We start from the raw sequence: 57319 nt of genomic DNA, 5'->3' as shown, positions 1-57319 counted from the left end.
GGACGATCAGGAGATGGAGCTGATCACCCGGCGGTTCGCCTATGAACTGATCAAGCGTGACATGATCAACCCGGCCCAGAACGTGCCCGCCCCTGACATGGGCACCGGCGAACGCGAGATGGCGTGGATCGCCGATCAGTACAAGCGCATGAACACGACCGACATCAACGGCAATGCCTGCGTCACGGGCAAGCCGCCCAATGCCGGCGGGATTGCGGGCCGGGTCGAGGCCACGGGACGGGGTGTGCAATATGCCCTGCGCGAGTTCTTTCGCCACCCCGACGGCGTCGCGGCCGCCGGGCTGAGCGGGTCACTCAGGGGCAAGCACGTGATCGTGCAGGGCCTCGGCAATGTGGGCTTCCATGCGGCAAAGTTCCTGCAGGACGAGGATGGCTGCGTGATTACCGGCATTATCGAACGCGATGGCGCGCTGTTCAGCCCCGACGGTCTCGATGTCGAGGCGGTGAGGTCATGGATCATCAAGCACGATGGCATCACCGGCTATCCGGATGCCAGTCATCAGGCCGATGGCGCGGCCCTGCTGGAACAGGATTGCGATATCCTCATTCCCGCCGCGCTGGAGGGTGTGATCCATCTGGGCAATGCCGACCGGATCAAGGCGCCGCTGATCATCGAGGCGGCCAATGGTCCGATCACCGCAGGGGCGGACGAAGTCCTGTCGTCGAAGGGAACGGTCATCATTCCGGACATGTATGCCAATGCCGGAGGGGTCACCGTTTCCTACTTCGAATGGGTCAAGAACCTCAGCCACATCCGGTTCGGCCGGATGCAGCGCCGCCAGGAAGAGGGCCGCCACCAGCTGATCGTCGATGAACTGGAGCGGCTTTCGGCGGATTCGGGCATCGGCTGGACATTGTCGCCGGATTTCAAGGAACGCTACCTGCGCGGCGCGGGCGAGCTGGAGCTGGTGCGGTCCGGGCTCGATGACACGATGCGCACGGCCTATCAGGCGATGCACAAGGTCTGGCGCGAGCGTGATGACGTCAGGGATCTCAGAACCGCGGCCTATCTCGTGGCGATCGAACGCGTGGCGGCAAGCTATCGCGCGAAAGGTCTGTGAGGATCAGGGGCCTGCCCCGGACAAGGGGCGGGCTCCCGGAAACGCGGGGCGGAGATGGGACTGCGTCGTCACATTCCATCCGGCCCGTGTGGCGCCGATCTCCGGCACAATTGGCCGGTCTGGCCTCGGCGCGAAACAGGACGAAAATGTGTCGGTCCGGATCGATTTCTTGAAGAAAAAGCCGAATCCTGTCCGCGATGCTGACTTGAAAAGGGCCAGTTTCGCGCAGAATTCGTCTCTTTGGGACCACAATTGCCCATCAGGTTAACGACAGAACGCAAAATGCGTCATGGAGTTGGTTATGACTTGGGTTCTCGTAGGTGGTTTCGGTCTGTTGAACCGCTGGACAAGGCGTTTCGCGCGTTCCGAGAGCGGCTCATCTTCCATCGAAGCGGCGATCTGGATGCCCATCTACATGGGCCTTATCCTCGTGATCGCGAACACCTCTCTCGTGTTCTATGGTCAAAGTCAGGCGATGCGCGTTGTCCAGGACGGCAATCGCGCGCTGTCCGTCGGACGTTTGACAAGTGAAGACGAGACAGAGGCCTTCATTGCCGAACGGCTTGCCCATCTCTCCGATAGTCCGATCGTCGAAACAATAATGAATCAAGGCATCGTCTATACCACCGTGCAAATCCCGGTAGAGGATCTGGCACATATCGGAAATCTCAACATGTTTTCCGAATATACCGTCTCGGTGGCGTCGCAGATGTTTGTGGAGTTCTGAACAATGACCATTGCCTGCCACCTGGGAAACATCGGCCGAGCTGCCCGCCGGTTCACGAAAGACACCACCGGATCGACGACTGTGATGTCGCTCTTTTCGTTCATTACGCTCGCTGGTGTCAGCGCTCTCGCTATCGACGTGTCGCATGTCTATAACAAGCGGATCGAGCTTCAGATCGCCGCAGACATGGCCGCGCATGCCGCGCTCTACAATCGCGAGGGCATGACGGCTGACGATGCCAAGGCAGAGGCTCTTGCCCTTGTGCGGCATTCGCTGCCTCCCGAACATGCGGGTCACCTCCTGACGGCCGACACCATCGGCTTCGGACGCTGGGAAGACGGCGAATTCGTCTATGACGAGGATGCCAACTCTGCCGTCATGGTTCAGACATCGCGGACCGCCGATCTGGGCAACCCGGTCTACAGTTTCCTCGCGCAATGGATCGGGCAGGATGCCTGGGATGTTCGGGCGAACTCGACCTTCGTGACCTACCGGCCGATGTGTTTCCGCGAAGGCTTTGTCGCCGAGGGCGTGGTCGACATCCAGTCGAACAACGCCTATTTCAACGGGTTCTGCCTGCATTCGAACGAATACGTGTCGCTGAATTCGAACAATACCTTCGAGCCCGGAACCATCGTGTCGATGCCCGATACCGCCGATCTCGATATGCCGAATTCGGGTTTTGATACGAATGAAGGCCTCGAAGAAGCCTTGCGCAGCGGTGCCTATCGCCTGCGGATCCTGAACGATATCGACGAAATCTTCGACGGGCTTCGGACCTACGGCTCTGAATACACGCCTGATTACATCACCTCCTATGAAGTGCTGTCACTCTATGACCGTCGTCCGACGACCGATGATTTCGTCGAGGGGCACATCACGCTCCACTCCTGCCCGGGAACGAAAGCCACGATCCAGGCCGGGAGTACCAATGCTCTGCGCAACGTCGTCATCGTCTCGGATTGCGAGATCAAGTTCGAAAACGGACTGGAACTGCAAAACGTCGTGGTCGCCACGACCAGCACCTCGGCGACGTCGTTCAACTCTTCCTCCGGGCTGAAAGTCGGCCTTGATGACGATTGCGCCGAAGGCGGCGGGGCTCAGCTCCTGACCTACGGCGGCATGAATTTTGCCTCCGGCCTGCATATGTACGGCGGCCAGTTGATCGCATTGAAGGACATCGAATTCGCCGCCAATGCCAACGGCATTCAGGGGGCCTCGATGGTTGCGGGCGGAATGATCGATGGCACGTCGAACATGAACATGGGCTTCTGTGGCTCGGGCATGGAAGACAACTTCGAGGTCGACTATTACCGCTTGGCGATCTGAGGTCGTTCAGACCCTACATTCTTTTTTCTGATCAATGACATCGCGCGACCCTTCGGGGTTGCGCGATTTCCGTTTTCAGCCCCTCGGATGTGGGATGTGGAAAGCCATGGTTTTGGCTCATTGCCGCCCCAAAAAAGCGCCGTCGAGGTGCGAAACATGCCCAAGTGTTCAGGCGAGTCCTCGTGGTTCATCATCAACTGTTCGGTCGATCCGGAGACAGTCATGAGCTTGAAGACAACAGCAACACAAAAGCGCATTGCCCTGCGCCCCCCTCGATGGATGCGTGGGCAGGACGGATCGGTCTCCGTCGAAGCGGCGCTCTGGCTTCCAATCTTCATGGGCCTGATCCTCGTCATCACCAACACGTCGCTGGTCTTCTATGGTCAAAGTCAGGCGATGCGCGTCGTGCAGGATGCCAACAGGGCCTTTTCCACCGGCCGGCTGGCGACCGAAGCCGACGTTCAGGCGTTCATCGTCGAACGTCTTGCTCCGCTGACCGCCGAGCCGATCGTCGAGACGGTCGTGCATCACGGCGTGATCTACACCACGGCGCAGCTGCCCGTCGAGGACCTCGCCCATATCGGCACGCTCAACATGTTCTCGGGCTATCACGTCAACGTCGCGTCGCAGTTCTTCGTGGAGTACATGCAATGATGCGCCCGGCGCTGAAAGACGCAGCCATGCGGTTTGCTCGGTCCGAGGAAGGCGCTGGCACGGCCATGGGCCTGTTCACGCTGATCACCATTTGCGCGGTCGGCGGGATCGCGGCGGATGTGACGCGGGTCTATAACAAGCGGATCGAATTGCAGAACGCGGCAGACATGGCGGCCCATGCGGCGATCTTCAATCGCCAGACAATGGAGCCGGACGTTGCGATCGCCCGGGCGGTCGATCTGGTGCACCATTCCTTGCCACCCGATCACGAAGGTCGCCTGATCACACCGGACTACGTGGTGTTCGGAAAAATGGTGGACGGCGAATTCGTGTTGGACCCGGAGTCGAAGGAGGCCGCCATGGTGCAGACCGCGCGCGCGGCAGAACGCGGGAATGCGATCCACGCCTATCTGACCAGATGGATCGGCATCGACGCATGGTCCGTCAGGTCCAACTCGATCTTTCAAAGCTATCAGCCGGGTTGCTTGAATGAGGGCCTGTTCGCCGACAACTATGTCGACATCAGTTCGAACAACAGTTTCTACAACGGGTTCTGCGTGCATTCGAACAATTACGTCGATCTCCAGATATCCAACTTTTTCGAAGAGGGGACGGTTGTCTCGATGCCTGATCGAAACGATATCGGGCTTCCGGCAAGCGGGTTCGAGTCCAATGAGGGCCTCATGGAGGCCCTGCGCGACGCCTATTACGAGCCGACATTGATCGCCCAATTGCCCGATATCATCGATGCGATGGACGAGCCTGGTTCGGATCACATGCCCGACTACATCACCTCTGGCTCGATCATCGAATTGTCCGGCAATCAGTTTACGCCCGAGGATTTCACACCCGGGGCGATCCACCGGATCCTGTGCGCCGGCGGCCAGAGCATTCAGTTCAAGAGCAGCAGTAGCGCATCTGTCTTCCGCGATGTGGTGATCAATGTGCCGTGCAAGGTCAAGTTCGGACAGGGCGTGGGCTTCGAAGACGCGGTCATCGCAAGTTCGTCGACCAGTCCGCTCGCGTTCGTCGGCCCGTCCGGTGTGATCGTCGGCCGCGATGACGGTTGTGCTGAGGGGGGCGGAGCGCAGCTCCTGACCCTCGGGAGCATGTCGTTCGCCAGCGATCTTCAGGCCTATGGCGGGCAATTCGTTGCCGCCGGGAACATAAGCTTCTCGGCGCGAGCCGATGGGGTCGAGGGTGTTTCAATGGTCGCGGGCGACTACATCCAGGGGGCGTCGCTGATGAACATGGGGCTGTGCAACGGCGGCATGGAAGACAATTTCAACGTGCCCTACTACCGGATGGCCGGCTAGGCGCATTGCCCCGGCGCTGCACCGTGCCGGGGATGTTTCAGACCCGTCATATCTTGTCGGGTCTGCCCCGTTGCCCCTGCATCAGGCGCTGCTAGAGTTGGCGCAAACGCAGGGGGAGTTGCCCGATGGGGTATTCCGGTTTCAGAGTCTTGCTCGAGGGGTTTCGCGGCCAGTCCGGCTGGAAACCTGTCTGGCGTGATCCCGATCCCAGGGACGAATACGATGTGGTGATCGTGGGCGGCGGCGGCCATGGCCTGTCGACCGCCTATTACCTTGCCAAGGAACATGGCATCACCAATGTCGCCGTGCTCGAGCGCGGCTATCTGGGTGGTGGCAATGTGGGCCGGAACACGACGATCGTGCGGGCGAACTACTTCCTGCCCGGCAATTCCGAATTCTACAGCCATTCCCTGAAGTTGTGGGAAGGGCTCGAGGCCGACCTGAACTACAACGTGATGCATTCGCAGCGCGGGATCATCAACCTGTTCCATTCCGACGGGCAGCGCGATGCCTTTGTCCGGCGCGGCAATGCGATGATCAATCAGGGTGACGATGCGGAGTTGCTGGGCCCCGACCGCATCCGCGAGATGCTGCCCTATATCGATTTCTCGAACCCGCGCTTTCCGGTCTATGGCGGCCTCTATCATCCGCGCGGCGGCACGGCGCGTCATGATGCGGTTGCCTGGGGCTATGCCCGCGGCGCCGACACGCGCGGTGTCGACCTGATCCAGAACTGCGAGGTCACCGGCATCGATATCGAGGGCGGCCGCGTGCGCGGTGTCCAGACCAGCCGTGGCCCGATCCGCGCCCGCAAGATCGCCCTGGCCGCCGCCGGCCGGTCAAGCCAGGTGGCGCAGATGGCGGGGCTGAAACTGCCGATCGAAAGCCATATCCTGCAGGCCTTCGTGACCGAGGGGCTCAAACCCGTGATCGATCACGTGGTCAGCTTTGGCATGGGGCATTTCTATATCAGCCAGTCCGACAAGGGCGGGCTGGTCTTTGGCGGTGATCTGGATTTCTACAGCTCCTACGCGCAGCGCGGGAACCTTCCCATGAAGGAACATGTGATGGAGGCCGCGATGACGCTGATGCCGGTGATCGGCAAGGCGCGCGTCCTGCGCAGCTGGGGCGGGATCATGGACATGTCGCCCGACGGCTCGCCGATCATCGACACGACCCCCGTCGAGGGGTTGTTCCTGAATTGCGGCTGGTGTTACGGCGGCTTCAAGGCGGTGCCGGGGTCGGGCTTTTCCTATGCCCACCTGATCGCCACGGGCCGGCATCACGAACCGGCCGCGGGCTTCCGGCTCGAGAGGTTCAATACGGGGCGCGGCCTGATGGATGAGGAAGGCACCGGTGCCCAGCACAACCTGCACTAACAGCTCCGCCCGGCTTCGGGCGCGGCCGAACCCGAAATTGCCGGCCATAAGGATGCCGGCGTGTACGAAGAAAGAGACAGGTAACATGAAACGCAGTCTTATCGGCATTGTTCTGGCCATCACGTTCCCGACGCTCGGATCGGCCCAATCGGCGGAGTTGGTGGCGCTCGTTCGCGAGGCACAGGCCCAGATCGGGACCGAGATCGCACCGGGCGCGAGTATTGCGGGTGTCTCGCTTGACGGCGATCAGTTCAACTACCTGTTCCGCTTCGATGCCACGCGCGGCGCGCGCATCGACGGCGGATTCCCGGCGCAATTTGCCGAGGTGCTGGGCGCGGGCCTGTGCCAGCAGCCGCCGGTGAATGCCTTTATCCGGGGCGGCGGCGTGGCCAACGTGATCATCGAGGATGCGTCGGGCAGTGCATTGCACACCCGCACGGTCAACCGTTGCTGAGAAAGGGCCGCCGCGATGCGCCTGCCTTGTCCGATCTGCGGGGAACGTGACCGCCGGGAATTCACATATCACGGCGTGGCGCTCGACCGGCCCGACGGGGGCGCATGGTCGGAGGCGTGGCACGACTACATTCACCTGCGCGACAATCCGGCGGGCCCCACACGCGACCTGTGGTGCCANCCTGCGCGACAATCCGGCGGGCCCCACACGCGACCTGTGGTGCCATGATCCCTGCAGCACGATTGCCGTCATCACCCGCGACACGGCGACCCATCATGTCATCGGCGCGGCGCTGCCGGGGGATCAGGCGTGAGGATCGACGGACATGGCCGGATCGGCACCGCGCCCCTGGGCTTTACCTTCGATGGCAAACGCTACGAGGGGCGCGAGGGCGACACGCTGGCCTCGGCGCTTCTGGCCAACGGCGCTGCCCTGGTGGGGCGGTCGTTCAAGTATCACCGCCCGCGCGGTATCCTGACCGCCGGATCGGAAGAGCCCAACGCGCTGGTCAGCGTAGGGCAGGGGGCAAGCGCGATCCCGAACACCCGCGCCACGGTGCAGGAACTGTATGACGGGCTTGTCGCGCGAAGCCAGAACCGGTTTCCGACGCTGAAACACGACCTGATGGCGGTCAACGACCTGATGGCTCCGTTCCTTGGCGCGGGCTTCTACTACAAGACGTTCATGTGGCCGCGCGGGTTCTGGGAAAAGCTATACGAACCGGTGATCCGCCATGCCGCCGGTCTTGGATCGCTCGCCTCGGATTATGATCACGAGGTGAATGAGAAGGCGTTTGCCCATTGCGACCTTCTCGTGATCGGCGCGGGGCCCGCCGGTCTGATGGCCGCACTGGCCGCGGGGCGGGCCGGGGCGGATGTGATCCTCGCCGACGAGAACGACCGGATGGGCGGGCGTCTTCTGGCCGAGGTCGAGGATATCGACGGGGTCGAGGCGCATGACTGGGCGGAGGAGGTTCTGACCGAACTTCGCGGACTGCCGAATGTTCGCCTGATGACGCGCACCACCGTGACCGGTGCCTATGATCAGGGCACCTTCGGCGCGCTGGAACGGGTGGCGCGGCACCTGCCGCCGGGCGGCGACGCGCCTCGGGAATGCTTCTGGAGGATTTCGGCACGGGCCTCGATCCTTGCGGCGGGCGCGCTCGAGCGGCCGATCGCATTTCCGGACAACGACCGGCCCGGGGTCATGATGGCCGGTGCCGTGCGTGCCTATCTCAACCGGTGGGGCGTGGCGCCCGGGCGGCGTGTCACCGTCTTTGCCAATAATGACGATGCCCACCGCACCGCGCGCGATCTGGCCGCGGCCGGCGTCACCGTCGCGGGCGTTATCGATGTGCGTGAGGATGCGGCGCCCGGTGGCGATTTCCCGGTCTTTGCCGGGGCTGAGGTCGTGGGCACGACCGGACGCCACGCGCTCGAACACATCACGATCCGCTATCAGGGCAGCACACGCAACATCCGCACCGATTGCCTTGCGATGTCGGGGGGCTGGAACCCGACGGTGCACCTGACCTGCCATATGAACGGCCGCCCGGTCTGGAACGATGACATCGCCTCGTTCGTGCCGGCGCCCGGGGCGATTCCGGGGATGGAGGTGGCGGGCGCCGCCGCGGGCCATTTCTCGACCGATGCCTGCCTGCGGGACGGTCTGCGCGCGGCGGGTGCTGCGCTGTCGGCGTTGGAGCAGAAGGCCCCCGACATTCCCGTGCCGGAGGCCGAGGGGCGCGACTATGCGATCCGGCCCTTCTGGCTGGTCGAAGGCAAGGGCCGCAAATGGCTCGATTTTCAGAACGACGTGCATGTAAAGGATATCCGGCTCGCCGCGCAGGAAAACTTCCGCTCGGTTGAGCATATGAAACGCTACACCACGCAGGGCATGGCCACCGATCAGGGCAAGAGCTCGAACGTAGCCGCGCTCGCCGTGCTGGCCGATGCCACGGGCCGCGCCATCCCCGAGACGGGGACCACCACCTTTCGCCCGCCTTATTCGCCCGTGGCGATCGCCGCGATGGGCGCCGGGGCCGAGGGCATGGGCTTTGCCCCTCGCAGGCTGACGCCATCGGACGGGGCCCTGCGCGCAATGGGCGCGCCGATGATTGAGGTGGGGCTTTGGTATCGCCCGTCCTATGTGCCCAAGGCAGACGAGACCACATGGCAGGAGGCCTGCGACCGCGAAGTCCGACAGGTGCGCGAGGCGGTGGGCGTGGTCGATGTCTCGACCCTGGGCAAGATCGACATACAGGGGCCCGATGCGGCGGAATTGCTGGATTTCGTCTATGCCAACACCTTCTCGACCCTCAAGGTCGGCCGGGTCCGCTATGGCATCATGCTGCGCGAGGATGGCCATGTCATGGACGATGGCACCACGGCGCGACTGGGCGAGCATCATTATGTCATGACGACGACGACGGCAGCGGCGGGGCAGGTGATGCGCCATCTCGAGTTGGCGTTGCAGGTCTGGCGGCCCGATCTCGACGTGCGCATCGCCTCGGTCACCGATGCCTGGGCGCAGTTTTCCGTGGCGGGGCCGCGGGCACGCGAATTGCTGAATACGCTCCTCGATGATCCGACGGATGACGCGACCATGCCCTATATGGGCTGCGGTGCGGTCCGGGTCGGTGGCGTCGAGGGGCGGCTCTTCCGAATCTCGTTCTCGGGCGAGATGGCCTATGAAATCGCCGTGCCGGTCGACTATGGCGAAAGCCTGTTCCGGCTCTTGTCATCGCAGGCCGAGGTGATGGGCGGCTGCACCTACGGGATGGAGGCGCTCAACGTCATGCGCCTTGAAAAGGGGTTCATCACCCATGCCGAGATCCATGGCCGGGTGACCGCGTTCGACGTCGGGATGGACAGGTTGGTCAGCCGCAAGAAGGTCTGTGTGGGTCAGGCCGCCGCCGCACGGCCGGGGCTGACCGATCCGGGGCGCGAACGGCTGGTCGGGCTGAAACCTGTCCGACCCGGGGATGCCCTGTCGGCCGGGGCCTTCCTTTTCGACCGCGACGCAGAGCCCGTCCGCAGCAATGCGCAGGGCTATGTCACCTCGGTCGGTCCGTCACCCACGCTTGGGCACTGGATCGGGCTTGGGTTCCTCAAGCGCGGCCCGGACCGTCACGGAGAGGTCGTGCGCTTCGTCGATCATCTGCGGGGCACGGATTTCCTGTGCGAGATTTGTGAACCGGTCTTCTTCGATCCGGACGGAGGGCGGCTGCGTGGTTAGGCTCATCGCGAAATCGCCGTTTGCGCGGCAGCTTCCGGTCGAGATCGCCGGGATCACGATCACCGAGGTCGCGCCCGACCCTGTCACCTCGGTCGCGCCCTACCGCGGGCAGGAGGCCGCCGCCGGCGCGGCGCTGAGCGTGTTGGGGCTGGGCTGGCCCGAACCGGGGCAGACGCAGGCCGACGGCGCGGCGCGGATCGTCTGGGCCGGCCGGTCGATGGCGCTTCTGATGGGGGTGCGACCACCCGAGGGCCTTGAGGCCAGGGCAGCGCTGGTCGATCAGACCGGGGCATTCGCCATGGTCGCGCTGTCAGGCCCCGCGATCGACGAGGTTCTGGCCCGGCTGGTTCCGGTTGATCTGAGGCTTCCGGTTTTTCCGGTGGGTGCGACGCGGCGCACGTTGATCGGCCATATGACCGGATCAGTCACGCGCACCGCCGAAGACACGATCGAAATCGCTGTGATGCGCTCGATGGGTGAGACGTTGTTGCATGATCTGACCCGCGCGATCGGGGTCTGGTCGGCCCGGCCCTGAGGGCCGGTGCCTATTCGTCGTCGGCCGCCGTTGTCGTGCCTTCGGTCAGGGCGCCGTCGGCCCATTCGCCGGTCGCCGTTTCGCCCGTCGAATAGCGCATCGTGCCTTCGCCCTGACGCCGGCCGTTGCGGAATTGGCCTTCGTAGATGTCCCCGTTGGAATAGGTGGCGACACCCATTCCGCTGATCTCGCCGTTTTCCCACTGGCCTTCGTAGGTAAAGCCATCCGGCATCGCGATCTTGCCCGATCCGTGCCGTTGCCCATCAAGGAACTGGCCCTCATAGACGGTGCCGTCGGCATAGGTGGCGATGCCGAAGCCGTGCCGCTGACCGTTCTCCCACGCGCCCTCGTATACATAGCCGTCGGCGTAGGTCATCTTGCCTTGCCCGTGATTGCGGGCGTTGAGGAATTCGCCTTCGTAGACAAGCCCGTTGGCATAGGTCGCGATGCCCGTGCCTTCGATGACACCGGCGCTCCATTCGCCTTCGTAGGTCGAGCCATCCGGATAGGTGATCTTGCCCTGACCATCGGCAAGGTCGCCGCGGAATTGCCCCACGTAGACCGATCCGTCGGGGTAGGTCACCTCGCCCTCGCCCTCGATCTGACCGGCGACCCAGGACCCGGCGTAACGATATCCGTCCATCCCGGTAAAGGTGCCTTGCCCGTGGCGGCGGTCGTCGACGAAACCGCCCTGATAGGTATCGCCATTGGCGTAGGTGATCCGGCCTTCGCCCTGACGGCGCCCGGCGACCAGCTGGCCTTCGTAGATATCGCCGTTGGGCTGGGTCAGGGTCCCGGTGCCCTGAATCTGATCGTCCTGCCACTGGCCCACATAGATCAGGCCGCTGGGCATGGTCAGCGTGCCCATACCCTCGCGCTGGCCATTCACGAGCGTTCCTTCGTAGACCGAACCATCGGCAAAGGTGATCCGTCCCTGACCTTCCTTGACGCCATTGATCCAGGGGCCGGTATATTCATAGCCATCCGGGCTCGTCATGGTGCCGATGCCATGGTGCATCGCGTTGCGGAAATCGCCCTCGTAGCGCACCCCATTGGCATAGACCGCGACGCCTTCGCCGGTGATCTTGCCGTCGACCCATTCGCCCTCGTAGGTGCCGCCATCAGCAAAAGTGATCCGGCCAAAGCCCTCGGGCTTGCCGAGGGCGAAGTTGCCTTCGTAGACCGAACCGTCGGGGTAGCGCGCGGTGCCCTGTCCCCGGATCTCGCCCTCGAACCATTCGCCGGAATATTCGTATCCGTTGGGGAGCCGATAGGTGCCCTGTCCGTGCTGGCGCCCGTTCAGGAAGCTCCCTTCATAGACACCGCCATCCTCGTATTGCTTGGTCGCCGTGGTCTGGGCGATGACCTGCCCCGCGCCAAGGCCAAGACCAAGGGCCGCAACAAGGGCCAGCCGGCTGATCCGGGTCACGCAACGTCCATTAAGGTATCGACCTGTGAGCATGTGACTCGTCGCCTCTGTCGTGTCTTTCGGGTTTCGTGGAAACCTAGCGGCGCGGGGCAGTGCTGACAATGGGCAGGGCGCGGCACGGCACGCTCTTGCGATGATCACTCGCGGCTTTCCCTCGCCGCCCGTTCTGCTAGATCCGGGACTTGGGCGCGTGAAGGGCGTCGGCTAATCGGGACTTCGAGATGACAAACCGTTTCCGTATCACGCTCGCGCAACTCGATCCCACGCTCGGTGACCTGTCGGGCAATGCCGCCAAGACCCGTGCCGCATGGGAGGCCGGAAAGGCCGCCGGTGCCGATCTCGTGGCCTTGCCCGAGCTGTTCATCACCGGCTACCAGCCGCAGGACCTGATCATGCGGCCCGCCTTTCACAGTCAGGCCATCGAAGAGGTCGAGGCGCTGGCTGTGGCCTGTGCCGACGGGCCGATGCTGGCGATCGGCGCTCCATGGGTCGAGGGCGGGAAGCTCCATAACGCCTATCACATCTGCCGCGGCGGGCGGGTCATTTCCCGGACGCTCAAGCATTTTCTGCCCAATTACAACGTCTTCGACGAAAAGCGCCTGTTTGAACCCGGCCCCCTGCAAGGCCCATTCGACGCCGGCCCGCTGCGGATCGGCACGCCGATCTGCGAGGATGCCTGGTACGAGGATGTCTGCGAGGCGATGGCCGAATCCGGGACCGAGGTGCTGCTGGTGCCGAACGGCTCACCCTATCGCCGGGGCAAGTTCGACGTGCGCATGGCCTCGATGGTGCCGCGCGTGATCGAGACGGGATTGCCGCTTGTCTATCTCAACCTCGTGGGCGGGCAGGACGATCAGGCCTTTGACGGCGGCAGCTTCGTGTTGAACCCGGGCGGGGAACTCGCGCTTCAGATGCCGCGTTTCGAAGAGGCGATCGTGCATGTGGATTTCGTGCAGACCGAGGACGGCTGGCGAGCAGAGCCGGGTGAAAAGGTCTCTCATCCATCGGATGTGGAGCTTGATTATCGCGCGATGGTGATGACGCTGTCGGATTACATGCGCAAGACGGGCTTCTCCAAGGTGCTGCTGGGCCTGTCGGGCGGGATCGATTCCGCCATCGTGGCCACGATCGCCGCTGATGCGCTCGGCCCTGAAAACGTGCGCTGCGTGATGCTGCCCTCGGAATACACCAGTCAGGCCTCGCTCGATGATGCCGCGGGCGTCGCGCGGGCGCTGGGCTGCCGGCTGGACGAGGTCTCGATCGCCGGGCCGCGCCGCGCGGTGACGGAGGCGCTGGCGCCGCTGTTCGAAGGGCTGGAAGAAGGTCTGACCGAAGAGAACATCCAGTCCCGCCTGCGTGGGCTCTTGCTGATGGCGCAGTCGAACAAGTTCGGCGAAATGCTTCTGACCACGGGCAACAAGTCGGAGGTCGCCGTTGGCTATGCCACGATCTATGGCGATATGGCGGGCGGCTATAATCCGATCAAGGATCTCTACAAGACGCGGGTGTTTGATGCCTGCCGTTGGCGCAACGCCAACCATCGTCCGTGGATGAAGGCGCCCGCCGGCGAGGTCATCCCCCAATCCATCATCGACAAGCCCCCCTCGGCCGAGCTGCGCCCCGATCAGAAGGACAGCGACAGCCTTCCGCCCTATGACGTGCTCGATGGTATCCTCGAGATGCTGGTCGAAGGGCGTGCTTCGGTCGCAGATTGCGTGGCCGCCGGGTTTGATGTCGATACGGTGCGACGGGTCGAGAAGCTGATTTTCATCAGCGAATACAAGCGGTTTCAGTCCGCACCCGGCACCCGGCTGACAACCGGTGCGTTCTGGCTCGACCGGCGATATCCGATCGTGAACCGGTGGCGCGACCGGTCCGGGCCGGAATAAACTTCTGCGCTTTTACGCACGGAGTCTGATCGAGACTTCCCAATTCGTGCGTCACGAGAAAGGATTATCTGCCTGTTCAGCAGAGCAATGAACAGGAGTTCTCATGAGCACGCCCAAGATCGCCGTCATCTTCTATTCCACCTACGGCACGAACCATCAGGTGGCCGAAGCCGCCGCCGAGGCCGCGAAAGAGGCCGGCGCAGAGGTCCGTCTGCTGCGCGTTCCCGAAACCGCCCCAGATGACATCGTGGCCGGTCAGGACGCGTGGAAGGCACAGGTCGAAAAAGCCTCCTCGATCCCCGAGGTCACGCTCGATGACATGGAATGGGCCGATGGATATTTCGTCTCGGTGCCCACGCGTTTCGGTGGGGCCGCCAGCCAGTATCGCGCCTTTGTCGACACGCTGGGGCCGCTTTGGGCCAAAGGGGCGCTTGCCGGCAAGACGATCACCGCCACGACATCGGCGCAGAATCCCAACGGCGGGGTCGAGGCCACGCTGATGAACATCTACACCTCGGCCATGCATTGGGGCGCGATCCTTGTCGCACCCGGCTATGCGGACGGGGTGAAATTCGAAGACGGCGGAAACCCTTACGGCTATTCGACCACGGCCGGCGCCTTCGACGAGACCGGTCGGAAATCCGTGGCCTTCCAGGCAAGACGGCTGGTTGACATCACCGGCCGGATCGCCGGCTGATCGTCAACATGCGAAACCCGGGCCGTGACGGTTTGCGGCCCGGGCAAACCTTGCTAGGCTTGTTGCGTAGCGAAACGAGGTAGCCCATGGCGGGAAACAAGACGGTCGAGACGACACAAAGCGTTGCAGAGTTCCTCGCAATGGTCGAACCCGAGAGAAAACGTCTGGATGCCATGGAACTCGACCGCGTCTTTCGCGAGGCGACGGGGTTCGAGCCGCGGATGTGGGGGCCGTCGATCGTCGGCTACGGACGCTATCACTATAGATACGAGACGGGTCGGGAGGGGGAATTCCTTGCAACCGGTTTCAGCCCCCGCAAGGCCAACCTGTCGGTCTATATCATGCCGGGATATGCCGATTTTCAGGACATGCTCGACAGGATCGGCAAGCATAAGAAGGGCAAGTCCTGCCTATATATCAACAAGCTGGCCGATATCGACACGAGCGTCCTGAGCGAACTGATCCGCGCGGGCCTTGACGATCTCGGCAAACGCTGGCCGGTCCGACCTTCGTGACCGCGCCGTCTGTTTCTCACGCCGAACCCGAGGCGCCAAGCCCGGGTCGGTGGATCGCGATGGCCTCGCTTTTGCTGGCGGGGTTCATGAACCTGATCGACATCACCATCGTGAATGTCGCGATCCCGAGCCTTCAGGATGCCTTCGACGCGACCGACAGCCAGATCGAATGGGTCGTCGCTGCCTATATCATGGCTTTTGCGCTATGCCTCATTCCTGCGGGGCGGCTGGGCGACGTGGTCGGGCGCCGGCGCATGTTCGTGGCCGGTGTCGCGGTGTTCGGGCTGGGATCGCTCCTGTGCGGGATGGCGCCGTCGATCGGCGCGCTGGTGGCCGCGCGGGTCCTGCAAGGGATCGGGGGTGCGATGATCGGGCCGCAGACGCTGGCGCTCGTGCCCGTTCTGTTTCCGCCTCGGGAACGGGGCTTGGCCTTTGCCCTGTTCGGCCTGTCGGCGGGTCTGGCCTCGGTGACCGGGCCGGTTCTGGGCGGCTGGCTGATCTCGCTTGATCTGTGGGGGCTGGGCTGGCGGCCGATCTTCCTTGTCAATGTGCCGGTGGGGCTTCTGACGATCTTTGCCGCGCTGCGCTTTGTGCCGTCGGTGCCGGGCGACAGGTCGCTCCGGCTCGATTTCGTGGGGATCGCGCTTGCCGGTCTTGCGCTTCTCCTGATCCTGTTTCCGCTGATCGAGGGGCGCCAGTTCGGTTGGCCCTGGTGGTGTTTCGCGCTGATCGCGGCGGCCGTTCCCGTGGTGTTGGCCTTCGCGCTCTGGCAGCGGTATCGTGCGCGGATCGGCGCCGCGCAGCTTTTGCCGGTCGCCCTGTTCCGGTATCGCAGCTACGTGATCGGCCTTGCCATCACGATGTTGATCTTTGGCGGAATTCCGGGGTTCTTCCTTGTGCTGGCCTTCATGCTTCAGGTCGGCAACGGGCTGACGCCGCTGGAATCGGGGCTCACGACCTTGCCGTTCTCGGTCGGTGTCCTGCTGGCCTCGGTCGCGTCGGGAGTGATGGGCCTGCGCTGGCCGCGCAAGCGGATCATGGCGGGCTGTCTCTTGCTTGCCGGGGGCATGGTCCTGTTGCGGACCGTTCTGCCGATGGGCGGCGAGGCCCTTGTCCGCGCGGCCCTGTTTCTTCCGCTGATCATCTCGGGTCTGGGGCTGGGCACAGCCATTTCGCCGCTGTTCCAGACGATCCTGTCGAATGTCGAAGACGGCGATGCGGGTGCCGCGTCAGGCGCGCTGCAGGCCTTTCAGCAGGTCGGTGGCGCCCTCGGGCTCGCCGTGATGGGAGAGGTGTTCTTCTCGCATCTCGGGCGGAACCTGCCGGGGGCCGAGGAACCGGTGGCCGTCTATTCCACGGCCATGCAATTGGCGATCATTCCCGGTGTGGCCGGTTTCATCTGCGAGGCTTTTTTGGTCTGGCGCCTGCCGCGCCCGGAGCGGGGGCCGCGCTAGATCGGTCGGGCCGGGCAATGTGCGATCAGCCGGGCTGCGTCCTCGGGCCGGCACAAAAGCGTGCCTTCGGTCATGACCGCCGCGCTCGCCGCGGCGACGGCATGGCTCAACGCTTCGTCCAGAGGACGCCCCTGCGCAAGCGAGAGGGTAAAACTGCCGACGAAGGTATCTCCCGCCCCGACCTTGGAACGCACCGGAACCTCGGCCGCGTGGGAATGGAGCCGCTGATCCTTGGTCGCGAGAACCGAACCCTCGGGCCCCCGGGCCACGATGACGATATCGGCTGCCCCCCGTTCGATCAGTTCCGAGGCCAGATCGGCCGTCTCCTTCAGATCGCCCAGCGGATGGCCCACAATCTCGGAGCCTTCGAAATGATTCATCCGCAGGACATGAGGCCGGGGGCCTTCGCCGCTGGCGAACAGGTGCAGGGCAGGACCGGAGGTGTCGGCCACGACCTGCGCGCCCTTTTCGGCCAGCCGTTCGCAAAGATCGGGCATGACCTGCGGCGGCATTCCCGGCGGCAGGCTGCCTGACAGGACAACAAGGCTGTCGGGCTTGGCGGCCTCGACGATCGCGGCCTCGGCCGCCGTGCTGTCGAGCGGGAACCATTTCGGCCCCGGCAGCATGAAGCGATACTGATCGCCCGTGGTCTTGGACGTCACGACCAGCGATTGCCGCGTCTCGTCGGGGGCCTCGTGCCGGATGACGTCGAGACCGGCCTCGATCAGCAGTTCTTCCACCCGGTCACCCGTGGCGCCGCCAAGTGCCACGAAGGTCCGCGACATGCCGCCCAGCAGCCGGATTGCCCGGCTGACATTGGTGCCGCCGCCGCCCGGATCGGTATGGGGCATCTCGCAGCGGAGCTTCTGGTTGGGCTCCACGCTCGCCACATCGGCGGCAAGGTCAAGCGAAGGGTTCAGGGTCACTGTCAGGATATCGCGCATCACACCGGCCGTGCTTCTCGAAAAGGTGAATTGGACCATGCCTCCTTGCGACTGTTAGCGCAATCATACTTCGGAGACTATTCCCACCACTTGTCGATCCGGGCGATATCCGCGTCGGACCAGCCGAAGTGATGCGCCAGTTCGTGGATCGTCACATGGGCCACCAGTTCGCGCATCGTCACGTTGCCCCGATCCGCCCATTCGTCGATGATCGGGCGCCGGAACAGCCAGACCGTATCGGGGCCCGTCGGCTGATCCATGACCGATTTCTCGGTCATCGGGATCCCGTCATAAAGCCCCGTCAGTTCAAAGGCATCCATGTCGAGATCGGCCAGCATGTCGACCGGGGCAAAATCCTCCACCACGATCGCGATCGCGGCGGCGGGTCCGCGAAACGGCTCGGGCAAGGCCGCGACGGCGTCGCGGGCCATTGATTCGATGTCGTCGCGGCTTGGGGCATTGATATCCATCCCGCTCATATGGACAAAACCGGTGCGCTGTGAAAGAGGGGCTGACGTCAAGGAGACCCATCATGACCACCACCCGCTTTGCCCCGTCGCCGACCGGTTGGCTTCACATCGGAAACCTGCGCGCCGCTCTGTTCAACTATGCGATCGCGCGCGCTGCCGGGGGGACATTCATCCTTCGGATCGATGACACTGACGCCGAACGATCGCGCCAGGAATACATTGACGGGATCAAGGCCGATCTCGACTGGCTGGGCCTTGACTGGGACCGGGTCGAACATCAATCCCACAGGCTCGATCGCTATGCCGCCGCCAAGGCGCAGCTGATCGAGGCGGGCCGCCTTTACGAATGTTTCGAGACCCCGACCGAACTTGATCTCAAGCGCAAGAAACAGCTGAATATGGGCAAGCCGCCGGTCTATGACCGCTCGGCCCTTGCCCTGTCCGACGCCGAGAAGGACAAGCTGCGCGCCGAACGCGGGTCGCATTGGCGCTTCAAGCTCGATCACGAACGGATCGAATGGACCGACGGCATCCTGGGCGACATCTCCATCGACGCGGCCAGCGTGTCCGATCCCGTCCTGATCAAGGAGACGGGCCAGATCCTCTATACGCTCGCCTCTGTCGTCGACGACACCGAGATGGCGATCACCGACGTGGTGCGCGGTTCGGATCACGTGACGAATACCGCGACCCAGATCCAGATCATCGAGGCGTTGGGCGGCACGGTGCCGCGCTTCGCGCACCACTCGCTTCTGACCGGCCCGCAGGGCGAAGCGCTGTCGAAACGTCTGGGCACTCTGTCCTTGCGCGATCTGCGCGCTCAGGGCGTGGAGCCGATGGCGATCCTGAGCCTGATGGCGCGGCTGGGCTCTTCGGACCCGGTGGAATTGCGCGAGGATGTGGCGAGCATCGTCGGCGGGTTCGACCTGTCGAAATTCGGCTCAGCGCCGACGAAATTCGATGCGGCCGACCTTTTTCCCCTGACCGCCCGTATCCTCGGGACCCGACCCTACGAGGATGTGTCCGATCAGATCCGCGCCATTGGCGTGCCCGATGACGTCGCACCGGCCTTCTGGGCCGTCGTGCGCGAAAACATCACGACCTTGCAGGACCTTCCCGGCTGGTGGTCGGTCTTCACCGGCGAGGCCGGCGGCCGGGCCGAGGACGAGGATCGGGCCTTCGTGGAGGAGGCGCTGGCCCTGCTGGGGGCGCCGCCCTACACGGCCGAAACCTGGGGTCAGTGGACGACTGCTGTGAAGGACGCCACGGGCCGCAAGGGCAGGGGGCTCTTCATGCCGCTTCGCCGGGCTGTGACCGGGCTGGACCGCGGGCCCGAGATGGCCGACGTGATGCCGCTGATGCAGGTCAGGCCCGCTTTGCGCGACTGATCATCCCGGTTCCGCCGAACCGGGTCAGGGCCTGATCGACGAAATCGGTTTCTTCGGCTGACAGCGCCTGCGCGCGCGGATAGATCGGATCATCGCGATCGTTCAGGATCGGCGTGTCCCAGCCATGGGTCGTCTCGAAAAAGGAATGGGCCTCCGTCTCGCCGAAGACGCGCAGATAACCTTGCACCACCACATCGAGATAGCTTTGAAGGATCGGGTGATCGTCGCGGTCCGACAGATGGATGTCCTCGACCTCGTAGACCGCGACCGGTCCGGGCTGGCCGGGATGGAGCACCGTCTGGGTCACGTCGCGTCGGGCATAGGCGGCTTCACGGGCATCGAGTGCGGCCCAGTCCGCGCCGGGCACCCGTGCCACGATGCCCGCGATCTCGGTCGTGTCGCAGCGTTCGACCGACAGGAACGCCGCATCGCGCAGCGTTGTTCGGCGCCAGACCCGGCGCCACCCTGTCAGCCGCGCGGGATGCGGATCGGCGTAATCGTGGGTTGCGAGGTTCACGAGGCTGCCATAGCCGAAAAACAGTGGATCGCTCATTCCCGTGCCCTCAGCACGCGGGCGGGGCGCGCGGCCAGCGGGCGCAGGGCAAAGGCCAGCCCGGCCAGAAGGGTGGCCAGCGTGCCGCCCGCCACGATCCACAGGGCCGAGCCCCAGACGATCGAGAATTCGGTCTCCATCACGAAGGTGCTGACAGCCCACCCCCCGAGGATGCCGGCCAGCAGGGCCACGCCCCCGGCGGCAAGCCCGAGAAAGGCGGTGCGGAGCGCAAAGCTCGACAGGATGCGCCCGCGCGTGGCCCCGATCGTCTTGAGAACGGCGGCTTCGAAGGTGCGCGCCCTCTCTCCGGCGGCAGCGGCCCCGATCAGGACAAGAAACCCGGTGAACAGCGTGGCGGCCGCCCCGTAGCGGACGGCTGCGGCAATCCCCTCGACGACCTCGGTCACACGGTCGATCGCGTCGCGGATGCGGATCGCGGTGATGTTCGGATAGGCATTGGCCAGATCGCGCAGGATCTGGGCCTCGGCCTCCTCTTCGGCATAGACGGTCGAAATCCAGCTGTGCGGGGCACCGGCAAGGGCCGAGGGGTTCATCGACATGACAAACCCGATCCCGGCGTTTTCGAAGTTCACCTCGCGAAAGCTCGCGATCGTGGCCGTGATATCGCGGCCAAGGATGTTGACCACCAGCTCGTCACCCAGATGCAGGCCAATCTCCTCGGCCTCTTCCTGCGAAAAGCTGACCAGCGGCGGGCCGCTGTAATCGGCAGGCCACCATTCGCCGCCCGTCAGCGTCGTGTCGTCGGGCAACTCGGCCGAATAGGTGATACCGCGATCGCTCTGGAAGACCCAGTGATCCGACAACTCGAGCGCGGGGGTGCCGTTTACCTGCGTGATGATGCCGCGCAGCATCGGCGCAGTCTCCACCTTGGAGACGGCCGGATCGGAATTCAGCCTCTCGAGATAGCCCTCGATCTGGTCGGGCTGGATATCGACAAAGAAATACGACGGCGCGATGTCGGGCAGATCCTGCGCGATGGCGCGGCGCAGGTTGCCGTCGATCTGGCCCACCGCCGACAGAACCGCAAGGCCAAGGCCCAGCGACAGGACGACCGAGGTCGTCTCTCCCCCGCGCGCACCGACCGACCCCAGCGCCAGCCTCAGCGCGGGGCGGCCCCGTGCGAGAAAGGTGCCGCGCCGTGCAAGGAAGCGCGCGGCAAGGGCGGCCACCACGAGAATTGCCAGCGCCCCCGCGATCCCGCCCGCCGTCCACAGGGTCAGGAAGGCATTGCCCGAGAACAGCACGGCCGCCCCCAGAAGCGCCGCGAGGAGCAGCGCCATCCAGATCAGCCAGGGCCAGCGCGGCAGCGCCTTGCCGCCTGCGAAGGCATCGCGAAACAGGGTGGCGGCCTTGATCTCTTCTGTCCGGGCCAGAGGCCAGAGCGTAAAGATCAGCGCGGCCAGCGCGCCATAGATCGCGGCCTCGACCAGAGGACCCGGGTAGATGCCGAAATTGGCCGGCAGGGGCAACGCATCCGATATCACGGGTGACAGCACAAGCGGCAGGCCTGCGCCGATCACGAGGCCGATCGCGATGCCCGCCAGCGTCAGCACGCCGATCTGAAGGAAATAGGTCAGAAAGATCGTCTGCCGCGTCGCGCCCAGCGATTTCAAGGTCGCGATCACGCCGGTCTTGCCCTGAAGATAGGCCCGGACCGCCGCCGAAACGCCGACGCCGCCCACCGCAAGGCCCGACAAGCCGATCAGGATCAGGAAGGCCCCCAGCTGATCGACGAATTCCTGCATCCCGTCGGCACCGCGCCGGGCATCCGTCCAGCGCAGCCCGGTATTGCGAAACTGCTCTTCGGTGCGGATCTGCAACGCCTCGAAATCCGCATCGGGCGACAGGTCGAGCCGGTACTGGGTCGAGAACAATGTCCCCTCGGCCAGAAGCCCGGACGCCTCCAGATCGCGAGTCAGAACGATCGTGCGTGGCCCCAGGCCGAACCCGGCAGAGCCGTTGTCAGGATAGCTTTCGATCAGGGCCGACAGAACAAAGTCCTGCGTTCCCAGCGCGAAGGTGTCACCCGGCGCAAGACCCAGCCTGTCCGCCAGAAGCCGCTCGATCACCGCACCGGGGCGCGATCCGTCACCGCCGAGCGCCTCGGGCAGCGGAATGTCGGGCGAAAGCTCGACCTCGCCGATTAGCGGATAAAGGTCATCGACTGCGCGGATCTGGGTCAGGCCGCGTTCGGCCTCGTCGCCGCGGCGGACCACGGCCATGGACCGGAAATCGACCGTCTCCGACACGGCGTCGGCTATCTCGTCGAGATAGGCGCGTTCGTCATCGCGGGCGAAGCGATAGGTGAATTCCACCTCTGCGTCGCCGCCGAGGATCGCGGCGCCCTGTTCGGCAAGGCCCGCCTGAATGGCCGAGCGGACGGTTCCGACCGCCGCGATGGCAGCGACACCAAGCGCGAGACAGGCCAGAAAGATGCGAAAGCCGCGCAGGCCTCCGCGCAACTCGCGTCGGGCGAAACGTGCGGCAAGGGAAAGGCTCATTCGGCGGCCCGTGCCGCCGGCTTGTCGGCGATCCGCCCGTCCTGAAGCCGGATGACCCGGTCGCATCTGTCGGCCAGCGCGTTGGAATGGGTCACGAGAACCAGCGTCGCGCCGTGTTTGTCGCGCAGCGCGAAGAGCAGGTCGATGATCGTCTGCCCCGTGGTCGTGTCGAGATTGCCTGTCGGCTCATCCGCCAGCAGGATCCGGGGCCGGGGCGCAGACGCCCGGGCAAGGGCGACGCGCTGCTGTTCGCCCCCAGACATCTGCGAGGGGTAATGATCGGCCCGGTCGGCCAGACCGACCGAGGCCAATTCGGCTGCGGCGCGGTCGAATGCATCCTTCACGCCGGCGAGTTCCAGCGGGGTTGCCACGTTTTCCAGTGCCGTCATCGTCGGAATCAGGTGGAAGGACTGGAAGACGATCCCCATATTATCCCTGCGGAACCGGGCCAGACCGTCCTCGGACATCGAGGTCAGATCCTGCCCCAGCGCCGTGATCCGGCCAGACGAGGCCTGTTCCAAACCGCCCATGAGCATCAGGAGCGACGACTTGCCCGACCCACTTGGCCCAACCAGCCCCAGCGTTTCGCCCGTTTCGACGGACAACGATATGTCATGCAGGATATCGACACGGCCGGCATTGCCCATCAGCGACAGGGACGCATCGGTCAGGAGGAGTGCGGGGTCTGGCATCTGGTGCTCGGGTCCTCTTTGCTTTGTTCAGGGATATGGGGTTCTTCGCGCAATGAGCAAGCACACGGTCGCCGGTGCGGCACTTGTTCTGGCCGTCGCGGCAGGAGCGGCACAGGCCGAGCCGGTAACGATCGCCGCCCTCGGAGACAGCCTGACCCAGGGCTACGGCCTTCCTCAGCAGGAGGGGTTCGTTCCTCAGCTGCAGGGCTGGCTTGACGAGGCCGGTCTCGAGACCGAGCTCATCAATGCGGGTGTCTCGGGCGACACGACGGCGGGCGGGCTGGCCCGTGTCGGCTGGACCCTGACCGAGGATGTCGATGCGATGATCGTTGCGCTTGGCGGGAACGATTTCCTGCGCGGCATCGATCCGGCCAATAGCCGCGCCAATCTGCGCGGGATCCTCGAGGCGGCCGAGGCGGCCGAGGTCGAGGTTCTGATCGTGGGGCTCGAATCGGGGCCGAATTACGGACCGGAGTTCAAACAGGCCTTCGACAGCATGTATCCCGATCTCGCGCGGGAGTTCGGCGCCGCGCTGGTTCCGGATTTCTTCGACGGGCTGCAGGCGGCCGCCGATGGCGGGGATCTGGGCGCGTTCATGCAATCCGACGGGTTGCACCCCAACGCCCGCGGCGTGTCCGTGATCGTCGAGGCGATCGGGCCCGCCGTCGCCGAACTTGCACGCGCGGCATCGGACTGACAGAGGCTGCCTGCGGGTCGGGTATGATTTGGGGAAAAGGCTGGCCCGATGTTCCGGCGGCCAGTGCCGGGGTGCCCCGCCCGGATCGGCCGGACGGGGCGATGTTCAGATCAGGCGAGTGCCAGATTGATGGCGGCTTCGCGCCCGTCACGGCCAGCTTCGATGTCGAAGGTGACCTTCTGGTTGTCCTGAAGTCCGGTCAGGCCGGACCGCTCAACCGCGGAAATGTGGACGAACACGTCCTTGGATCCGCCGTCGGGCGCAATGAAGCCGTAGCCTTTGGTTGTATTGAACCATTTCACGGTGCCTGTGGCCATCGTGATTTCTCCTTTGTTTTCCCGCTCGCAGCATGCAGCAGGCCGGCTCGTCAGTGCTGATCGATGACTGGGCCGTGAAAGGAGTCAGTGTCGAAGAGGTAACGTCGCAGGCCAAATATGGCGGATTTTGGTCAATTTTGCAAGGGTTCTCGATAAAAGCGGAGATCGGATTCAGGCGGTATGCGGGTTGCCATGTTCGGCGACCGGGGCACGAAACGCATGAAGAACCGCGATCAGAGCGATACACAAGGGGCCGGAGATCGACCAGATACCAAGCGCAACCAGAAGGTTCATATCGAGTACGGCGAAGGCATAGACCCCCCCGACTAGTCCAAGAACACTTCCGAAGATGACGATCAGAGCAGACATGGCGACCTCCTTATCAACACTTCCAACCTAAAAGTGTGAATAGGGCGTAAATATGGCCGACTTTTGGTGGTTTCCGTTCAGGCGATTCCGATGGATTGATTGCCTGTTTCTCGCAGGTAAGGCATTCTTCATGCAACGCGGGCAGAAGATGAGGCAGGACCCGCCCCGATATTCACTAGGAAAGGACCGCGCGGTGAAACGTCCGATCGTTGGACTTGTCTGTCTGGTTTCAGTCGCCGCCTGTGGCGGCGGTGGTGGCGGTGTAAGTGGCCCCGTCGGGGCCGCCTGCGTCGAAAGTGATCGTGACGCGGCGAACCCGCAACTGTGCGCCTGTATCCAGTCCGTTGCCGATGCGACCCTCAGCAACTCCGATCAGAGACGCGTCGCCACTTTCTTTGAAGATCCGGAAAGGGCGCAGGAAATCCGCGCTTCCGACACCGCCTTCGCGGATGCTTTCTGGGACAGATATCTCGATTTCATCGGAGCGACACGGTCGGCCTGCGGCTAGGGCAGGCCGACCTGGCCGGATCAGTTGTTGCCGATGCGGATCGGCAGATCGAGCGTGATCTCTTCACCGCTTTCGAAGATCAGGGTGACGTTGACGGTGCCGTCCTCTTCCCACGGGGCGCCGATCCCCATGAACATGACGTGATCGCCACCACGCTCAAGAACGGCCGCGCCCCCCGCGGGCAGAGGAAATCCATCCTCGACCTCGCGCATCTGCATGACGCCGTCGCCGGCATCGATATGTGTGTGCAGTTCGACCCGGGCCGCGGCGTCGGACCGTGCCGCGACAAGCCGGTCATCGGTCGTGCCGGTATTTGTGATCGTCATGAACGCGGCGCCGGCTGGCGCCCCGCTGAACGAGGTTCGCGCATAGGCGCCTTCGATCTCGATCGTCTGCGCGAGGGCCGCGCTGCCAAGGCAAAGGGGGACGGCAAGAGCCGCCATCAGCTGAGTCAGTTTCATTGTGTAATCCGTTCGGTCTGAGTTGAGGTTCTTGGGCTCAGACCAGCGACGGGGGCGCGCGGGCAGGTGGGGGATCCTCGGGGGACGGGCCGGAGACGCGCTGCGCATCCGCCACCACATGGGGCGCGTGAAGGCTCAGGCGCCAGAGCGCGGCGGGCACCGGGGGCGTGCTGCCCGCGACCGCGACCACAAGGGCGTCGGGGCAGATATGCGCAGGCCCCTCGGGTGTCCCGTCCTCGCCGATGGTGAAGGTCACGATGCTGCCCGACAGGCACAGAGAGCCTGCCATGTCGGGCGGCGCATTGCCCTTGGCCTGCGCGACCAGCTGTCCCGTGACGACCAGCATCGCGATCAGCAGGCCGGTCACGAGACCGCGTGCGATCTCGTGGACTAGGCCCTTCACTGCCTGGTGCGATATGATCGTGACGGGACGCATCACCGCGGGATCGGTGTCACAGCGTCGGATAGATGGGGAACCGGTCGCACAGCGCCTCGACCTCGGCCTTCACCTTGGCCTCGACCTCGGCATTGCCCTCGGCACCGTTCTGCGCAAGACCGTCGGTCACTTCGACGATCCAGCGCGCGACCTGGCGGAATTCCTCCTCGCCGAAACCGCGCGTCGTGCCGGCAGGCGTGCCCAGACGGACGCCGGAGGTCACCATCGGTTTTTCCGGATCGAACGGGATCCCGTTCTTGTTGCAGGTGATATGGGCGCGACCCAGCGCCTTTTCGGTCTCGTTGCCCTTCACGCCCTTGGGCCGAAGATCGACGAGCATCACGTGGCTGTCGGTGCCGCCGGTGACGATATCAAGCCCGCCCTTGACCAGTTCATCGGCCAGCGCGATCGCGTTTTTGACCACCTGTTCCTGGTAGGCGCGGAATTCGGGGCGAAGCGCCTCGCCGAAGGCGACGGCCTTGCCGGCGATCACATGCATCAGCGGCCCGCCCTGAATGCCGGGGAAAATCGCGGAATTGAACTTCTTGGCCAGCGCCTCGTCATTGGTGAGGATCATGCCGCCGCGCGGCCCGCGCAGCGTCTTGTGCGTCGTGGTCGTGGCCACATGCGCATGCGGGAAGGGCGAAGGATAGATGCCCGCGGCGACCAGACCCGCGAAATGGGCCATGTCGACCAGAAGCCAGGCGCCCACGCTGTCGGCGATCTCGCGCATCTTCGCGAAATCGATGATTCGCGGGATGGCCGATCCGCCTGCGATCAGCATCTTGGGCTGATGTTCGGTGGCCAGGGCCTGGATCTGGTCATAGTCGATCTGGCTGTCCTGACGCCGCACGCCGTATTGGATCGCGTTGAACCATTTGCCCGACTGGTTGGGTTTCGCGCCGTGGGTCAGGTGACCGCCTGCATCGAGGCTCATCCCGAGGATCGTGTCGCCGGGCTGGAGGAGCGCCTGAAACACACCCTGGTTCGCCTGGCTGCCGGAATTGGGCTGCACATTCGCAAAGCCACAGCCGAACAATTCCTTTGCCCGGTCGATGGCAAGGTTCTCGGCGATGTCGACGTACTCGCAGCCGCCATAATAGCGCCGGCCCGGATAGCCTTCGGCATATTTGTTCGTCATCACCGAGCCCTGCGCTTCCATCACGGCATGGCTGACGATGTTCTCGCTCGCGATCAGCTCGATTTCCTTGCGCTGCCGATTCAGCTCTTTCGTGATCGCGCCGAAGATCTCCGGGTCGCGGCTCGACAGGGGTTCGGTGAAGAAGGCCGAGTTCTGGTCCGGGGCGGTGCGGGAAGGGGCGTTCATGGGGCAACTCCTGTCAGGGATTGTGCGAGCTGTGGCGTTATCGCGTCCTATTACAGGAGCCGAGGAAAGACACAAAGCGGCAAAACGACCCGCGCACGCCCTGCGGCGGTGCGCAGGTTTCGGATGTTCGCCTTGCCTTTCCGATAGTCGTGGCAGAGAAAAGATGAATGGACGGGTTCGGCACCACAACGCGCATCGCTTTTGCCGCGAGCGACGCTCCGCTTGCGCAGCAGGCGCTTGACGACCTGATCGATCTTTACGGGGAATGGGGGCCGGACGAGGCCGACGTGATGGTGGCGCTGGGGGGCGACGGCTTCATGCTCCAGACGCTTCATGCGACCCAAGGGCTGGACCTGCCGGTCTATGGCATGAACCGGGGCACGGTCGGCTTTCTGATGAACGAGTTTTCGGCAGATCAGCTGCCCCGACGGTTGGCGGAGGCGGAACAGGCGATCATCAACCCGCTGAGGATGCGGGCGACACAGGTCGATGGCGAGGTGCAGGAGGCGCTGGCCATCAACGAGGTAAGCCTGCTGCGCGCGGGCCCGCAGGCCGCCAAGCTGCGAATCTCCGTCGATGATCGCGTCCGTCTGGAAGAGCTGGTCTGCGACGGCGCGCTTGTGGCCACGCCCGCCGGATCGACGGCCTACAATTATTCCGCCCACGGGCCGATCCTGCCGATCGGATCGGGTGTTCTGGCGCTGACGGCGATGGCGGCCTATCGCCCCCGCCGCTGGCGTGGGGCGCTCTTGCCGAAATCGGCACGGGTGCGGTTCGATGTGGTGGATGCCGAACGGCGCCCCGTCATGGCAGATGCCGACAGCCGGTCGGTGATGAATGTAGCCTCGGTCGAAATCGAGAGCGACCCGACGGTCGAACATCGCATTCTCTTTGATCCGGGCCACGGTCTGGAAGAGCGTCTGATCCGCGAACAATTCGCCTGACGCCCTGCCATTTTCAAACCCTGATATCGGATGGCAACGCGGCTGTTATCGGCTAGCCCGCGGGCGATATTGGCTTGCCGGTCGAAGGGCGTCCCCATGGTGCCAACCGGGGTCGCGCAACGTGATGCACCCCGGTCCAACAGCATCATGACAAAGGACCAGATACATGACATTCCAGACACTTACCCGCAGCCTCACCATCGCTCTCGCCCTTGGGATCGCGCTGCCCGCAAGCCCTGTCTCTGCCGATGGCAACCGCGTCTCCGTTACCCAGTGGGGCCGTGACAACGGCGTCGGAGCCAGCCTCGTGGGGCGCCGCAACCAGTTGACCGTCTTGCAGGAGGGGCGCGGGAATTCCTCGATCTCCGTCGTCGACGGCAATCGTAACCACACTGTCATCACGCAGAACGGCCATGGCAATGACACGACCAGCACCCAGACCGGCAATTGCAACGTTCTGGGCGTGTCGCAAAGCGGGCATGGCAATAGCGCGGCGGCGACACAGTCGGGCGGCTGCAATGCGCTCGGTGTCATTCAGGTGGGCAATGGCAACTCCAGCGAGACCACGCAGATCGGCGGCAACAACGTGATCGTCGTCGTCCAGCACTGATCCCGCGTCACCGTCGGCCCCGCGCCCAAGGGCCGGGGCCGCTCCGACCCAGCCCCATCGACGGAGACTCCGATGCCCCAGCTTCATCTGACTGCAACCCTTCTGGTCTGTGCAGGCGCACTCGCCGGTTGCCAGTCCGCCACGGCCGAGACGCAGTTCGGCAAGGCCGCCACGGCGGCGTGCCACATCGTCTCGGAGACCGCCGCCAGCGGCACCGAGATCCGCGGATTTCTCAAGAGCGACGAGCCGATCGACGGCACTTTCGACCTCACCGTTATCGCGACCGGCGCTGGCGGCAGCATCGCTAACATCCGGCAGGGCGGAGCCTTTGTCGCGGCGCCGGGGATGGCGGAAGGGTTGGGCCATGTCCGGCTCGGTCCCGGTCAGGTGGCCGCGGCCTCTCTCGTGGTGACGCTTGGCAAGGGGCAGGTGCTCAGCTGTCCTGTGCAATCCGGCTCCGAATGACTCATGGGCCTGCCGTTCGTTGGGTCGAATTATACGAAAACGACACAAATCTCTCCCGGCTTCCGCCGATCCCGCGTCTCGATCCGACCGCAGTAACAGCGCGCACGACGACTGAGCCTTCTCGGTCACATGCGCTGGATCGGGCGCCCCGGCTGAGTCCCGCGCGTATCTGGCGGAGGGGCGCTGGGGGCGGATCGGCCGAGTGCGGACCTGCGTGTTTCGCCGCCGTACCGCATCCTTGTCCGCTCAGCGATCGCCCGGCGCATGTTCGATGCCGTGGAGGTGCTTCTCCCGGCCAGGCGTCTCCCGGGGCTTGAGGGGATCAGCGTCGACGCGGCGCGCGACGGGGTCACTCATCTCCACCTGCTCTTCGACCAGCACGAAGTGGCCTATGCCAATGGGGCAGCCGGCACCCAGAGCTCTCAATACGATCGCGGTGGCGGCGCGTGGCAAGCTTCCCGCGATCTTTCCCGACCTGTTCGGGATCGATCACGAGGCGCGCGCCGTCCTGCCCTTTTCCGACGGTCGCCGGGGGCGCCGCCTGGTCGACCAACACGTCAGGAACGGCAAGCCGCTCTACTGCGTGCCGCCCCTGCCGATGACCGAACTCAGCCGTTAGGCGGCGTGTCTTACCCCTTGGCGTAGCCCAGCGTTGTGACCGCGTCGCGGATCTCGTCGAGGATGGCCGGATCGTCGATCGTGGCGGGCATCTTGTAGGCCTCGCCATCGGCGATGCGGGCCATGATCCCGCGCAGGATCTTGCCAGAGCGGGTCTTGGGCAACCGGTCCACCACGACGGCCAGCTTGAACGCGGCCACCGGGCCGATCTGGTCGCGGACACGTTTGATCTCTTCGGCCACGATCTCTTCGACGGGGCGGTCACAGCCGGCATTCAGGCACAGGAAGCCCATCGGCAACTGGCCTTTCAACTCGTCCTTGACCCCGATCACGGCGCATTCGGCCACATCGGGGTGGCCTGCCAGAACCTCTTCCATGCCGCCGGTCGACAGGCGGTGGCCCGCGACGTTGATCACGTCATCGGTGCGCGCCATGATCCAGAGGTAACCGTCCTCGTCCATCATGCCCGCGTCGCCCGTCTCGTAATAGCCGGGGAAGGTGTTGAGATAACTTTTGCGGAATCGATCCTCCGCGTTCCACAGGGTCGGAAGCGTGCCCGGAGGCAGGGGCAGTTTCACCGCGATCGCGCCCAATTCGCCGGGTTTGACCGGGTGGCCCGCCTCGTCGAGGATCTGCACGTCATAGCCCGGCATCGCCACCGTGGGGGAGCCGATCTTGACCGGCAGCGCCTCGATCCCTGCGGGGTTGCCCGCGATGGTGTAGCCGGTCTCGGTCTGCCACCAATGGTCATAGACAGGCACGTTCAGGACCCGCTGCGCCCATTCGATGGTGTCCGGGTCGGCGCGTTCGCCCGCGAGGTAGAGCGCCTGAAGCGAGGAGATGTCGTAATTCGCGATCAACTCGCCCTTCGGATCTTCGCGCTTGATCGCGCGGAAGGCGGTGGGCGCGGTGAAGAAGCTCTTGACCTTGTGATCGGCAATCACGCGCCAGAAGGTCCCGGCATCGGGGGTGCCCACGGGCTTGCCTTCGAAGACGATCGTCGTGTTGCCGTGAACCAGCGGCGCATAGCAGATATAGCTGTGCCCCACGACCCAGCCGACATCCGAGGCTGCCCAGAAGACATCGCCGGGTTCGACGTTGTAGATGGCCTTCATCGTCCAGTTCAGGGCAACCAGATGCCCGGCGGTGGGCCGGACCACGCCCTTGGGCGCGCCCGTCGTGCCCGAGGTATAGAGGATATAGGCCGGATGATTGCCCTCGACCGGCACGCAATCGGCAGGTGTCGCGTCGCGCGTCACCTCTGCCCAGTCGAAGTCGCGGCCTTCGATCATGCTCGCGCGGGCCTGATCGCGCTGAAAGACGATGGTGAAGTCGGGCTTGTGGGTCGCCTGTTCGATCGCGGCGTCGAGCAGAGGTTTGTATTCGATGATCCGCGATCCTTCGATCCCGCAGGAGCCGGCGATCACGGCCTTGGGCGTGGCATCGTCGATCCGCACCGCCAGTTCGTTCGCCGCGAACCCGCCGAAGACGACCGAGTGGATCGCTCCGATCCGGGTGCAGGCCAGCATCGCGACCAGTGCTTCGGGGACCATCGGCATGTAGATCACGACGCGATCGCCCTTGGTGACACCCTTTGCCGCAAGCGCGCCGGCGAGTGACGCGACGCGATCCTTCAGTTCGGCATAGGTAATGCGGGTGACGGTTCCGGTGACCGGGCTGTCGTGGATAATGGCGACCTGATCTGCGCGCCCGCCCGCGACATGGCGGTCAACCGCGTTCCAGCAGGTGTTGACCATGCCGTCGGTGTACCATTCGTAAAGAGGAGCGTTGGTGTCATTGAGCGCGCGGGTCGGTTCGCGATCCCAGTCAATCTGTTCTGCCTGCGCCATCCAGAAAGCTTCCGGATCGGCTTTCCAGGCCTCGTATACGTCACGATACCCCATCGGGTTGTCTCCCTCGCTCCTCGTTGGAGATTTTATGCGCCTGCCCAGCAGGGTGGCGCAAGTCCCACGATCCGGTCGGATGGAGAGCTGTGAATTTCTTTACATCCTTTGACTCTCTGTTAGCGCACCCAATTTTCAGGCCTGTCAAATCATATGGTGCGGTTGCCCGGCTGCGGGATTGCGAGGGTCTTGAAATTCTGCAAGGGAACAGGATGTCACGACGCCGCTTATCGGGCCCCCATGGTTGAAATCGTCCGCTCTCTCTCGCTCGCCTATGTCCCGATCCGGAAAGTCGGCACGACGAGCATTCGGAAAGCCTTCCGGTCCCTTGCCCGGGGGCCGGGTGATCTGGTGACCACCTATGACCGGCCGATGTCGGCCTATGTGCGGTTTCGGGCGCGGGGCTGCCGCACCTTTGTCGTTGTCCGTGACCCCGTGGAACGTTTCCTGTCGGGATACGCCAACCGCATCTTTCACCACAACGACATTGCGGCAAACGCGATCGACGGCGCCGTGGCCCGCATGCTTGGCCTGTCGCCACAACCCGATATCGAGGAATTCTGCGAAAGGTTCCGCCTCTACACCCTGACGAACGACAAACTGCGCCGGCACTTCCGGCTTCAGCGGGCCTATCTGGGCGGAGACCTCGGATGGTTCGACGCTGTCTACCGGCTGGCCGAGACGGAACAGCTTGCCGCCGACCTGTCGGAATGGTCCGGGCGGCAGGTCCGCTTCGAGAGGTTGCAGACCGGCGGCCCGAAACTGCGTTTCACCGATGTCCCGCCCGGTGCGCAGCGTCGGATCCTCGAGATCACCGCACCCGACTACAGGTTTCTGTCCGGCTTTTTCGAACCGCCGGTGGTCGGCTGATCTTCAGCCGTAATGCGCCACCGGCGTGCCGGCCAAGGCCGACATGTTCAGAAGGCCGCGCGCCGTGATCGAGGGTGTCACGATATGGGCCCGGTTCCCCATGCCCATCAGAATCGGCCCGACCTCGAGCCCGCCCCCCTTCATCTTGAGGATGTTGCGCACGCCCGATGCGGCGTCGGTATTGGCGAAGACCAGCGTATTGGCGGGGCCGTCGAGCCGTCCGCCCGGGAAAATCCGTTCGCGCAATTCGGTGTCGAGCGCGGCATCCAGCGTCATCTCGCCCTCATAGGCGAAGTCGCGCGGTTGCGAATCGAGGATTTCCAGCGCGGCCCGCATCCGGACGCCCGTGACGCAATCGAGGTTGCCGAATTGCGAATGCGAACACAGGGCAATCCGGGGTGTCATACCGAACCGGCGCACATGGCGCGCGCAGGCGATCACGGTTTCGGCCACCTGTTCCGGCGTCGGGTCCGGATGGACCTGCGTATCGGCGATGAACAGCGGCCCGTCCTCGAGGATCATCAGCGACAGCGCCCCCACCGGATGCAGACCGCCCGTGCCAAGAACCTGCGTGACATAGTTCAGATGCCACAGGAATTGCCCGAAGGTGCCGCAGATCAGGCTGTCGGCCTCGCCGCGATGCACCATGACCGCGCCGATCGCGGTGGTATTCGTGCGCATAACCGCTTTGGCAAGGTCCGGCGTCACGCCGCGCCGGGCCATCAATTCGTGATAGGTGCCCCAGTAATCGCGGTAGCGCGGATCGTTTTCGGGGTTCACGACCTCGAAATCCCGGCCCGGCCGGATGGTCAGGCCCGCGCGTTCGCAGCGGGTCTCGATCACGTCGGGTCGACCGATCAGGATCGGGGTTTCCGTCGTTTCCTCGATCACGGCCTGCGAGGCCCTGAGCACCCGTTCGTCCTCCCCCTCGGCATAGACGATCCGTCGGGCGGCGCTGCGCGCGGCGTCGAAGATCGGCCGCATGATCAGCGCCGATTTGAAGACCGAACCGTCCAGCGCGATCTTGTAGGCGCCCATATCCGCGATCGGGCGTGTCGCGGCCCCGGTCTCCATGGCGGCACCGGCCACGGCGGAGGCGACCACGCCCATCAGGCGCGGGTCAAAGGGCTTGGGGATCAGGTAGTCGGGGCCAAAGGTCAGCTGCTCTCCGCGGTACGCGGCGGCTGCCTCGGCCGAAGTCGTCCGGCGGGCCAGTTCCGCGATGCCCTGAACGCAGGCCACCTTCATCTCGTCGTTGATCTCGGAGGCGCCGACATCCAGCGCGCCGCGAAAGATGAACGGAAAACACAGGACGTTGTTGACCTGGTTGGGATAATCCGACCGGCCTGTCGCGATGATCGCATCGGGGGCCGCTGCGCGGGCGTCGTCGGGTAGGATTTCGGGAGTGGGGTTGGCCAGCGCGAAGATGATCGGCTTGCTCGACATCTTGCGCACCATGTCGGGCGTCAGGACACCGGGGCCGGACAGACCGAGAAACAGATCGGCCCCTTCGATCACCTGATCGAGGCTGCGCAGATCCGATGCCTGCGCATAAGCGGCCTTTTGCGGGGTCATGTCTTCTTCCCGTCCCTCGTGGACGAGACCGTGAAGATCGCACAGCCAGACATTTTCCCGTTTCAGGCCCAGTTTCAGCAACATGTTCAGGCATGCGATGCCGGCCGCGCCCCCGCCGGTCGAGACGACCTTGATGTCTTCGAACCGTTTGCCCGCCACGTGGAGCGCGTTCACGGCTGCGGCCCCCACGACGATTGCCGTGCCGTGCTGGTCATCGTGGAAGACGGGAATGTTCATCCGTTCGCGGCAGATATCCTCGACGATGAAGCAGTCGGGCGCCTTGATGTCCTCGAGGTTGATCGCACCGAAGGTGGGTTCGAGCGCGCAGACGATCTCGGCCAGTTTGACAGGATCGGATTCGTTCACCTCGATATCGAAACAGTCGATATTGGCGAATTTCTTGAACAGGACCGCCTTGCCTTCCATCACCGGTTTCGAGGCAAGGCCGCCGATGTCGCCCAGGCCCAGAACCGCCGATCCGTTGGACACGACGGCCACAAGGTTCCCTCGGGCGGTGTAATCGCGGGCCGCCGCCGGGTCGGCCTTGATCTCGAGGCAGGCCTCGGCCACGCCGGGGCTGTAGGCGCGCGACAGGTCGCGCCCGTTGGCCAGCGGCTTCGTGGCGCGGATCTCGAGCTTTCCGGGGCGGGGCAGGCGGTGATAGTCGAGGGCGGCCTGCCGCTGGGTTTCCTTGGGGGTCATGCGGGATTCGTCGGTCACGGGGCCTGCTCCGATATTGTTTAATGTTGAACTATCACCTGGCCCTGCCCATTGTCCACCTGCGGCGCGGCCGCGATCCGCCTGCATTCCACCAATTCGAGGTTGCATCGCCTGCCGCCCCGGCGCAGCCTGCGCGCCGGATCAGACGGGGATCACGCAATGACCGATACCACGACAGCCGAACTGTGCATCTCGACCACCGATCTGAGCGCGGATCTGGCATTCTTCGGCCGGGATCTCGGGTTCCGGCTCGACCAGATATGGCCGGCCGACAATCCGACCGTCGCCGTGATGTCGGGCCACGGTCTGCGCATCCGGCTCGACCAGACGCTTGGCTCACCCGCCGCCCGGATCCTGATCCGGACCGACGATCCCGATTTCGCGGGGGGCGTCCACGAGACGACCGCTCCGGGCGGGACCCAGATCAGCGTGGAGCCTCTGATCCCCGATCTGCAGATCCCGCCGACACAGCACAGCTTTGTCGTGCGCCGGCTGCGCGATGGGGCGCCATGGGTGATCGGGAGGGCCGGGATGCAATATCGCGACCTCGTGCCCGACCGGCTGGGCGGCTCGATCATCGCAAGCCACATCCGTATCCCCGATGGCGGCCCGGTGCCCGACATGGTGCATTTCCACAGAGTCGGGTTCCAGCTGATCTTCTGTTACAGGGGGTGGGTCGACGTGGTCTACGAGGATCAGGGCGACCCGATCCGGCTCTACGCGGGCGATTGCTTTATCCAGCCGCCCGAGATCCGGCACCGGGTGCTGGAGGCCAGCGACGGGATCGAGGTGATCGAGATCGGCGTGCCCGCCGAACATGTGACCGAGATCGATCACGACATGACGCTGCCCACGCCGCATCACCGGCCCGATCGCGAATGGCAGGGCCAGAAATTCGTCCATAACGTGGGGCTTGAGGCGGATTGGGAACCGTTCCGCCAGCCGGGCTTTATCTGCCGCGACACGACGATCGCGGCGAATACCCGCGATGTGGCAGGCGTGCAGGTCGTTCGGCGGGGCGAGGGAGAAACGCGGCCCTCGGTGCACGACGCCGACATCCTGTTCGGCTTCGTGATGGAAGGCTCCCTGACGCTGGAAGGGGAGGGGCGTGAGCCCGCGGCCCTTGTCGCGGGCGACGCCTTTGTCATCCCGCCGGGCATGACGACCCATTGGCGTGATCCGAGCGAGGATTTCGAACTGCTCGAAGTCGCGCTGCCCGGGGCCTTTGCCACGACCGGCGGCTAGATCGCGGGGTCGCGGCCCCTTGCATCCTCACGGTCCCGCGCCCAAAGTCACGTCGTCTGCAATGCGCGTCTGCGAGGGAGGAAGCCCCATGTCGCTGGTGGAAGAGGCGCGCCGCGTGCGCGAAAACGCCTATGTGCCCTATTCGAATTTCAAGGTGGGCGCGGCGATCCGCGGGGCCTCGGGTCAGGTCTATGCCGGCGTGAATGTCGAGAATGTCGCCTATCCCGAGGGCACCTGCGCCGAGGCCGGGGCCGTCGCCGCGATGGTGGCCGCGGGCGAGACAGAGATTGCCGAAGTGGCCGTCATCGCCGACAGCCCGATCCCAGTCAGCCCCTGTGGCGGCTGTCGGCAGAAGCTGGCCGAATTCGGGGCGGGCGACGTGCCTGTCACGCTGGCCACGACGGATGGAAAGACGTTGCACACGACACTGGGTGAGTTGTTACCCGGCGCGTTCACGCAGGAATACATGGAGCGCAGCTGACTATGGATGCCCGCGCCATCATTGCCGGTCTGCGGCGCGGCGAAAGGCCCGGGCCCGAGGCGCTGGCGTGGTTTGCCCGGGGGCTTGCGAATGGCGATGTCAGCGACGCGCAGGCGGGTGCCTTTGCCATGGCCGTCTGTCTTCGGGGGCTGGGCGATGCGGGCCGCGTCGCCCTGACCGAAGCGATGCGCGATTCGGGCGACGTGCTGCGTTGGGATCTGCCGGGGCCGGTGCTCGACAAGCATTCGACCGGGGGGATCGGCGATTGCGTGAGCCTGGTTCTCGCGCCCGCGCTGGCGGCCTGCGGCATCTTCGTTCCGATGATTTCCGGCCGGGGGCTGGGTCACACCGGCGGCACCCTCGACAAGATGGAGGCGATCCCCGGCGTCGTCACCGCCGTCGACGAGGCGCGGCTCCGCAGGATCGTGCGACAGACGGGCTGCGCGATCGTGGGGGCAACGGGGCAGGTCGCGCCGGCCGACAAACGGCTCTATGCGGTGCGGGACGTGACCGGCACGGTCGAAAGCGTCGATCTGATCACCGCCTCGATCCTGTCGAAGAAGCTGGCAGCGGGGCTCGAGGGCCTGGTTCTCGATGTCAAATGCGGCTCGGGCGCCTTCATGAAGACACCGGACGAGGCACGCGAACTGGCCCGCGCACTGGTCGAGACGGCGAATGGCGCAGGCTGTCCGACGGCCGCGCTGATCACCGACATGGCCGAACCTCTGGCGCCCGCGCTGGGCAACGCGGTCGAAGTGGCCGTCTCGATGGAGGTGCTGTCGGGCAACCGGCTTGCCGCGCCGCGCCTGCATGACCTGACCGTGGCACTTGGCGGGCGGCTGATGGCGCTCGCCGGTCACGGAGAAGGAGAGGCCGAAGAAATGATCTCGGCGGCCATCGCCGAGGGCCGCGCCATGACGCATTTCGCCGCGATGGTCCAGGCGCTGGGCGGTCCGCCCGACATGGCCGAGGATTGGCGCACCCATCTGCCCGCGGCGCCGGTCGTCGGAGATATCGTCGCGCCCGAGGCGGGTTACATCTCGGCCATCGACGGGGAGGCGCTGGGCCTTGCGGTCGTGGCCATGGGCGGCGGGCGGCAGGTCGAAAGCGACCGGATCGATCCCGCCGTGGGGCTCAGCGACATGCGGCAGATTGGCACCCGCGTCGAACGGGGAGATGCTCTGGCCATGATCCACGCCCGTGACGAAGACAGCGCCGAAGCCGCGGCCCGCGCCGTGCTCGCCGCCGTGCATATAGGGGACAGGCCCGACCCTGCGCCCCTCGTTCTGGAAAGGGTCGATCCGTGACGGGCCGGGCCTTTCTGATCGTCATGGATTCCGCGGGCATCGGCGGGGCCCCGGATGCGGACCAGTATTTTAACGACGGACAGCCCGATACGGGCGCCAACACCATCGGCCACATTGCCCAGGCCTGTGCTGCGGGCCGGGCCGAGGACGGCCGCAGCGGGCCTTTGACCGTGCCTGTCATGGCAGGGCTTGGCCTTTACGACGCGATCCACCTGGCCTCTGGTCTCGATCTGCGGGGCGGCGGCGCGCCTACAGGCGCATGGGGCGCCGCGACCGAGGTCTCCCGCGGCAAGGATACGCCCTCCGGCCATTGGGAGCTGGCGGGCCTTCCCGTCCCGTGGGACTGGACGTATTTCCCGAAGACCGAACCGGCTTTTCCCGATGATCTGGTCGCCCGTGTCTGCGAACTGGCGGGGACGGATGGCATCCTCGGCAACCGCCATGCCTCGGGCACCGTCATCATCGACGAAGAGGGGCCCGAGCATATGCGGACGGGCTGGCCAATCTGCTATACATCCGTCGACAGCGTCTTTCAGATTGCCGCCCACGAAGAGGCGTTCGGGCGCGACAGGCTCTTGCGGCTCTGCGCCGATCTGGCGCCTGTGTTGCACGCGATGAAGGTGGGCCGCGTCATCGCCCGGCCCTTTGTCGGCTCGCCAGAGACCGGGTTCAAACGCACCGCCGCGCGCAAGGATTTCGCGATCGAGCCGCCGGAGCCCACCTTGTGCGACAAGGTCGCGGCGGCCGGGCGCGACGTCCACGCCATCGGCAAGATCGGCGACATCTTCTCGATGCGCGGGATTACCGATACCGCCAAGGGCCGCGATGCCGCGTTGATGGAGCATCTCGCGGACCGCGTCGCCGACGCCGCGCCTGGTTCGCTGACATTCGCGAATTTCGTTGAATTCGACACCGAGTTCGGCCACCGCCGCGACGTGTCGGGCTATGCCCGGCACCTTGAATGGTTCGACGCGGGGATCGGCCGTGTCCTGCCGCATCTGCGCGAGGATGACCTGTTGATCCTGACCGCCGATCACGGCAATGACCCGACCTGGCACGGAACCGACCACACCCGCGAGCGGGTGCCGGTTCTGGCAGCCGGTGTCGGCGCGCGCGCGCTGGGCCAGATGGCCTTTGTCGATGTCGCGGCAAGCATTGCCCATCACCTCGGGATCGAGGGCACGGGCCGGGGAAGGAACGTCTTTTGAGCTACAAGGAATACCCGAAGGTGGAATTGCACCTTCATCTCGAGGGTGGAGCGCCGCCGGCCTTCATCCGGCAGCTGGCCCACGAAAAGAAGACCGACCTGTCGCGCATCTTCCGCGAGGACGGCAGCTATGAGTATCGCGATTTCGATCATTTCCTGACGGTCTACGAGGCCGCCTGTTCGGTGCTGCAGACGCCCGAGGATTTTCGTCGTCTCGTTCTCGCCGTGATGGAGCAGAGCGCCGAGAACGGCGTCGTCTATTCCGAAACCTTCCTGTCGCCGGATTTCTGCGGTGGCGGTGACCTGTCGGCGTGGCGCGAATACCTCCATGCGATGCAGGAGGCCGCCGACGAGGCCGAACGCAAGATGGGCGTCACCCTGCGCGGGATCATCACCTGCATCCGCCATTTCGGCCCCGAAAAGGCCAAGCCGATCGCGCTTTGCGCCGCCGAGACGATGGGCGATTTCATCACCGGCTTTGGCATGGCCGGCGCCGAGATGGTGGGCCGGCCGGGCGATTATTCCTATGCCTTCGACATGGCGCGCGAGGCGGGGCTGCGCCTGACCTGCCACGCCGGCGAATGGGGCGGGCCTGACATGGTGGCCGACACGCTTCGCGATCTGGCGCCGGAACGGATCGGCCACGGCGTCAACGCGATCCACGACCTCGCCCTGGTCGACCGGATCGCGGAGGATGGGATCGTGCTCGAGGTGTGCCCGGGCTCGAACGTGTTTCTGGGGGCGACCGGGGATTGGCCGGAACACCCCATTCGCATGCTGCGCGAACGCGGCGTGAAGGTGACCGTCTCGACCGACGACCCGCCCTATTTCGGAACGACGATGACCCGCGAATTCGAGGGCCTCGCCCGTGCCTTCGACTGGACCGAAGACGATTTCGCGGAGCTCAACCGCACAGCGCTCGACGCGGCCTTCTGCGACGATGCGACCAAGGACAAGATCGCCAAGTTACTGGAGGCCACATGACTGAGCATCTGACCGTCGTCCAACATCCCCTCGTGCAGCACAAGCTGACCCTGATGCGGGACAAGGACACCTCCACCAAGTCGTTCCGCCAGCTTCTGCGCGAGATCAGCCTGCTTCTGGCCTATGAGATCACCCGCGAAATGCCGATGACGACGACCCGCATCGAAACCCCGATCGAGCCGATGGATGCGCCGATGATCGAGGGCAAGAAACTGGCGCTCGTGTCGATCCTGAGGGCGGGGAACGGCCTTCTGGACGGGATCCTCGAACTGATCCCGGCGGCGCGCGTGGGCTTCGTGGGGCTCTACCGTGATCCCGAGACGCTTCAGCCGGTGCAATATTACTTCAAGGTGCCGTCCGAATTGTCGAGCCGGCTGACCATCGTCGTGGATCCAATGCTGGCCACCGGCAATTCCTCGGTCGCCGCGATCGACCTGATCAAACAGGCGGGCGCGACCAATATCCGCTTCATGTGTCTGCTGGCCGCGCCCGAGGGCGTCGCACGCATGAAGGAGGCCCATCCCGACGTGCCGATCGTCACCGCCGCCCTCGACAGCCACCTGAACGACCATGGCTACATCGTGCCGGGGCTGGGGGATGCGGGCGACAGAATGTACGGAACGAAATAAGGAAAAAATAAGGCCAATCCGCCGGGATTGGGCAAGGATAACTTTACAATCCTGCGCATTTGGAGACAATCAACCGCAATATCTTGCGGGGGATAGTAGTCATGTCACGATTCGTAGGTGCAGTTGTTCTGAGCCTTGCAACATTCGCGCCGGGCTTTGCGGCGGCACAATCCGGCGCAATTCCGGCGGATTTTCCGCCCGCCGACTACACCGGAAACCAGTTCGTCGACAGCAACGGCTGTGCCTTCATCCGGGCAGGCATTTCCGGTGTGACCAACTGGGTGCCCCGCATGTCGCGGGCGCGCGTGCCGCTTTGCGGCTTCCAGCCGACATTCGCCGCCCCCCAGCCCGACCCCGAGCCGATGATGGCCGATGTGGAATCGGCGGCTGCCGAACCGGTTCCGGAACCGGTCGCCGCGCCAGCCGCCCGGCCCCAGGTGGCCGAGGCGCCGGCTCCGGTTCAGGCCCCGCGCCCGGCCGCGCCGCGCAATCCGATCTTCGGTGGCCCGATCGAGACGGTGGCCTCCATCGTAACGCCGCCAAACCTTGGTGGAGCTGCCGCTGCGCCTGCGCCGGTATCGGCACCCGCGGCAGCGCCCCGGGCCGAAGAGCCGGAGGTGCAAACCATCACGCTGGCCGAGGCCTGCGATGGTCGCACCGGACTTCAGCCGCGGTTCATCAACGCGCGGACCGGGGCACCCATCGATTGCGGGCCGGCGGAGCCGCCGGTGATTGCCTCTGCACCTGCGCCGATTTCGATCCCCCGTCCGTCCGCGGATGACGGCGTGCTGCGCCTGACCCTGTCGCAGATCTGTGCGCGCAGTTCGGCTGACGGCACCCGATTTGTGGATGCGTCAACCGGCGAGCCAATTTCCTGCCCCTCCGCGCCGACGGTGATCGCGGGGCCTGCCCTGCCGTCCGGTCCCGCTCTTCCCGGGGCGCCTGTCCCGCCGGGCATCATCGCACCGACGATTGCCGCACCGGTCGCTGCGGCTCCGGTGGTTGCATCGGCAGGCAGCCGGCCCTGTTCGAACCCGATCCTCGCGGGTGCGTCCCGGCCGGACGTGCGGTGTGGCCCGCAGGCGCAATCGCCTTCGGGCTATAGCTCTGCCGTTATCGCGCCTTCGCATTCGGTGGCCCGTGCACCAGCCGGTCCGGCGGTCTCTGGGCAGATCCCGGCCTCGAACCCGGTCAGAGCGGCGACGCCCGCGCGTCCGGTCGAAGGATACCAGCGCAGCTGGGACGACGGGCGCGTCAACCCGCAGCGGGGCCTGACGGCAACGGCCGCCCCGCAGGTCGCCGCCCCGGAGCCTCGCGTCTCGACCCGCAACGCGCCGCAGGCAACTGCGCATCGCTATGTTCAGGTGGGCACCTATGGCGACCCCGCCAACGCCGACCGCGCGGCCGCACGTCTTCGGGCGCTGGGACTGCCGGTGGGCTTTGCCAATATCACCCGGAACGGGCAGGCGCTTCGGGTCGTGGCCGCCGGGCCGTTCGCCGATGCATCGGCCTTGGGTGCGGCGCTGAATGCGGCGCGCTCGGCGGGCTACGGAGACGCCTTCACCCGGCGATAGAGGGCATCAGCGACGGCAGATGTTCTGAAGGCTGACCCAGTCACCGTCGTTCAGGATCTCCGGCACTGTCCCCACGTCAACCGCCGCCAGCTCGTTCAGGGCCTCGGGGTTGCCCATCTCGGCCAGCCATGGGGCCGGCGGAATGCGGGCCTGTTCGAAACCGGATCGAAGCTCCGGCATCGCGGCCAGCGGGCCGGCCGTCGTCAGAAGCCGGGCGGCATGGGCCTGAAACACTTCGGTCGGTATGCTGCCGGTCGTCATGAGCCGGAAGGTCGTGGCAAAGCCCGCCTCCGTCAGCATTGGCTCCAACGGGTCGGCCTCGCTGCGGCTGAGTGCGGAAGCCAGCACATGGCCCGCGACAGAGGCCGGATCGTCAGGCCGTTCGACCATTTCGCGTGACAGGAGGATGATGCCGCCCGGCAAATAGACCGGCCCGGCAAGCTCTCCCGGCAGAACAAGGATCTGCCCCGGCGCGTCACGGCCCAGGACGCGTGTCTTGAGGCGGCCAAGCGCGCTTGTTCCCAGTGGATCGCGGCAGGAGGCGCCGGTTTCGCGCTGGATATGGCCCAGAAGCGTCGCGCCGATCTCGGCCCGCTTGGCGGGGGGGACGACACTCAGCGTCTGGCGCGTCAACGCGCCAGGCAGCCAGAAAATACCAAGGCCGATGCAGGCCGCAAAGCCCGCCCAAAGCGTGATCTGCCGCAGACGGCCCGGGCGCGGTTTCGACTGTTCCACCGCCTGCCTGATGGTGTCGATCGCCTCGATCATCAGGTCGTCGGACAATTCGATGGTTTCTTCGCCGTCGGGGTCGGGGGAATAGAGCGCGGGAAGGTTGACGCCGTTGAGCCGGCGGATCGCGGGCAGGGACCAATGGGTGATCGGTCGACCCGCCATATCCGAGATCACAAGCGTCGCCTCGCCGAACGACAGGGCGACCTCACGGCGCTGATCTTCCGGCCCCGGCCGCCAGAGGCCGGTGCTTTCCAGCCGCGCGTATTCCTTCAGTGCTGTCATGCCTGTTGGGGCCTGCTCTGCCTCCGTTGCGCGCGACTCTACAGGCAAATCCTGACGAACGGTAGATGTCCCTTGGTGCTGGATCGACGCCTCGATGGCGCCGTCAGCCGGGCGGATGACAGCGCAAATAGACGCAAGGGCCGACCTGCCAGAGGATCAGTCCCGAACCCCGGCGAACCGTTCGGCCCATTCGGCGCGCTGGTCGTCGGTGATCTTGGTGAAGAGGTTGTCCGGAACCGTGAAGGCATGGCCGGCTGGCAATGCGGCAAGGGCCGCGGGCACATCGTCCGGCCAATCCGTATCGGGCGCGTTCATGGCGGCCAGCATCGCTGCGGCCGCATCGGGTATGAAGGGCGCGGAGAGACGCGCGTAAAGCGCGATCAGGTTGAGGCCCAGCCGGACCTGCGCGGCTGCGCTCTCCGGATCGGTCTTGAACGTGGTCCAGGGCGCTGCTGCCTGAAGATATTCGTTGCCCGCAGCCCAGATCGCCCGCAACTCCGCGGCGGCACGGCGGATCTCGATCCGGTCCATGTGGCCGGCATAGGCCGCGGTGCGACGGGTGATCTCCTCGACCAGGGCCGCTTCCCGATCGCCGGGCGCGCCGCCCTCGGGCACCGCCTCGCCGAATTTCGAGCGGCAGAACTTCGTGATGCGGCTGACGAAATTGCCCAGCACATCGGCGAGGTCCTTGTTCACGTCGGTCTGGAACGCTTCCCATGTGAATTCGCTGTCCGATGTCTCGGGCGCGCGGGACAGAAGCCACCACCGCCAGTAATCGGCGGGCAGGATTTCCAGCGCCTGATCCATGAATACGCCGCGTCCGCGCGAGGTCGAGAACTGGCCGCCGTCATAGTTCAGGTAGTTGAACGACTTGATGTAATCCACCAGCTTCCACGGCTCGTTCGAGCCGAGGATCGTGGCCGGGAAGCTCAGTGTATGGAAGGGCACGTTATCCTTGCCCATGAACTGGGTATAGGTGACGTCGTCGGCACCCTTGTCTGTCCGCCACCAGCGTTCCCAGTCGTCGCCCTTGCCGGCCTCGACCCATTCCGCACCGCAGGCGATGTATTCGATGGGCGCGTCGAACCAGACATAGAAGACCTTGCCCTCCATGCCGGGCCAGGGCGCGCCGTCCTTCATCACGGGCACACCCCAATCCAGATCGCGGGTGATGCCCCGGTCTTGCAGTCCGTCGCCGTCACCCAGCCATTTCTTGGCGATCGAGGTCGTCAGCACGGGCCAGCCTTCGCGGGTGTCGATCCATTCCTCCAGCCGATCCTTCATCGCGGACTGGCGCAGGTAGAGGTGTTTCGTCTCGCGCATCTCCAGATCGGTGGCGCCCGAAATCGTCGAATGCGGGTTGATCAGGTCGGCGGGGTCGAGCTGCTTGGTGCAATTGTCGCATTGATCGCCGCGCGCGCTGTCAAAGCCGCAATTGGGGCAGGTGCCCTCGATATAGCGGTCGGGCAGAAACCGGCCGTCGGTGGGCGAATACATCTGCGTTTCCGACACTTCGCGGATCAACCCCTCGTCGTCCAGCCGCGCCGCGAAATGCTGGGTCAGCGCGTGGTTCTGCGGTGAAGAGGACCTTCCGAAATGATCGAAGGACAGTCGGAACCCCTCGGCCAGCTTTGCCTGAACCTCATGCATTTCGGCGCAATATTCAGCCACCGGTTTGCCGGCCTTCTTGGCCGCGATCTCGGCCGGTGTGCCATGCTCGTCGGTGGCGCACAGGAACAGCACCTCGTGACCCCGTGTCCGCAGGTAGCGGGCATAGAGGTCGGCCGGCAACTGAGAGCCGACAAGATTTCCGAGATGCTTGATCCCGTTGATATAGGGTATCGCGGAGGTGATGAGATGGCGTGCCATGGCGTCCAGACCGTGTCGGGTTGCATTCGTCGCCTGCTTAGCCGCCCGCCGCGCAAAGGGCCAGAGGCAGGGTCATCACCTCTTGGCCTTGCCGGATAACCTGCCTTGACATGTCCCTGCGATCTCCCGAACTCTTCTCCATATTTTTTCCGGGCGATGCCCCGCTCCATTATGTTGAGGAATTGAGATGGTCACGCTTGTTTCCGAAACGGTCTCTGGCTTTTCAGCGACCTCTGCCGACACGATCTACATCGTCGAGTCCAACGTCGTCGTCGGAAATACGGGCGACGCGGTCGAATTGAACGCATTCGAAGATGTCGTCTTGCTCGTCGAGGGCACCTTGGCCTCTGATACGGGCATCGGGGTCGACATGAACGCCGCGCGCAACCAGACGATCATTTCCGCGTCAGGAACGATCTATGGCGCGACATTCGGGATCACCTTGGGCAGCGCGGATGGTTCGGTTGTCAACAACGGCACGATCTCGTCGCTGGGTGAGGCGATCTCGGTGACTGGCGTGAATGCTCGGGTCGAGAATTACGGTGTCCTGACCGCCTTTGGTGCCACGTCATTTGCGGTCGATATCGACAGCAACAACGTTGAACTGACGAATTCGGGGGAGATTTCCGGATCTGTAGCGATCCGGGTGGATGGGGATGATACCCGGATCAACAACAGCGGCGTCCTATCGGCGACCAACTACGGGATGGACATTCAAGGGGTCCTCGCCGAGGTCTACAATACCGGCGAAATCCTGGCCGCGAACCAGGGTGTGTCATTCAATGTCGGCATCGGAGAGCTGGTGAATTCCGGGTTGATCCAGGGGGATATTCGCGGTGTGTACTTTGGCAACGGGTCCAGCTCCGAAACGGAACTGACACTGGTGAATTCCGGGGAGATCCTGGCGCTGGATCGCGCCGTCTATGCCGTTTCGGGCACTCTGGATGTGAGCAATACCGGCGTGATCTCCGGCGGGAATTCGGGTGTCGAAGTGGATAGCGATACCACGCTCAATCTTGCCAACTCGGACCAGATAACCGGGCAGGATTTCGGTGCGGTGATTGGTGGAGACGAGGCGGATCGGGTCGACAATTCCGGAAGTATCGTGGGCGATGTGACTCTGAATTCCGGGGACAACCTGCTGATCAATTCGGGCCAGATCCTCGGAGAGGTGACCACGGGTGCGGGCAACGATACCGTCCTGACCGTCGGGTCCGGGGTCATCTCCGGCCCGGTCGAAACAGGTGCCGGCAACGACGTCATCACCGGAGGAGCGGGCGCCGACGTGATCGACGGCGGGGTAGATGACGATTTCATCACAGGTGGCGGCGGTGTTGACGATCTTGCGGGCGGTGACGGGATCGACATCGTCCTCGGTGGCACCGGCGCCGACACGATCACCGGGGGCGAGGGGTTCGACTTCCTTTTGGGCGAAGAGGGCGCGGATGTGTTTCTCTTCACGGCAATCTCCGACAGCGCGGCGGGCGAGGCAGACAGCATCCTCGATTTCGAACAGGGCGCGGACATCATCGACCTCTATTCCATCGAGACCAGCATCGCATTCCTCGGCACCGGCGCGTTCACCGGGTCCGGCGGTGCGGAATTGCGCACGACGAATGTGGGCGGGGTCCTGTCGATCGTCGATTTCGACGTGAACGGGAACGGCGTCGCCGACATGCAGATCATCGTCTACGGCGCGCTTGACATGGATCGTGGAGATTTCGGACTATAGGGGCATAAGACAGATCTATTTTTGATCCTTCGGGCCATTGGGCCACGGCGGAGCACGACTTCAAGTGATTTTTTTGATGGGGAGGACGCCATGGCGTTGGTCACATTGGGCAATCCGACGACCACGAGCCAGATCGATCTTGACAACGACGTGATCCAGCTCACCGAAGGAAGTCAGTTTTCGGCCACATCGACGTTATATACCTTCGTCGACAACGATAACTCGACGATCGTGATCGACGGCACGGCGCTGATGTCCGGGTCCGGGTTCGATCCGGCGATGGAGGTCGATGCGGCCTCATCGGGAATTGGCATGATCATCTCGGACAGCGGGCGCATCATCAGCACGCAGAACGGTCTTCAGATCGATTCCAACGGCACGCTGCTGCAGAATGCCGGCGAGATCCATGCCGACAATGTGGCTGTGCAGTCATCGGGCGTCGATCTGTTCATCCGTAATTCGGGGATCATTTCCGGCGGGGATGGGATCAATGCACAAAGCTCTTTGTACCTCGAGAACACGGGCCAGATTTCGGCATTTTCCGTTGGTGTGAGGGCAACTGTCAGTGGCAGCTTGGTGAATTCCGGATCGATTTCGGGGCTGAACGCGGCTGTCTCTCTCTTCAGCGGGTCCTTTCTGGTGCAGAATCTGGCGGATGGGGTGATTTCGAGCGATGCTGTCGCGCTTGCCATCGTGACATCCGGAGACATGAGCGTGGACAATACCGGAACGATTTCCGGGGGCACACACGCTGTGGCGTCCGACAATGCGGACCTGCTGGTGGTCAATGCCGGGACCATTTCCGCCACATCCAATGCCGCGATCACGACGATTACCTCGGGCGAGATGTCCATCGCAAACAGCGGCACGATCAGTTCGGGCAGCGGAATTGCCATCGGTGCCGACGAGGCAACGAGCGTCGGGCTTACCAACACCGGCGATATTCTCGGTGACGTCGTTCTTGGCAGCGGGGACGATGTCGTCGTGAATGCGGGGCAGGGCGTGATTGCCGGTGTGGTCGAGGGCGGGAACGGAAACGATACGATCCTCGGCGGCACATCCTCAGAGACGATCGATGGCGGGGCCGACAATGACTACATCACTGGCGGAAATGGCGATGACGCGCTCACCACGGGCGGCGGTATCGACATCATACTTGGCGGTGCCGGGGACGACGAGATCACTGTCAATCGCGGCGGAACGAAGTTTCTTCTGGGACAGGCGGGCGCGGATACGTTCTATTTCCTCGATTCCAGTGTGAGTCCGCCGGGGGGAGAGATCACGTCCATCCTGGATTTCGAACAGGGTGCCGACATCATCGATTTCTACGCCATCGCAAGCGGCATCGCCTTTGTCGGTGAGGCCGGGTTCTCGGCAACCGGTGGCGCCGAGATCGCCACGAAGGACATCGGCGGCGCGGTCACGCTCGCCCAACTCGACGTGAACGGAGACGGGACAGCCGAACTGGAAATCCTGGTCTATGGCGTGGTCGACATGACGCTGGCCGATTTCGGGCTTTGACGTCTTGCCCTTGGCCTGACACTCGCTAACCTCGCGCCGAACAAGCGAAAAGAGGTCAGCATGAAACAGATCCCCCTCGGACGGGCCGGGTTTACCGTGTCCGAATGGTGCCTCGGCACGATGACATTTGCGGGACAGACGCCAGAGGCCGATGCCCACCGCCAGATCGAGATGTCTCTCGATGCCGGGATCGATTTTCTCGACACAGCCGAGATGTATCCGGTCAATCCCGTCCGGCCCGAGACGGCCGGCAACTCGGAAACGGTGATCGGCAACTGGATCGAAAAGACAGGCCGCGGCGCGGAGATCAAGGTGGCGACAAAGGCTGTTGGCCCAAACGGCATGGGTCTGCGCGAGAATGGCAAGGGATACACGACCGAGAACCTGCGCGGCGCGGTCGAGGATTCGCTGCGGCGCCTGCGGCGCGACGTGATCGACCTCTACCAGCTGCACTGGCCGGTGCGCGGCAGCTACATGTTCCGCCAGAACTGGACCTACGATCCCGCCGGCCAGAGCCGTCAGGAGACGCTCGATCACATGGACTCGATTCTGGGCGTGCTCAAGGATCTGGTGGCAGAGGGCAAGATTCGCGCCTTCGGAATGTCGAATGAAACCTGCTGGGGCACGACACGCTGGATCGACCGGGCCGAGGCCACGGGCGGGCCAAGGCTCGTCAGTGTGCAGAATGAATATTCGCTGATGTGCCGGCTTTATGACACCGACATGGCCGAAATGGCGGTGAACGAGGATGTCCTGTTGCTGTCGTTCTCGCCGCTGGCGGCCGGGATCCTGACCGGCAAGTATCTGGACGGCACGGTGCCCGAGGGATCGCGCCGGTCGCTGGTTCCGGAAATGGGCGGGCGGGTCACGGCGCGGTCGGAGGGGACGGCACGGGCCTATGTCGATCTTGCCGAAAGGCACGGCCTGTCGCCGGTTCACATGGCGATGGCATGGCAGACGACGCGGCCGTTTCCGGTCTGCCCGATCTTCGGGGCGACGAACGTCACGCAGCTGGAACATATCCTCGAGGGCAAGGATGTAACCCTGTCCGACGAGGTGCTGTCCGACATCGTGGAGACCCACAAGGCCCACCCGATGCCCTATTGAGGCCGGCCGGGCGACGCGCGGCTTGCGCCGACGCCCCGCCCGCCGTCCCGTCAGGGGGAGGGCGTGAGGATCACAAGCGCCTGACCGATCAACGGTTCCGGTCCGCGCGCGCAATGAAACGACCACAAGGCTGTCTGCGCCCCGTGGGGATAACCGGGGTGAAGAGGCGGCATTCCATGACCTCTCCGGAGGAAGGTTTGCCGTTGTCTGGCATGCATTAGGGTCCGGGCAGGGCCTCCTTGACAAAGACCGGATCATCGGGACACGTTTGTCGTCATCACGTATTGCTCGCGAGTTTGCATTTCATGACTTCAGTCATTCTGACCGACACGACAACGGGGGCGGCTGCGCCTTCGGATGACTCGCTTTCTGTGGTCGAGATCAACACGGCCGTCACCAATTCCGGCGGCAACGCCTTCGATTTCGATGGGTTCGACAACAGCACTCTCATCGTCGCGGGCATCGTCGCGAGCCAGGCCTTTTCCTCTGGCGTCTTCGGTAATGGCGCATCGAGTGAAAGCGAGGTCGTCGTTTCTGCCTCGGGGATCGTCAGTTCCGGTGATCAGGGCATCTGGCTGCAAGGGGAGCGGTCCTCCGTTACGAATGAAGGCCTGATCGAGGGGACGAGTTCCGGGCTCAGCATCGACGGCGATGAATTCGTCTTGCGCAACACTGGCACGATTGTGGCCAATTCGGATTATGATTTATCTTCCGCCTCGATCTCCCGCGGGGTGTCGCTCGTTACTATTGGTCAGGCACAGATCACGAATACCGGGATGATAGCCTCGGGGTATTTCGGGATCCAGATCAGTGGCGATGATGAAAATGCTCAATTCGATATTTCCAATTCCGGTCTTATCGAGGGTTGGGAGAGCGCAATACATCATATTTCGGGAGACCTCTCCCTCGATAACAGCGGTGATCTGCTATCGATATCCGATAGTACGCTTTTTCATTCGCTGGGCGATCTGGACCTTGTCAATTCAGGTCGGATTTCGATGTCAGGTTCTGGATCCTACGCCGCGTTGGAACTACTTTCTTCCAACAGGTCTGACAGCGTGCAGAACTCGGGTGAGATCGTGTCCGTCTCTGGTTTTGGGATCGTTTCAGCAGGGGCAAACCTGATCGTGCAGAATTCCGGCCTGATTTCTGCATCTTTCTCGGGGATCTTCCTTGAGGATCTTGCCGGGAACAGTTTCCAACTGACCAATTCGGGCGAGATCGTCTCTGCAAGGGGATTAGATGCGATCGCTATCGCTGCAGGGTCGACGTTCGCCACTCTGATCGTCAACACCGGTCAGATATCGGGGGCCATGGCTCTCGGCGACGGACAGGACATCGTGGTGACCACCGGGGAAGGTCTGATTACAGGCGCTGTGTCGACGAAAGGCGGCGCCGACTATGTCCAGGGCGGTCAATTCACTGACCAGGTCAACGGTGGCTCGGGGATCGATATCCTTCTTGGCGGCGGCGGGGCCGACGTGATCACCGGCGGCGACGATATCGACTTCCTTCTGGGAGAGGAGGGGGCTGACGTGTTCCTGTTCACCGCGATCAGCGATAGCGCGGCGGGCGAGGCTGACAGTATCCTCGATTTCGAACAGGGCGAGGACATCATCGACCTCTATTCCATCGAGACCAGCATCGCATTCCTGGGCACGGGTGCCTTCACCGGGTCGGGTGGCGCGGAATTGCGGACGACGAACGTGGGCGGCGTCCTGTCCATCGTGAACTTCGACGTCAATGGCGATGGGCTGTCCGACTTGGAGATCGTCGTCTATGGCGCGCTCGACATGTCGCGGGCCGATTTCGGGCTTTAGCCCGAGACGCGGCAAGCGTCTTCTGCCCCCGGGGGCCGTCGACACCGAGGTTCCGGGACAAACGAGCGGCGCCGCGCACGCGACATGGCTCGTGATAGCGCGGGCAGTCTGGCAGGTGTCCAGGGGAAAGGTTCGATGATCGAAAGTTCCGGGAAACCGCAGTCCATGCGCGGCGGGTAAAGGCGCCCAGCCTATGCGCCTTGGCCGTGGGTTATCGTCAATCTGACAGTCCGCCCTCGGCAGTTCCATCAGTCGTTTCGCCAATTTCCGGGTTGATGTGCCCTGCGCTTCGCCGCAACGTCGCCCGGGAACAAGAGGGAGCCCGACATGCCGCTGACAATGAACCGGGATGTGTTCATCACCTGTGCCGTGACCGGCTCCGGCGGGACGCAGGACCGATCGCCCCATGTGCCGCGTTCACCCAAGGAGATTGCCGACAGCGCGATTGCCGCGGCCCGGGCGGGGGCAGCGATCGTGCATTGCCATGTCCGCGACCCCGAAACCGGCGCGCCCTCGCGCGACCGGGCAATGTTTCGCGAGGTGACGGACCGGATCCGCGACGCCGATATCGACGTGGTTCTGAACCTGACGGCGGGGATGGGCGGCGACATGGTCTTCGGCGATGTCGAGCAGCCCTTGCCGACCACCAAGGGCACCGACATGGCCGGGGCGACGGAACGCGTGGCGCATGTCGCCGAATGCCGGCCCGAGATTTGCACCCTCGATTGCGGAACGATGAATTTCGCCGAGGCCGATTATGTCATGACCAATACGCCGGGCATGCTGCGCGCCATGGGCGCCATGATGACCGAGATGGGCGTGAAGCCCGAGATCGAGGCCTTTGACACAGGTCATCTGTGGTTTGCGAAAGAACTGGTGAAGGAGGGCGTTCTCGATGCGCCCGCGCTGGTTCAGCTGTGCATGGGTGTGCCCTGGGGCGCGCCGGATGACCTGAACACCTTCATGGCGATGGTCAACAACGTGCCGGACGACTGGACATTCTCGGCCTTTTCGCTGGGCCGCAACCAGATGGCCTATGTGGCTGCCGCGGTTCTGGCGGGCGGCAATGTGCGCGTCGGACTGGAAGACAACCTCTGGCTGGGCAAGGGCCAGCTTGCCACGAACGAACAGCTTGTCGCCCGCGCAAGGACGATCATCGAGGCCATGGGTGCCCGCGTCATCGGCCCCGCAGAGGTGCGCGAGACGCTTGGCCTTGTCAAACGCCCGCCGGTCAGCTGACCCGTCATGAAAGGACATATCATGCGCCCCGTCATTCTTGCAGGTCTTCTGGCGCTGACCGCCTGTGGTCAGACACCCGAGGGCACTCCCACGATCAGCTTTCTCCAATCCTATCGCGACACCAGCGTTCCGATCGGATCGAAGGCCGATCTGGATACCGAGCGCTACCTTGGCCTGTGGTATGAAATCGCGCGGTTCCCGGTCCCGTTCGAGGCGGGCTGCGTGGGCGTCACCGCCGAATACGACCTGATCGAGCCGGGGCTGATCTCGGTGCTGAACACCTGCCGCACCCCGGACGGGTCGGTGCGCACCGCGATCGAGGGACAGGCCGAGATCGTCGGGCCGGGGCGGCTCGAGGTCAGCTTTGCCAACGTGCCCTTCGTGCGTGGCGATTATTGGGTCCTGTGGGTCGATGACGGCTATCGTACCGCCGTGGTGGGTGCCCCCAATGGGCGGTCGGGCTGGATCCTGAACCGCGATCCGACGATCAGCGCCGACAGGCTTGCCGCCGCGCGCGAGGTTCTGGATTTCAACGGCTATGATCTGAACCAGCTGGAAATGGTGCCGCAGGACGTCAACCTTCCGGTGGGCCAGTGACCGGCGCCGCCATGCGAGCGGCCATCCTTGGCGGCGGCGTGATCGGCGGCGGCTGGGCGGCCAGGTTTCTTCTGATGGGGTGGGACGTGCGCGTCTTCGACCCTGACCCGGAGGCAGAACGCAAAGTGGGCGAGGTGATCGCCAACGCCCGCGCCAGCCTTCCCGGTCTGACCGATGGCCCGATGCCCCAAGAGGGACGGCTGAGTTTTCACGCGACGATCTCCGAGGCGGTCGAGGGCGCAGCCTGGGTGCAGGAAAGCGTGCCCGAACGGCTCGAACTGAAGCGCAAGGTCTATCAGACCGCGCAGGCCCACATGGGGCAGGATGCGATCCTCGGCTCCTCCACCTCGGGGTTCAAACCGTCCGAGCTTCAGGGCTGCGCAAGCGCGCCCGGCCAGATCGTCGTGACCCATCCGTTCAACCCGGTCTACCTTCTGCCGCTGATCGAGCTGGTCACGACCGAGGCAAACAGCACGGCCACGATCGCACGGGCGAAAGAGATCCTGTCCGGGATCGGCTGTCATCCGTTGCATCTGCGCAAGGAAATCGACGCCCATATCGCCGACAGGTTCCTCGAGGCCGTCTGGCGCGAGGCGCTGTGGCTGATCAAGGATGGCATCGCCACGACCGAGGAGATCGACGACGCGATCCGGTATGGTTTCGGCCTGCGCTGGGCCCAGATGGGCCTGTTCGAGACCTATCGCATCGCGGGCGGCGAGGCGGGAATGCGCCATTTCATCGCCCAGTTCGGCCCCTGCCTTGCCTGGCCCTGGACCAAGCTAATGGACGTTCCCGAGCTGACCGAGGACCTGATCGACGCCATTGCCGATCAATCGGATGCACAATCGGGTGCGCATTCGATCCGCGAGCTTGAACGGATCCGCGACGCTAACCTCGTGACCATGATGCGGGGGCTGAAGGCCCGGGATTGGGGGGCGGGCGCGATCCTGAATGCGCAGGAACGCCGGATGCCCGGCCCACCACGACGGATCGAGGAGATCGAGGATATCATCGTTCCGGTCCTGACGGTGGCGCGGGCGGTGCCTCTCGACTGGACGGATTACAACGGGCACATGAACGAGGCGCGTTACCTTCAGGTCTTTGGCGACGCGACCGACCGGTTCATGGCGATTGTCGGTTGCGACGAAAGCTATATTGCCTCGGGCAGCAGCTACTTTACCGCCGAAACCCATATCCGGCATCTGGACGAGGCGCTGGCCGGCCAGCGTATCCGGGTGGAGACCCAGTGTCTGGATGGTGCGGGCAAGCGGATGCACCTGTTCCACCGGATGTGGGAGGGCGAGCGGCTTATCGCCACCGGAGAGCATATGCTGATCCATGTGAGCCTGAAGACCCGCAAATCGAGCGTGCCGGGGCCGGTTGTGGCCGAACGGCTCGGTCGCGTGGCCGAGGCGCATGGGGCGCTGCCCACCCCTGACGGTGCCGGGGCAGCAATCGGCCGGCGCTAGATCGCGCGGCGCAGGTCCGCGAGGTGGGCCGGCAATTCGTGGGCCGGCACATAGGCCTCGCGCACCAACCGGTCGAAATGCTGGCTGATCGCCTGCACCCGCTCCACGTCGCGGAAGGCAAGATAGGAGCTGCCCAGATAGATCACGGCCAGCAGCGGGCCGAAGACCGTCACCGGCGCCGAAAACAGCCTTCGTGCGTCGAAGAGGTATATCCGCAGGGTGGGATAAAGCTGGTCATGCAGATCGGCCATGAAATCGATCTGCCGCAGCCGCGCGTCACGCGACAGGCCCGCATAATACCCCGTGCCAGCCGCGCAGGAGGCCAATTCGTATAGCGGCAGGGCGATCTCGTGGTCTGAGCGGGCGGCCCGCATCAGCGCGAGCCTGTCCTGACTGGCTCCGATCGCCTGGTCGATGGTCTTGCCGAGGGATGGCTCGTATTCCCAGCGCAGAACCTCCTCGGTCTTGACCATGTCCGGCAGCAGGGCGGGGACATGCCGGATCTTGTATCCGGCGGCCTCCTGATACCAGTCGAAGATCTGCTCATCGACAAGCGCGCGGGGCGCCTCGGTCATGGTGAGCGCATCGGCCACCAGCTGGGCGGCCTGTTCCGGCCTGTCGGTCAGCCCGAGAAGCCAGTCTGCCGATACGCCCAGCGTGGCGGCAAAGGCGGCGACAAGCTGCGCGTTCGGCAGCCGGGCACCGTCGTCGCCCAGAAGCTGGCTGATCGTGGAGCGATCGACCCCGGCGGCGCGGGCCAGCGCGCTTCGGTTGGTGCCGCTGCTCTCCATCGCCTGAACGAGGCGCTCCCGAAATATGCGGGCCCGGTCACGTTTGTCGATATTTATCATCATCTGATGGAAATTATCACCATTGTTTGGAGTTGTTAATAAGTCTCGGAATGGCTCTGCCTGCAGGTTGGACCTATGCTGAGGTCAATTCATAAAATTCAACAACGTCAAGGGGATGGGATGCCTAATCCTGTGCGTCAGGTCGAATGGCCGACGCTGGCGATGATCGGCCTGTGCTATCTGATCTGGCTTGCCGCGCTGTTTGCGCCTGTGCCCGTGATCGTGCGGATCGGGCTTGCCGCGGTGTCGATCGCGCTCCATTCCTCGCTGACCCACGAGGTGATCCATGGCCATCCGACCCGGTGGCGGTGGCTGAACGAGGCTCTGGTCTGGCCGGCGCTGACGGTGATCGTTCCCTTTGGCCGGTTTCGCGACACCCATCTCGATCATCACTATGATGCGCGGCTGACCGATCCCTATGACGATCCGGAATCCAATTACCTCGACCCTTCGGTCTGGGCTCGGCTGCCTGGGGGGGCGCGGGTGATCCTGCGCCTCAACAACACGCTTCTGGGGCGTATCGTTCTTGGCCCGGTTCTGGGAACGGTCGCCTTTCTGACCTCGGACCTGAGGGCGATCCGGGCGGGCGACAGCCGGGTCTTGCGCGGCTGGCTCCCCCATTTGCCCTCGGCTCTTGCGGTCGTGTGGCTGGTCGGGGTGGCGCCGATCTCGGGTTGGGCCTATCTGGCGGCGCTGTGGCTTGGGCTCGGGCTGATCAAGATACGCACGTTTCTGGAACATCAGGCGCATGCGCTGGTTCCGGGGCGGACGGCCGTGGTGGAGGATCGGGGGCCGCTTTCGCTTTTGTTTCTGAACAACAATCTGCATTTCGTGCACCACATGCATCCGACCGTGCCATGGTACGAGCTTCCCGCGCTCTATTCTGCGCGGCGCGAGACCTATCTATCGCGCAACGGCGGATACCTGTTTCGTTCCTACCGGGATGTCTTTGCGCGCTATCTGCTCCGCGCGAAGGATCCGGTCGCCCATCCGCTCTGGCCAGCTCGGCCGGACTGAGCGGGCTGGAAACTCCGCCCGGCTCCTGCGATGAGATCGCATGGATGCCTGGATCTACGTCACCCTAGGCGCCGTCGTGGCGCAGACTGCCCGCTTTGCGCTGCAAAAGCGGCTGAAGGTGACGGGCCTGTCCACCGGCGGGGCGACATTCGCCCGCTTTGTCTATTCCGCGCCGCTTGTTCTGATCCTGCTCGCGGGTCATGCGTGGACAAGCGGACAGGCGCTGCCGTCGGTCCCGCCTGCGTTCTGGGCCTACGCCCTTGTCGGCGGAACCACGCAGATCCTTGCCACGATGTGCGTCGTCGCCCTGTTTTCGCACCGCAATTTCGCCGTCGGCATGACCTTCAAGAAGACCGAGGTCCTGATGAGCGTGCTGGTCGGGCTGATCGTGTTGGGCGAGGGCGTGTCCCTCGCTGCGCTGATCGCCATCCTCGTGGGCTTTGCCGGTGTTCTGCTGCTGTCGGATCCGCCGGGTGGCTCGGGCCGCTGGTCGCGGCGCATCTTCAACCGGGCGGCAGGTCTTGGCCTGGCCTCGGGCCTGTTGTTCGCGATGTCGGGGGTGGGCTATCG

General features: G+C 64.3%; 53 protein-coding genes and 2 pseudogenes (2 of these 55 cut by a window edge). 39 read left to right on the top strand and 16 right to left on the bottom strand.

From position 1 onward, the window contains the following. From EP376_RS18220 to EP376_RS18170, 10 genes and pseudogenes are all read left to right on the top strand, one after another. Window positions 1-1081, top strand: partial view of a Glu/Leu/Phe/Val family dehydrogenase gene (locus tag EP376_RS18220; RefSeq protein ID WP_127657052.1) — the 3' portion only. The gene continues 362 nt to the left of window position 1, outside the view; the window shows 1081 of its 1443 coding nt (coding positions 363-1443); its start codon lies off the left edge, out of view; the stop codon is at window positions 1079-1081. A 301-nt stretch (window positions 1082-1382) separates the two neighbouring features. Next, window positions 1383-1808: a TadE/TadG family type IV pilus assembly protein gene (locus tag EP376_RS18215; protein ID WP_164744981.1), complete on the top strand. Its 426-nt coding sequence runs from the start codon at window positions 1383-1385 to the stop codon at window positions 1806-1808. 3 nt (window positions 1809-1811) lie between these two features. Beyond that, entirely contained in the window at window positions 1812-3137 is a 1326-nt protein-coding gene (locus EP376_RS18210; protein WP_127657050.1) for a pilus assembly protein TadG-related protein, read from the top strand. A gap of 222 nt (window positions 3138-3359) precedes the next feature. Continuing rightward, window positions 3360-3791 (top strand): TadE/TadG family type IV pilus assembly protein, encoded by a 432-nt coding sequence (locus EP376_RS18205; protein WP_164744980.1) that lies wholly within the window; start codon window positions 3360-3362, stop codon window positions 3789-3791. Between the two features lie 26 nt (window positions 3792-3817). Continuing rightward, complete coding sequence (locus EP376_RS18200; RefSeq protein ID WP_164744979.1) at window positions 3818-5107, top strand: pilus assembly protein TadG-related protein; 1290 nt, start codon at window positions 3818-3820, stop codon at window positions 5105-5107. Window positions 5108-5232: 125 nt separating this feature from the next. Beyond that, complete coding sequence (locus EP376_RS18195; protein WP_127657047.1) at window positions 5233-6486, top strand: sarcosine oxidase subunit beta family protein; 1254 nt, start codon at window positions 5233-5235, stop codon at window positions 6484-6486. Between the two features lie 85 nt (window positions 6487-6571). Then, window positions 6572-6940, top strand: a complete 369-nt coding sequence (locus EP376_RS18190) for a hypothetical protein (protein WP_127657046.1) — start codon at window positions 6572-6574, stop codon at window positions 6938-6940. Window positions 6941-6955: 15 nt separating this feature from the next. Beyond that, window positions 6956-7253 (top strand): annotated as a pseudogene (locus EP376_RS23360) (sarcosine oxidase subunit delta). Next, a complete protein-coding gene (locus tag EP376_RS18175) occupies window positions 7250-10177 on the top strand; it encodes a sarcosine oxidase subunit alpha family protein (RefSeq protein ID WP_127657044.1) in 2928 nt (975 codons plus the stop codon). Before EP376_RS23360 ends, EP376_RS18175 begins: the two are co-directional and overlap by 4 nt. Then, the gene (locus EP376_RS18170) at window positions 10170-10712 is read left to right on the top strand and encodes a sarcosine oxidase subunit gamma (protein WP_127657043.1); all 543 of its coding nucleotides are present in this window, start codon (window positions 10170-10172) and stop codon (window positions 10710-10712) included. The genes EP376_RS18175 and EP376_RS18170 overlap by 8 nt, the downstream gene beginning before the upstream one ends. A gap of 10 nt (window positions 10713-10722) precedes the next feature. On the opposite strand, the gene EP376_RS18165 is transcribed toward EP376_RS18170, so the two are convergent. After that, window positions 10723-12174, bottom strand: a complete 1452-nt coding sequence (locus EP376_RS18165) for an MORN repeat-containing protein (protein ID WP_127657042.1) — start codon at window positions 12172-12174, stop codon at window positions 10723-10725. A 188-nt stretch (window positions 12175-12362) separates the two neighbouring features. Between EP376_RS18165 and EP376_RS18160 the strand changes: the two genes are divergently transcribed. From EP376_RS18160 to EP376_RS18145, 4 genes are all read left to right on the top strand, one after another. Then, a complete protein-coding gene (locus EP376_RS18160; protein WP_127657041.1) occupies window positions 12363-14030 on the top strand; it encodes an NAD+ synthase in 1668 nt (555 codons plus the stop codon). A gap of 103 nt (window positions 14031-14133) precedes the next feature. Beyond that, entirely contained in the window at window positions 14134-14727 is a 594-nt protein-coding gene (locus EP376_RS18155) for an NAD(P)H-dependent oxidoreductase (protein WP_127657040.1), read from the top strand. A gap of 86 nt (window positions 14728-14813) precedes the next feature. Beyond that, the gene (locus tag EP376_RS18150) at window positions 14814-15242 is read left to right on the top strand and encodes a DUF1801 domain-containing protein (protein ID WP_127657039.1); all 429 of its coding nucleotides are present in this window, start codon (window positions 14814-14816) and stop codon (window positions 15240-15242) included. Next, the gene (locus EP376_RS18145; protein WP_240652480.1) at window positions 15239-16696 is read left to right on the top strand and encodes an MFS transporter; all 1458 of its coding nucleotides are present in this window, start codon (window positions 15239-15241) and stop codon (window positions 16694-16696) included. The genes EP376_RS18150 and EP376_RS18145 overlap by 4 nt, the downstream gene beginning before the upstream one ends. On the opposite strand, the gene EP376_RS18140 is transcribed toward EP376_RS18145, so the two are convergent. Continuing rightward, complete coding sequence (locus tag EP376_RS18140; RefSeq protein ID WP_338068408.1) at window positions 16693-17679, bottom strand: 1-phosphofructokinase family hexose kinase; 987 nt, start codon at window positions 17677-17679, stop codon at window positions 16693-16695. The two genes, EP376_RS18145 and EP376_RS18140, sit on opposite strands and share 4 nt — an antisense overlap. 38 nt (window positions 17680-17717) lie before the next feature. After that, window positions 17718-18110 carry a metallopeptidase family protein gene (locus EP376_RS18135; RefSeq protein ID WP_127657067.1) on the bottom strand — a complete coding sequence of 131 codons (393 nt, stop codon included), beginning with the start codon at window positions 18108-18110 and terminating at the stop codon, window positions 17718-17720. A gap of 62 nt (window positions 18111-18172) precedes the next feature. Here EP376_RS18135 and gltX point away from each other — a divergent pair, with 62 nt between their 5' ends. Further along, window positions 18173-19498 carry a glutamate--tRNA ligase gene (gene gltX / locus EP376_RS18130; protein ID WP_127657038.1) on the top strand — a complete coding sequence of 442 codons (1326 nt, stop codon included), beginning with the start codon at window positions 18173-18175 and terminating at the stop codon, window positions 19496-19498. On the opposite strand, the gene EP376_RS18125 is transcribed toward gltX, so the two are convergent. Genes EP376_RS18125 through EP376_RS18115 form a run of 3 tightly spaced genes read right to left on the bottom strand, consistent with a single transcriptional unit; the run spans window position 19476 to window position 23265 of the window. Continuing rightward, a complete protein-coding gene (locus EP376_RS18125) occupies window positions 19476-20051 on the bottom strand; it encodes a gamma-glutamylcyclotransferase family protein (RefSeq protein WP_127657037.1) in 576 nt (191 codons plus the stop codon). The two genes, gltX and EP376_RS18125, sit on opposite strands and share 23 nt — an antisense overlap. Continuing rightward, entirely contained in the window at window positions 20048-22573 is a 2526-nt protein-coding gene (locus EP376_RS18120; RefSeq protein WP_127657036.1) for an ABC transporter permease, read from the bottom strand. Before EP376_RS18120 ends, EP376_RS18125 begins: the two co-directional genes overlap by 4 nt. Further along, complete coding sequence (locus EP376_RS18115; protein ID WP_127657035.1) at window positions 22570-23265, bottom strand: ABC transporter ATP-binding protein; 696 nt, start codon at window positions 23263-23265, stop codon at window positions 22570-22572. Before EP376_RS18115 ends, EP376_RS18120 begins: the two co-directional genes overlap by 4 nt. A gap of 52 nt (window positions 23266-23317) precedes the next feature. Here EP376_RS18115 and EP376_RS18110 point away from each other — a divergent pair, with 52 nt between their 5' ends. Continuing rightward, window positions 23318-23962, top strand: a complete 645-nt coding sequence (locus EP376_RS18110; protein ID WP_127657034.1) for an arylesterase — start codon at window positions 23318-23320, stop codon at window positions 23960-23962. 110 nt (window positions 23963-24072) lie between these two features. Here EP376_RS18110 and EP376_RS18105 read toward each other — a convergent pair whose 3' ends face one another. Further along, entirely contained in the window at window positions 24073-24279 is a 207-nt protein-coding gene (locus EP376_RS18105) for a cold-shock protein (protein ID WP_127657033.1), read from the bottom strand. A 171-nt stretch (window positions 24280-24450) separates the two neighbouring features. Beyond that, complete coding sequence (locus EP376_RS18100; protein WP_127657032.1) at window positions 24451-24648, bottom strand: hypothetical protein; 198 nt, start codon at window positions 24646-24648, stop codon at window positions 24451-24453. Between the two features lie 193 nt (window positions 24649-24841). Between EP376_RS18100 and EP376_RS18095 the strand changes: the two genes are divergently transcribed. After that, window positions 24842-25156, top strand: coding sequence for an arginine transporter (locus EP376_RS18095; protein ID WP_240652479.1), 315 nt, complete (start codon window positions 24842-24844; stop codon window positions 25154-25156). A 20-nt stretch (window positions 25157-25176) separates the two neighbouring features. On the opposite strand, the gene EP376_RS18090 is transcribed toward EP376_RS18095, so the two are convergent. From EP376_RS18090 to glyA, 3 genes are read right to left on the bottom strand one after another with little or no spacing between them, the layout of a single operon-like run. After that, window positions 25177-25617: a copper chaperone PCu(A)C gene (locus EP376_RS18090; RefSeq protein WP_127657031.1), complete on the bottom strand. Its 441-nt coding sequence runs from the start codon at window positions 25615-25617 to the stop codon at window positions 25177-25179. A 37-nt stretch (window positions 25618-25654) separates the two neighbouring features. Next, window positions 25655-26020, bottom strand: coding sequence for a hypothetical protein (locus EP376_RS18085; RefSeq protein WP_127657030.1), 366 nt, complete (start codon window positions 26018-26020; stop codon window positions 25655-25657). Between the two features lie 49 nt (window positions 26021-26069). Continuing rightward, on the bottom strand, window positions 26070-27380 hold the full coding sequence (gene glyA, locus EP376_RS18080; RefSeq protein WP_127657029.1) for a serine hydroxymethyltransferase: 1311 nt from the start codon (window positions 27378-27380) through the stop codon (window positions 26070-26072). A 167-nt stretch (window positions 27381-27547) separates the two neighbouring features. Between glyA and EP376_RS18075 the strand changes: the two genes are divergently transcribed. The 5 genes and pseudogenes from EP376_RS18075 to EP376_RS23350 all read left to right on the top strand — a co-directional run bounded on the left by EP376_RS18075 (window position 27548) and on the right by EP376_RS23350 (window position 30018). Then, a complete protein-coding gene (locus tag EP376_RS18075) occupies window positions 27548-28324 on the top strand; it encodes an NAD kinase (protein ID WP_127657028.1) in 777 nt (258 codons plus the stop codon). Window positions 28325-28490: 166 nt separating this feature from the next. Beyond that, entirely contained in the window at window positions 28491-28934 is a 444-nt protein-coding gene (locus EP376_RS18070; protein WP_127657027.1) for a hypothetical protein, read from the top strand. 72 nt (window positions 28935-29006) lie between these two features. Continuing rightward, entirely contained in the window at window positions 29007-29399 is a 393-nt protein-coding gene (gene csgH / locus EP376_RS18065) for a curli-like amyloid fiber formation chaperone CsgH (RefSeq protein ID WP_127657026.1), read from the top strand. A gap of 183 nt (window positions 29400-29582) precedes the next feature. Beyond that, window positions 29583-29747 (top strand): annotated as a pseudogene (locus EP376_RS23630) (Hint domain-containing protein); the annotation flags it as partial. Between the two features lie 49 nt (window positions 29748-29796). Beyond that, window positions 29797-30018 carry a hypothetical protein gene (locus tag EP376_RS23350; RefSeq protein WP_238928792.1) on the top strand — a complete coding sequence of 74 codons (222 nt, stop codon included), beginning with the start codon at window positions 29797-29799 and terminating at the stop codon, window positions 30016-30018. A gap of 10 nt (window positions 30019-30028) precedes the next feature. On the opposite strand, the gene EP376_RS18055 is transcribed toward EP376_RS23350, so the two are convergent. Then, window positions 30029-31921 (bottom strand): propionyl-CoA synthetase, encoded by a 1893-nt coding sequence (locus EP376_RS18055; protein ID WP_127657025.1) that lies wholly within the window; start codon window positions 31919-31921, stop codon window positions 30029-30031. A gap of 240 nt (window positions 31922-32161) precedes the next feature. On the opposite strand from EP376_RS18055, the gene EP376_RS18050 reads away from it, so the two are divergent. Next, window positions 32162-32791 carry a sulfotransferase family 2 domain-containing protein gene (locus tag EP376_RS18050; protein WP_164744977.1) on the top strand — a complete coding sequence of 210 codons (630 nt, stop codon included), beginning with the start codon at window positions 32162-32164 and terminating at the stop codon, window positions 32789-32791. A gap of 3 nt (window positions 32792-32794) precedes the next feature. On the opposite strand, the gene EP376_RS18045 is transcribed toward EP376_RS18050, so the two are convergent. Next, window positions 32795-35068 carry an NADP-dependent malic enzyme gene (locus EP376_RS18045; RefSeq protein ID WP_127657064.1) on the bottom strand — a complete coding sequence of 758 codons (2274 nt, stop codon included), beginning with the start codon at window positions 35066-35068 and terminating at the stop codon, window positions 32795-32797. A gap of 177 nt (window positions 35069-35245) precedes the next feature. On the opposite strand from EP376_RS18045, the gene EP376_RS18040 reads away from it, so the two are divergent. From EP376_RS18040 to EP376_RS18010, 7 genes are all read left to right on the top strand, one after another. Continuing rightward, window positions 35246-36331: a cupin domain-containing protein gene (locus EP376_RS18040; RefSeq protein ID WP_127657023.1), complete on the top strand. Its 1086-nt coding sequence runs from the start codon at window positions 35246-35248 to the stop codon at window positions 36329-36331. 88 nt (window positions 36332-36419) lie between these two features. Continuing rightward, the gene (locus EP376_RS18035; RefSeq protein WP_127657022.1) at window positions 36420-36812 is read left to right on the top strand and encodes a cytidine deaminase; all 393 of its coding nucleotides are present in this window, start codon (window positions 36420-36422) and stop codon (window positions 36810-36812) included. Between the two features lie 2 nt (window positions 36813-36814). Next, on the top strand, window positions 36815-38119 hold the full coding sequence (locus EP376_RS18030; RefSeq protein WP_127657021.1) for a thymidine phosphorylase: 1305 nt from the start codon (window positions 36815-36817) through the stop codon (window positions 38117-38119). Beyond that, the gene (locus EP376_RS18025; RefSeq protein WP_276317307.1) at window positions 38116-39327 is read left to right on the top strand and encodes a phosphopentomutase; all 1212 of its coding nucleotides are present in this window, start codon (window positions 38116-38118) and stop codon (window positions 39325-39327) included. The genes EP376_RS18030 and EP376_RS18025 overlap by 4 nt, the downstream gene beginning before the upstream one ends. Next, the gene (locus tag EP376_RS18020) at window positions 39324-40310 is read left to right on the top strand and encodes an adenosine deaminase (RefSeq protein WP_127657020.1); all 987 of its coding nucleotides are present in this window, start codon (window positions 39324-39326) and stop codon (window positions 40308-40310) included. Before EP376_RS18025 ends, EP376_RS18020 begins: the two co-directional genes overlap by 4 nt. After that, window positions 40307-40939 carry a uracil phosphoribosyltransferase gene (gene upp / locus EP376_RS18015; protein WP_127657019.1) on the top strand — a complete coding sequence of 211 codons (633 nt, stop codon included), beginning with the start codon at window positions 40307-40309 and terminating at the stop codon, window positions 40937-40939. The genes EP376_RS18020 and upp overlap by 4 nt, the downstream gene beginning before the upstream one ends. Before the next feature lie 101 nt (window positions 40940-41040). Then, a complete protein-coding gene (locus tag EP376_RS18010; protein WP_127657018.1) occupies window positions 41041-42513 on the top strand; it encodes an SPOR domain-containing protein in 1473 nt (490 codons plus the stop codon). Between the two features lie 6 nt (window positions 42514-42519). Here EP376_RS18010 and EP376_RS18005 read toward each other — a convergent pair whose 3' ends face one another. Next, window positions 42520-43527, bottom strand: a complete 1008-nt coding sequence (locus tag EP376_RS18005) for a hypothetical protein (RefSeq protein ID WP_127657017.1) — start codon at window positions 43525-43527, stop codon at window positions 42520-42522. Window positions 43528-43683: 156 nt separating this feature from the next. Further along, entirely contained in the window at window positions 43684-45396 is a 1713-nt protein-coding gene (metG, locus tag EP376_RS18000; protein WP_127657016.1) for a methionine--tRNA ligase, read from the bottom strand. Between the two features lie 187 nt (window positions 45397-45583). Between metG and EP376_RS17995 the strand changes: the two genes are divergently transcribed. From EP376_RS17995 to EP376_RS17965, 7 genes are all read left to right on the top strand, one after another. Beyond that, window positions 45584-47128 (top strand): calcium-binding protein, encoded by a 1545-nt coding sequence (locus tag EP376_RS17995; RefSeq protein ID WP_127657015.1) that lies wholly within the window; start codon window positions 45584-45586, stop codon window positions 47126-47128. Between the two features lie 90 nt (window positions 47129-47218). After that, the gene (locus tag EP376_RS17990; RefSeq protein WP_127657014.1) at window positions 47219-48649 is read left to right on the top strand and encodes an autotransporter outer membrane beta-barrel domain-containing protein; all 1431 of its coding nucleotides are present in this window, start codon (window positions 47219-47221) and stop codon (window positions 48647-48649) included. A 60-nt stretch (window positions 48650-48709) separates the two neighbouring features. Continuing rightward, window positions 48710-49756 carry an aldo/keto reductase gene (locus tag EP376_RS17985; protein WP_127657013.1) on the top strand — a complete coding sequence of 349 codons (1047 nt, stop codon included), beginning with the start codon at window positions 48710-48712 and terminating at the stop codon, window positions 49754-49756. A gap of 239 nt (window positions 49757-49995) precedes the next feature. After that, window positions 49996-51576, top strand: coding sequence for a M10 family metallopeptidase C-terminal domain-containing protein (locus tag EP376_RS17980; protein WP_127657012.1), 1581 nt, complete (start codon window positions 49996-49998; stop codon window positions 51574-51576). 327 nt (window positions 51577-51903) lie between these two features. Next, on the top strand, window positions 51904-52815 hold the full coding sequence (bcoG, locus tag EP376_RS17975) for a 3-dehydrocarnitine:acetyl-CoA trimethylamine transferase BcoG (protein ID WP_127657011.1): 912 nt from the start codon (window positions 51904-51906) through the stop codon (window positions 52813-52815). Window positions 52816-52836: 21 nt separating this feature from the next. Continuing rightward, on the top strand, window positions 52837-53412 hold the full coding sequence (locus EP376_RS17970; RefSeq protein WP_127657010.1) for a lipocalin family protein: 576 nt from the start codon (window positions 52837-52839) through the stop codon (window positions 53410-53412). 11 nt (window positions 53413-53423) lie between these two features. Beyond that, window positions 53424-54881, top strand: coding sequence for a carnitine 3-dehydrogenase (locus tag EP376_RS17965; protein WP_127657009.1), 1458 nt, complete (start codon window positions 53424-53426; stop codon window positions 54879-54881). Here the strand turns inward: EP376_RS17965 and EP376_RS17960 are convergent. After that, complete coding sequence (locus EP376_RS17960) at window positions 54878-55735, bottom strand: helix-turn-helix domain-containing protein (protein ID WP_127657008.1); 858 nt, start codon at window positions 55733-55735, stop codon at window positions 54878-54880. The two genes, EP376_RS17965 and EP376_RS17960, sit on opposite strands and share 4 nt — an antisense overlap. Before the next feature lie 117 nt (window positions 55736-55852). On the opposite strand from EP376_RS17960, the gene EP376_RS17955 reads away from it, so the two are divergent. Both EP376_RS17955 and EP376_RS17950 read left to right on the top strand, forming a co-directional pair. Beyond that, a complete protein-coding gene (locus EP376_RS17955; RefSeq protein ID WP_127657007.1) occupies window positions 55853-56749 on the top strand; it encodes a fatty acid desaturase in 897 nt (298 codons plus the stop codon). 40 nt (window positions 56750-56789) lie between these two features. After that, window positions 56790-57319, top strand: partial view of a DMT family transporter gene (locus tag EP376_RS17950; protein WP_127657006.1) — the 5' portion only. The gene runs 373 nt beyond the window's last position; the window shows 530 of its 903 coding nt (coding positions 1-530); the start codon lies at window positions 56790-56792; the stop codon falls past the right edge of the window.

This window comes from Alexandriicola marinus, assembly GCF_004000435.1.
Lineage (GTDB): Bacteria > Pseudomonadota > Alphaproteobacteria > Rhodobacterales > Rhodobacteraceae > Alexandriicola > Alexandriicola marinus.
Note: the sequence above shows the minus strand (reverse complement) of the source record. Positions and strands in the feature narration are given on the sequence as shown.

Bases quoted from the DNA above. Each gene is read 5' to 3' on its own strand.
- EP376_RS18215 (WP_164744981.1), top strand. From the start codon at position 1,383: ATGACTTGGGTTCTCGTAGGTGGTTTCGGTCTGTTGAACCGCTGGACA.
- EP376_RS18210 (WP_127657050.1), top strand. From the start codon at position 1,812: ATGACCATTGCCTGCCACCTGGGAAACATCGGCCGAGCTGCCCGCCGG.
- EP376_RS18205 (WP_164744980.1), top strand. From the start codon at position 3,360: ATGAGCTTGAAGACAACAGCAACACAAAAGCGCATTGCCCTGCGCCCC.
- EP376_RS18200 (WP_164744979.1), top strand. From the start codon at position 3,818: ATGCGGTTTGCTCGGTCCGAGGAAGGCGCTGGCACGGCCATGGGCCTG.
- EP376_RS18195 (WP_127657047.1), top strand. From the start codon at position 5,233: ATGGGGTATTCCGGTTTCAGAGTCTTGCTCGAGGGGTTTCGCGGCCAG.
- EP376_RS18190 (WP_127657046.1), top strand. From the start codon at position 6,572: ATGAAACGCAGTCTTATCGGCATTGTTCTGGCCATCACGTTCCCGACG.
- EP376_RS18165 (WP_127657042.1), bottom strand. From the start codon at position 12,174: ATGCTCACAGGTCGATACCTTAATGGACGTTGCGTGACCCGGATCAGC.
- EP376_RS18160 (WP_127657041.1), top strand. From the start codon at position 12,363: ATGACAAACCGTTTCCGTATCACGCTCGCGCAACTCGATCCCACGCTC.
- EP376_RS18155 (WP_127657040.1), top strand. From the start codon at position 14,134: ATGAGCACGCCCAAGATCGCCGTCATCTTCTATTCCACCTACGGCACG.
- EP376_RS18150 (WP_127657039.1), top strand. From the start codon at position 14,814: ATGGCGGGAAACAAGACGGTCGAGACGACACAAAGCGTTGCAGAGTTC.
- EP376_RS18140 (WP_338068408.1), bottom strand. From the start codon at position 17,679: ATGGTCCAATTCACCTTTTCGAGAAGCACGGCCGGTGTGATGCGCGAT.
- EP376_RS18135 (WP_127657067.1), bottom strand. From the start codon at position 18,110: ATGGATATCAATGCCCCAAGCCGCGACGACATCGAATCAATGGCCCGC.
- gltX (WP_127657038.1), top strand. From the start codon at position 18,173: ATGACCACCACCCGCTTTGCCCCGTCGCCGACCGGTTGGCTTCACATC.
- EP376_RS18125 (WP_127657037.1), bottom strand. From the start codon at position 20,051: ATGAGCGATCCACTGTTTTTCGGCTATGGCAGCCTCGTGAACCTCGCA.
- EP376_RS18120 (WP_127657036.1), bottom strand. From the start codon at position 22,573: ATGAGCCTTTCCCTTGCCGCACGTTTCGCCCGACGCGAGTTGCGCGGA.
- EP376_RS18115 (WP_127657035.1), bottom strand. From the start codon at position 23,265: ATGCCAGACCCCGCACTCCTCCTGACCGATGCGTCCCTGTCGCTGATG.
- EP376_RS18110 (WP_127657034.1), top strand. From the start codon at position 23,318: ATGAGCAAGCACACGGTCGCCGGTGCGGCACTTGTTCTGGCCGTCGCG.
- EP376_RS18105 (WP_127657033.1), bottom strand. From the start codon at position 24,279: ATGGCCACAGGCACCGTGAAATGGTTCAATACAACCAAAGGCTACGGC.
- EP376_RS18100 (WP_127657032.1), bottom strand. From the start codon at position 24,648: ATGTCTGCTCTGATCGTCATCTTCGGAAGTGTTCTTGGACTAGTCGGG.
- EP376_RS18090 (WP_127657031.1), bottom strand. From the start codon at position 25,617: ATGAAACTGACTCAGCTGATGGCGGCTCTTGCCGTCCCCCTTTGCCTT.
- glyA (WP_127657029.1), bottom strand. From the start codon at position 27,380: ATGAACGCCCCTTCCCGCACCGCCCCGGACCAGAACTCGGCCTTCTTC.
- EP376_RS18075 (WP_127657028.1), top strand. From the start codon at position 27,548: ATGGACGGGTTCGGCACCACAACGCGCATCGCTTTTGCCGCGAGCGAC.
- EP376_RS18070 (WP_127657027.1), top strand. From the start codon at position 28,491: ATGACATTCCAGACACTTACCCGCAGCCTCACCATCGCTCTCGCCCTT.
- csgH (WP_127657026.1), top strand. From the start codon at position 29,007: ATGCCCCAGCTTCATCTGACTGCAACCCTTCTGGTCTGTGCAGGCGCA.
- EP376_RS23350 (WP_238928792.1), top strand. From the start codon at position 29,797: ATGGGGCAGCCGGCACCCAGAGCTCTCAATACGATCGCGGTGGCGGCG.
- EP376_RS18055 (WP_127657025.1), bottom strand. From the start codon at position 31,921: ATGGGGTATCGTGACGTATACGAGGCCTGGAAAGCCGATCCGGAAGCT.
- EP376_RS18050 (WP_164744977.1), top strand. From the start codon at position 32,162: ATGGTTGAAATCGTCCGCTCTCTCTCGCTCGCCTATGTCCCGATCCGG.
- EP376_RS18045 (WP_127657064.1), bottom strand. From the start codon at position 35,068: ATGACCCCCAAGGAAACCCAGCGGCAGGCCGCCCTCGACTATCACCGC.
- EP376_RS18040 (WP_127657023.1), top strand. From the start codon at position 35,246: ATGACCGATACCACGACAGCCGAACTGTGCATCTCGACCACCGATCTG.
- EP376_RS18035 (WP_127657022.1), top strand. From the start codon at position 36,420: ATGTCGCTGGTGGAAGAGGCGCGCCGCGTGCGCGAAAACGCCTATGTG.
- EP376_RS18030 (WP_127657021.1), top strand. From the start codon at position 36,815: ATGGATGCCCGCGCCATCATTGCCGGTCTGCGGCGCGGCGAAAGGCCC.
- upp (WP_127657019.1), top strand. From the start codon at position 40,307: ATGACTGAGCATCTGACCGTCGTCCAACATCCCCTCGTGCAGCACAAG.
- EP376_RS18010 (WP_127657018.1), top strand. From the start codon at position 41,041: ATGTCACGATTCGTAGGTGCAGTTGTTCTGAGCCTTGCAACATTCGCG.
- EP376_RS18005 (WP_127657017.1), bottom strand. From the start codon at position 43,527: ATGACAGCACTGAAGGAATACGCGCGGCTGGAAAGCACCGGCCTCTGG.
- metG (WP_127657016.1), bottom strand. From the start codon at position 45,396: ATGGCACGCCATCTCATCACCTCCGCGATACCCTATATCAACGGGATC.
- EP376_RS17995 (WP_127657015.1), top strand. From the start codon at position 45,584: ATGGTCACGCTTGTTTCCGAAACGGTCTCTGGCTTTTCAGCGACCTCT.
- EP376_RS17990 (WP_127657014.1), top strand. From the start codon at position 47,219: ATGGCGTTGGTCACATTGGGCAATCCGACGACCACGAGCCAGATCGAT.
- EP376_RS17985 (WP_127657013.1), top strand. From the start codon at position 48,710: ATGAAACAGATCCCCCTCGGACGGGCCGGGTTTACCGTGTCCGAATGG.
- bcoG (WP_127657011.1), top strand. From the start codon at position 51,904: ATGCCGCTGACAATGAACCGGGATGTGTTCATCACCTGTGCCGTGACC.
- EP376_RS17970 (WP_127657010.1), top strand. From the start codon at position 52,837: ATGCGCCCCGTCATTCTTGCAGGTCTTCTGGCGCTGACCGCCTGTGGT.
- EP376_RS17965 (WP_127657009.1), top strand. From the start codon at position 53,424: ATGCGAGCGGCCATCCTTGGCGGCGGCGTGATCGGCGGCGGCTGGGCG.
- EP376_RS17960 (WP_127657008.1), bottom strand. From the start codon at position 55,735: ATGATGATAAATATCGACAAACGTGACCGGGCCCGCATATTTCGGGAG.
- EP376_RS17955 (WP_127657007.1), top strand. From the start codon at position 55,853: ATGCCTAATCCTGTGCGTCAGGTCGAATGGCCGACGCTGGCGATGATC.